The 57,671-nt window shown below is 37.7% G+C and carries 56 protein-coding genes, 2 pseudogenes and 2 riboswitches (1 of these 60 running past the window's edge); of the genes and pseudogenes, 46 read left to right on the top strand and 12 right to left on the bottom strand.

The genetic code is table 11. The features are described from left to right. A protein-coding gene (locus AC6CHJ_RS13185) for a MerR family transcriptional regulator (protein ID WP_498288921.1) crosses the window boundary here: on the top strand, nt 1-247 show its end. The gene continues 569 nt to the left of window position 1, outside the view; only the last 247 of its 816 coding nucleotides appear in the window; the start codon falls outside the window, past its left edge; it ends in the stop codon at nt 245-247. 60 nt (nt 248-307) lie between these two features. Beyond that, nucleotides 308-991 carry a DUF554 domain-containing protein gene (locus AC6CHJ_RS13180; RefSeq protein WP_147197750.1) on the top strand — a complete coding sequence of 228 codons (684 nt, stop codon included), beginning with the start codon at nt 308-310 and terminating at the stop codon, nt 989-991. Between the two features lie 5 nt (nt 992-996). On the opposite strand, the gene AC6CHJ_RS13175 is transcribed toward AC6CHJ_RS13180, so the two are convergent. Beyond that, a complete protein-coding gene (locus AC6CHJ_RS13175) occupies nt 997-1,698 on the bottom strand; it encodes a metallophosphoesterase family protein (protein WP_498288919.1) in 702 nt (233 codons plus the stop codon). 194 nt (nt 1,699-1,892) lie between these two features. After that, nucleotides 1,893-2,852: a polysaccharide deacetylase family protein gene (locus tag AC6CHJ_RS13170; RefSeq protein ID WP_498288917.1), complete on the bottom strand. Its 960-nt coding sequence runs from the start codon at nt 2,850-2,852 to the stop codon at nt 1,893-1,895. A 285-nt stretch (nt 2,853-3,137) separates the two neighbouring features. On the opposite strand from AC6CHJ_RS13170, the gene AC6CHJ_RS13165 reads away from it, so the two are divergent. From AC6CHJ_RS13165 to hlpB, 7 genes are all read left to right on the top strand, one after another. Continuing rightward, entirely contained in the window at nt 3,138-4,106 is a 969-nt protein-coding gene (locus AC6CHJ_RS13165) for a tRNA dihydrouridine synthase (RefSeq protein WP_498288915.1), read from the top strand. 529 nt (nt 4,107-4,635) lie between these two features. After that, nucleotides 4,636-4,743, top strand: a riboswitch (TPP riboswitch). Between the two features lie 104 nt (nt 4,744-4,847). Next, entirely contained in the window at nt 4,848-5,537 is a 690-nt protein-coding gene (gene tenA, locus AC6CHJ_RS13160; RefSeq protein ID WP_498288913.1) for a thiaminase II, read from the top strand. Continuing rightward, nucleotides 5,537-6,160: a thiazole tautomerase TenI gene (tenI, locus tag AC6CHJ_RS13155; protein WP_249774852.1), complete on the top strand. Its 624-nt coding sequence runs from the start codon at nt 5,537-5,539 to the stop codon at nt 6,158-6,160. The genes tenA and tenI overlap by 1 nt, the downstream gene beginning before the upstream one ends. Nucleotides 6,161-6,192: 32 nt before the next feature. Continuing rightward, nucleotides 6,193-6,396: a sulfur carrier protein ThiS gene (gene thiS / locus AC6CHJ_RS13150; protein WP_392996905.1), complete on the top strand. Its 204-nt coding sequence runs from the start codon at nt 6,193-6,195 to the stop codon at nt 6,394-6,396. A gap of 1 nt (nt 6,397) precedes the next feature. Then, nucleotides 6,398-7,165, top strand: a complete 768-nt coding sequence (locus tag AC6CHJ_RS13145; protein ID WP_498288911.1) for a thiazole synthase — start codon at nt 6,398-6,400, stop codon at nt 7,163-7,165. Beyond that, nucleotides 7,162-8,181, top strand: a complete 1,020-nt coding sequence (locus AC6CHJ_RS13140) for a thiazole biosynthesis adenylyltransferase ThiF (RefSeq protein ID WP_498288909.1) — start codon at nt 7,162-7,164, stop codon at nt 8,179-8,181. The genes AC6CHJ_RS13145 and AC6CHJ_RS13140 overlap by 4 nt, the downstream gene beginning before the upstream one ends. Nucleotides 8,182-8,273: 92 nt before the next feature. Continuing rightward, nucleotides 8,274-8,555, top strand: coding sequence for an HNH nuclease-like protein HlpB (hlpB, locus tag AC6CHJ_RS13135; protein WP_147197769.1), 282 nt, complete (start codon nt 8,274-8,276; stop codon nt 8,553-8,555). 55 nt (nt 8,556-8,610) lie between these two features. On the opposite strand, the gene AC6CHJ_RS13130 is transcribed toward hlpB, so the two are convergent. Continuing rightward, nucleotides 8,611-9,102, bottom strand: coding sequence for a hypothetical protein (locus AC6CHJ_RS13130; RefSeq protein ID WP_498288907.1), 492 nt, complete (start codon nt 9,100-9,102; stop codon nt 8,611-8,613). A gap of 193 nt (nt 9,103-9,295) precedes the next feature. Between AC6CHJ_RS13130 and AC6CHJ_RS13125 the strand changes: the two genes are divergently transcribed. The 3 genes from AC6CHJ_RS13125 (at nt 9,296) to AC6CHJ_RS13115 (ending at nt 13,058) form a co-directional block, all read left to right on the top strand. Continuing rightward, the gene (locus AC6CHJ_RS13125; protein ID WP_498288905.1) at nt 9,296-9,694 is read left to right on the top strand and encodes a (deoxy)nucleoside triphosphate pyrophosphohydrolase; all 399 of its coding nucleotides are present in this window, start codon (nt 9,296-9,298) and stop codon (nt 9,692-9,694) included. Between the two features lie 28 nt (nt 9,695-9,722). After that, nucleotides 9,723-12,614 (top strand): DEAD/DEAH box helicase, encoded by a 2,892-nt coding sequence (locus AC6CHJ_RS13120; RefSeq protein ID WP_498288903.1) that lies wholly within the window; start codon nt 9,723-9,725, stop codon nt 12,612-12,614. A gap of 180 nt (nt 12,615-12,794) precedes the next feature. Continuing rightward, nucleotides 12,795-13,058 carry a hypothetical protein gene (locus tag AC6CHJ_RS13115; protein ID WP_498288901.1) on the top strand — a complete coding sequence of 88 codons (264 nt, stop codon included), beginning with the start codon at nt 12,795-12,797 and terminating at the stop codon, nt 13,056-13,058. Between the two features lie 815 nt (nt 13,059-13,873). Here the strand turns inward: AC6CHJ_RS13115 and AC6CHJ_RS13110 are convergent. Next, nucleotides 13,874-14,635: an SDR family oxidoreductase gene (locus AC6CHJ_RS13110; RefSeq protein WP_498288899.1), complete on the bottom strand. Its 762-nt coding sequence runs from the start codon at nt 14,633-14,635 to the stop codon at nt 13,874-13,876. 259 nt (nt 14,636-14,894) lie between these two features. Continuing rightward, nucleotides 14,895-15,008, top strand: a riboswitch (SAM riboswitch). A 92-nt stretch (nt 15,009-15,100) separates the two neighbouring features. Here AC6CHJ_RS13110 and AC6CHJ_RS13105 point away from each other — a divergent pair. The 7 genes and pseudogenes from AC6CHJ_RS13105 (at nt 15,101) to AC6CHJ_RS13075 (ending at nt 21,206) form a co-directional block, all read left to right on the top strand. Next, nucleotides 15,101-16,180, top strand: a complete 1,080-nt coding sequence (locus tag AC6CHJ_RS13105) for an LLM class flavin-dependent oxidoreductase (protein ID WP_498288897.1) — start codon at nt 15,101-15,103, stop codon at nt 16,178-16,180. Next, a complete protein-coding gene (locus tag AC6CHJ_RS13100) occupies nt 16,173-17,120 on the top strand; it encodes an ATP-grasp domain-containing protein (RefSeq protein WP_392996890.1) in 948 nt (315 codons plus the stop codon). Before AC6CHJ_RS13105 ends, AC6CHJ_RS13100 begins: the two co-directional genes overlap by 8 nt. Nucleotides 17,121-17,506: 386 nt before the next feature. Next, nucleotides 17,507-18,976 carry an FAD-binding oxidoreductase gene (locus tag AC6CHJ_RS13095; protein WP_498288895.1) on the top strand — a complete coding sequence of 490 codons (1,470 nt, stop codon included), beginning with the start codon at nt 17,507-17,509 and terminating at the stop codon, nt 18,974-18,976. A gap of 11 nt (nt 18,977-18,987) precedes the next feature. Beyond that, nucleotides 18,988-19,518 (top strand): hypothetical protein, encoded by a 531-nt coding sequence (locus tag AC6CHJ_RS13090; RefSeq protein ID WP_498288893.1) that lies wholly within the window; start codon nt 18,988-18,990, stop codon nt 19,516-19,518. A 31-nt stretch (nt 19,519-19,549) separates the two neighbouring features. Next, entirely contained in the window at nt 19,550-19,642 is a 93-nt protein-coding gene (locus tag AC6CHJ_RS13085) for a urocanase-related protein (protein ID WP_371923788.1), read from the top strand. Then, nucleotides 19,639-19,755 (top strand): annotated as a pseudogene (locus tag AC6CHJ_RS13080) (hypothetical protein); the annotation flags it as partial. The gene AC6CHJ_RS13085 and the pseudogene AC6CHJ_RS13080, both read left to right, overlap by 4 nt. Before the next feature lie 227 nt (nt 19,756-19,982). Further along, nucleotides 19,983-21,206, top strand: coding sequence for an MFS transporter (locus tag AC6CHJ_RS13075; protein ID WP_392996887.1), 1,224 nt, complete (start codon nt 19,983-19,985; stop codon nt 21,204-21,206). 143 nt (nt 21,207-21,349) lie between these two features. Here the strand turns inward: AC6CHJ_RS13075 and AC6CHJ_RS13070 are convergent, their stop codons facing one another. Next, complete coding sequence (locus tag AC6CHJ_RS13070; RefSeq protein WP_498288891.1) at nt 21,350-22,249, bottom strand: LysR family transcriptional regulator; 900 nt, start codon at nt 22,247-22,249, stop codon at nt 21,350-21,352. Between the two features lie 122 nt (nt 22,250-22,371). Between AC6CHJ_RS13070 and AC6CHJ_RS13065 the strand changes: the two genes are divergently transcribed. The 3 genes from AC6CHJ_RS13065 to AC6CHJ_RS13055 all read left to right on the top strand — a co-directional run bounded on the left by AC6CHJ_RS13065 (nt 22,372) and on the right by AC6CHJ_RS13055 (nt 26,752). Next, a complete protein-coding gene (locus tag AC6CHJ_RS13065; protein WP_498288889.1) occupies nt 22,372-24,378 on the top strand; it encodes a YhgE/Pip family protein in 2,007 nt (668 codons plus the stop codon). Between the two features lie 342 nt (nt 24,379-24,720). Then, nucleotides 24,721-25,188, top strand: a complete 468-nt coding sequence (locus AC6CHJ_RS13060) for a MarR family transcriptional regulator (protein ID WP_249774837.1) — start codon at nt 24,721-24,723, stop codon at nt 25,186-25,188. A 142-nt stretch (nt 25,189-25,330) separates the two neighbouring features. Next, entirely contained in the window at nt 25,331-26,752 is a 1,422-nt protein-coding gene (locus tag AC6CHJ_RS13055; protein ID WP_498288887.1) for an MDR family MFS transporter, read from the top strand. Nucleotides 26,753-27,671: 919 nt separating this feature from the next. On the opposite strand, the gene AC6CHJ_RS13050 is transcribed toward AC6CHJ_RS13055, so the two are convergent. Next, a complete protein-coding gene (locus AC6CHJ_RS13050) occupies nt 27,672-28,433 on the bottom strand; it encodes a phosphotransferase family protein (RefSeq protein WP_498288886.1) in 762 nt (253 codons plus the stop codon). 56 nt (nt 28,434-28,489) lie between these two features. Then, nucleotides 28,490-29,704, bottom strand: coding sequence for an MDR family MFS transporter (locus AC6CHJ_RS13045; RefSeq protein ID WP_498288884.1), 1,215 nt, complete (start codon nt 29,702-29,704; stop codon nt 28,490-28,492). Nucleotides 29,705-30,315: 611 nt separating this feature from the next. On the opposite strand from AC6CHJ_RS13045, the gene AC6CHJ_RS13040 reads away from it, so the two are divergent. The 16 genes and pseudogenes from AC6CHJ_RS13040 (at nt 30,316) to AC6CHJ_RS12965 (ending at nt 44,393) form a co-directional block, all read left to right on the top strand. Continuing rightward, complete coding sequence (locus AC6CHJ_RS13040; protein ID WP_498288883.1) at nt 30,316-30,789, top strand: DUF2306 domain-containing protein; 474 nt, start codon at nt 30,316-30,318, stop codon at nt 30,787-30,789. Nucleotides 30,790-30,953: 164 nt separating this feature from the next. Beyond that, a complete protein-coding gene (locus tag AC6CHJ_RS13035; protein WP_498288881.1) occupies nt 30,954-31,886 on the top strand; it encodes a tetratricopeptide repeat protein in 933 nt (310 codons plus the stop codon). Between the two features lie 575 nt (nt 31,887-32,461). Further along, a complete protein-coding gene (locus tag AC6CHJ_RS13030; RefSeq protein WP_498288879.1) occupies nt 32,462-34,255 on the top strand; it encodes a S9 family peptidase in 1,794 nt (597 codons plus the stop codon). Nucleotides 34,256-34,629: 374 nt separating this feature from the next. Further along, entirely contained in the window at nt 34,630-36,090 is a 1,461-nt protein-coding gene (gene abc-f, locus AC6CHJ_RS13025) for a ribosomal protection-like ABC-F family protein (protein WP_498288877.1), read from the top strand. A 977-nt stretch (nt 36,091-37,067) separates the two neighbouring features. Beyond that, nucleotides 37,068-37,559, top strand: a pseudogene (locus AC6CHJ_RS13020) (pre-toxin TG domain-containing protein); the annotation flags it as partial. A 282-nt stretch (nt 37,560-37,841) separates the two neighbouring features. Next, on the top strand, nt 37,842-38,480 hold the full coding sequence (locus AC6CHJ_RS13015) for a DNA/RNA non-specific endonuclease (RefSeq protein ID WP_498288980.1): 639 nt from the start codon (nt 37,842-37,844) through the stop codon (nt 38,478-38,480). A gap of 2 nt (nt 38,481-38,482) precedes the next feature. After that, nucleotides 38,483-38,968, top strand: coding sequence for an antitoxin YezG family protein (locus tag AC6CHJ_RS13010; RefSeq protein ID WP_498288876.1), 486 nt, complete (start codon nt 38,483-38,485; stop codon nt 38,966-38,968). A 184-nt stretch (nt 38,969-39,152) separates the two neighbouring features. Continuing rightward, entirely contained in the window at nt 39,153-39,461 is a 309-nt protein-coding gene (locus tag AC6CHJ_RS13005; protein WP_244946741.1) for an HNH/ENDO VII family nuclease, read from the top strand. Beyond that, nucleotides 39,455-39,523, top strand: coding sequence for an HNH/ENDO VII family nuclease (locus AC6CHJ_RS13000; RefSeq protein WP_244946743.1), 69 nt, complete (start codon nt 39,455-39,457; stop codon nt 39,521-39,523). Before AC6CHJ_RS13005 ends, AC6CHJ_RS13000 begins: the two co-directional genes overlap by 7 nt. An 11-nt stretch (nt 39,524-39,534) precedes the next feature. Beyond that, complete coding sequence (locus tag AC6CHJ_RS12995) at nt 39,535-39,957, top strand: SMI1/KNR4 family protein (protein ID WP_498288874.1); 423 nt, start codon at nt 39,535-39,537, stop codon at nt 39,955-39,957. 309 nt (nt 39,958-40,266) lie between these two features. Continuing rightward, nucleotides 40,267-41,367 carry a DNA/RNA non-specific endonuclease gene (locus AC6CHJ_RS12990; protein WP_498288872.1) on the top strand — a complete coding sequence of 367 codons (1,101 nt, stop codon included), beginning with the start codon at nt 40,267-40,269 and terminating at the stop codon, nt 41,365-41,367. Nucleotides 41,368-41,372: 5 nt separating this feature from the next. Beyond that, complete coding sequence (locus AC6CHJ_RS12985; RefSeq protein ID WP_498288870.1) at nt 41,373-41,846, top strand: immunity protein YezG family protein; 474 nt, start codon at nt 41,373-41,375, stop codon at nt 41,844-41,846. A 102-nt stretch (nt 41,847-41,948) separates the two neighbouring features. Beyond that, complete coding sequence (locus AC6CHJ_RS12980) at nt 41,949-42,218, top strand: pre-toxin TG domain-containing protein (protein WP_498288868.1); 270 nt, start codon at nt 41,949-41,951, stop codon at nt 42,216-42,218. 287 nt (nt 42,219-42,505) lie between these two features. Further along, nucleotides 42,506-42,751, top strand: coding sequence for a hypothetical protein (locus AC6CHJ_RS12975; RefSeq protein WP_498288866.1), 246 nt, complete (start codon nt 42,506-42,508; stop codon nt 42,749-42,751). A 12-nt stretch (nt 42,752-42,763) separates the two neighbouring features. After that, nucleotides 42,764-43,267, top strand: coding sequence for an Imm6 family immunity protein (locus tag AC6CHJ_RS12970; protein WP_498288864.1), 504 nt, complete (start codon nt 42,764-42,766; stop codon nt 43,265-43,267). Between the two features lie 553 nt (nt 43,268-43,820). Continuing rightward, the gene (locus tag AC6CHJ_RS12965; RefSeq protein WP_498288863.1) at nt 43,821-44,393 is read left to right on the top strand and encodes a DUF5105 domain-containing protein; all 573 of its coding nucleotides are present in this window, start codon (nt 43,821-43,823) and stop codon (nt 44,391-44,393) included. A 74-nt stretch (nt 44,394-44,467) separates the two neighbouring features. Here the strand turns inward: AC6CHJ_RS12965 and AC6CHJ_RS12960 are convergent, their stop codons facing one another. Then, nucleotides 44,468-45,043, bottom strand: coding sequence for a DNA-3-methyladenine glycosylase (locus tag AC6CHJ_RS12960; RefSeq protein ID WP_066789915.1), 576 nt, complete (start codon nt 45,041-45,043; stop codon nt 44,468-44,470). Nucleotides 45,044-45,140: 97 nt separating this feature from the next. Here AC6CHJ_RS12960 and AC6CHJ_RS12955 point away from each other — a divergent pair, with 97 nt between their 5' ends. Both AC6CHJ_RS12955 and AC6CHJ_RS12950 read left to right on the top strand, forming a co-directional pair. After that, nucleotides 45,141-45,785 carry a hypothetical protein gene (locus tag AC6CHJ_RS12955; RefSeq protein ID WP_498288861.1) on the top strand — a complete coding sequence of 215 codons (645 nt, stop codon included), beginning with the start codon at nt 45,141-45,143 and terminating at the stop codon, nt 45,783-45,785. 443 nt (nt 45,786-46,228) lie between these two features. Continuing rightward, nucleotides 46,229-48,289, top strand: a complete 2,061-nt coding sequence (locus tag AC6CHJ_RS12950) for a sensor domain-containing protein (protein WP_498288859.1) — start codon at nt 46,229-46,231, stop codon at nt 48,287-48,289. Nucleotides 48,290-48,364: 75 nt separating this feature from the next. Here AC6CHJ_RS12950 and AC6CHJ_RS12945 read toward each other — a convergent pair whose 3' ends face one another. Then, complete coding sequence (locus AC6CHJ_RS12945) at nt 48,365-49,603, bottom strand: MFS transporter (protein ID WP_498288857.1); 1,239 nt, start codon at nt 49,601-49,603, stop codon at nt 48,365-48,367. A gap of 156 nt (nt 49,604-49,759) precedes the next feature. Here AC6CHJ_RS12945 and AC6CHJ_RS12940 point away from each other — a divergent pair, with 156 nt between their 5' ends. Further along, nucleotides 49,760-50,377, top strand: a complete 618-nt coding sequence (locus AC6CHJ_RS12940; protein ID WP_498288855.1) for a histidine phosphatase family protein — start codon at nt 49,760-49,762, stop codon at nt 50,375-50,377. Further along, on the top strand, nt 50,371-50,751 hold the full coding sequence (locus AC6CHJ_RS12935) for a hotdog family protein (RefSeq protein ID WP_392996867.1): 381 nt from the start codon (nt 50,371-50,373) through the stop codon (nt 50,749-50,751). The genes AC6CHJ_RS12940 and AC6CHJ_RS12935 overlap by 7 nt, the downstream gene beginning before the upstream one ends. 50 nt (nt 50,752-50,801) lie before the next feature. Here the strand turns inward: AC6CHJ_RS12935 and AC6CHJ_RS12930 are convergent, their stop codons facing one another. After that, nucleotides 50,802-51,428 carry a TetR/AcrR family transcriptional regulator gene (locus AC6CHJ_RS12930; protein ID WP_498288854.1) on the bottom strand — a complete coding sequence of 209 codons (627 nt, stop codon included), beginning with the start codon at nt 51,426-51,428 and terminating at the stop codon, nt 50,802-50,804. 156 nt (nt 51,429-51,584) lie between these two features. Between AC6CHJ_RS12930 and kynU the strand changes: the two genes are divergently transcribed. The 4 genes from kynU to kynB all read left to right on the top strand — a co-directional run bounded on the left by kynU (nt 51,585) and on the right by kynB (nt 55,863). Further along, nucleotides 51,585-52,859, top strand: coding sequence for a kynureninase (gene kynU, locus AC6CHJ_RS12925; protein ID WP_498288852.1), 1,275 nt, complete (start codon nt 51,585-51,587; stop codon nt 52,857-52,859). 80 nt (nt 52,860-52,939) lie between these two features. After that, a complete protein-coding gene (locus AC6CHJ_RS12920) occupies nt 52,940-54,346 on the top strand; it encodes an amino acid permease (protein WP_498288850.1) in 1,407 nt (468 codons plus the stop codon). Next, nucleotides 54,331-55,170, top strand: coding sequence for a tryptophan 2,3-dioxygenase (gene kynA, locus AC6CHJ_RS12915; protein ID WP_147197314.1), 840 nt, complete (start codon nt 54,331-54,333; stop codon nt 55,168-55,170). The genes AC6CHJ_RS12920 and kynA overlap by 16 nt, the downstream gene beginning before the upstream one ends. A 69-nt stretch (nt 55,171-55,239) precedes the next feature. Next, nucleotides 55,240-55,863: an arylformamidase gene (kynB, locus tag AC6CHJ_RS12910; RefSeq protein ID WP_498288978.1), complete on the top strand. Its 624-nt coding sequence runs from the start codon at nt 55,240-55,242 to the stop codon at nt 55,861-55,863. Between the two features lie 150 nt (nt 55,864-56,013). On the opposite strand, the gene rsgA is transcribed toward kynB, so the two are convergent. Together rsgA and AC6CHJ_RS12900 are read right to left on the bottom strand one after the other, a co-directional pair. Next, the gene (gene rsgA, locus AC6CHJ_RS12905; protein WP_498288848.1) at nt 56,014-57,051 is read right to left on the bottom strand and encodes a ribosome small subunit-dependent GTPase A; all 1,038 of its coding nucleotides are present in this window, start codon (nt 57,049-57,051) and stop codon (nt 56,014-56,016) included. 263 nt (nt 57,052-57,314) lie between these two features. After that, nucleotides 57,315-57,479: a hypothetical protein gene (locus AC6CHJ_RS12900; protein ID WP_158512601.1), complete on the bottom strand. Its 165-nt coding sequence runs from the start codon at nt 57,477-57,479 to the stop codon at nt 57,315-57,317. Between the last annotated feature and the right edge of the window lie 192 nt (nt 57,480-57,671).

Here is a 57,671-nt window from a genome sequence, read left to right as displayed (position 1 = left end):
TATTCTCCGGGAAGAAGATAAGCAAAATTCATTAGAGACCACTATCCCTGAAGGACAGTATGCATGCATCTATTACAGGGGGAATCACAGCGATTCTCCCCGTTATTACAAAATCCTGTTGAATTACATACAAGCCCAGCGTTTTCATATTATAGGGGATGCAATAGAAAGAACTATCATTGACCATTTTATTTCGGGAAGTAAAGAGGACTACCTGACAGAAATTCAAATTCCAATAAAGTATTGACCCTTCCCTTACAGGAGGGTTTATATTTTTAGTAAGAACATAGAGATAAGGAGAAGGAATATGTACGGTACAATCTTTAATACACTCATGATAATCATTGGAAGCATTGTGGGAAGTGTCTTTAAGAAGGGAATCAAGGATGAATATCATACGATTCTGATGCAGGCCATGGGGTTAGTTGCCATGGGATTAGGCATCAATGCTATCGTGCAACATTTGCCTTCCAGCCAATACCCAGTGCTTTTTATTGTTAGTTTAGCGATTGGGGGATTGCTCGGCCAAAGACTTGATTTGGAAGGGAAATTCAATGCTTTAGTAAATAAATATTCTAAGGGTAATTTAGCTGAAGGGTTATCAACTGCCATCTTATTATTTTGTATTGGTACATTGTCTATTATCGGCCCTATAGAGGCTGCATTAAAGGGCAATTATACATACCTGCTTGCGAATGGAATGCTGGATGGAATCACGTCGATTGTTTTAGCCTCTACATTCGGAATAGGGATCGCTTTTGCTGGGATTGTTTTATTTCTATGGCAAGGATCTATTTATTTAATCGCGTTGTTAATGGAGAGCACCATTAATAATAGTCTTCTAAATGAAGTAACAATTGTAGGTGGTTTCTTGATATTGGCTTCTGGTTTAAGCATTTTGGGCATTAAGAAATTTAATACGTTAAATCTGTTGCCATCACTACTGATTCCACCGTTTCTATTTTTAATTATCCATTTTTTCCATTTATAATAAGATTAATCAACGTAGTAAACTTTCGAATTTAAAACGTCTAAACAATTCAACCTTCCACCATATGCACAGCCACCATCAATGCCAATAATGCGATTATCTCCAAAATAAACATCGTTGCTTTCGTGCAAATAATTGGTTGGTGTATGTCCAAATACAACAGTTTTATCGCCATTATATCCTTTGTGGAATTCTTCGCGAATCCACACTAATGTATAAGGCTCTGTTGACTCTATTGGTGTTTCAGGGTGAACGCCTGCATGAACAAAAATATGGGTGTCTGTTTCATAGTAGTATTGAAATTCTTTTAATATTTCAATGTGTGGGCGGATGTCATCGTTTAATTTAATAGGCTCAGGCATTTCAGTAGTTGTATACCAATACTCTGCATCGTCTTTTTCAATGGTATATCCATAGTTTTGAAGGGTTTTTATGCCACCGTTATAAAGCCATCTTTTCAAATGCATCGGATTACCATCAAAAGCATCCATCATCATCATTTCATGATTGCCAATTAAAGCAATAGCTCCCTCACTTTTCAACTGAATCACTTTATCCAAAACGGCTCTCGAATGAGGGCCTCGATCTACATAATCACCTAATAACAGCAATTGATCTAGGTTTTTGTCATATTGCACAAGCTCTAAGAGTCGCTCGAATTTTTCTAAATCCCCATGAATATCACTTATAGCTAGGATTCTTTTCAAAACACACATCTCCTTTAACTGTTAAAATGGTTTGTTTTAATAGTAACAAATCTATTTTTACTTTTATACTAGTTTTGTAAAAATTCAATCAATAAGGTTCTAAAATGAAATAGCTTTATAATCCTGCTAATTTTTAACGAATAAAGTAGACGCCCAATATGATGGACGTCTACTTTATTCACTATTCTACTGGATTATTTAAATAAGCTGCAACGATTACTGCATTGAAAGGTATATGGCGCCATGTTGTTGGCTAGGGTTTTTGTGTGATAGCCATTGTTATTCAGATAGGTTAATAGTTTTGGCAAATGGCGGATGGTCTCTGGTTTATCATGCATCAGAACAATTGGGGCCTGGCCCAATTTGTCCCATGATTGGATATCGCGGATTGTTTTTTGGACATAGCGCTGGTCTTTCAATGACCAATCATCCGAATCCACAGTCCAGTCCCAAATTTTAAAGTGTTGTTCCCCTAATAAAAGTCGCATATCGATTGTTAGATATGGGATGCTTCCATATGGCAAACGGATGAGTTGAGAATGTACTGCCGCAACATTTTGTAGGATTTCTTGAGCTTTCAACATTTCGTTTAGCGGTGCACTGGCTGCTGCGCTGTATAGTTTATTGGCATCGTGTGACATACTGTGCAACCCGACCCCAAACCCTTCATTCACCATTCTTTTAATTACTTTAGGATGGGCCTTAATATTAGAGCCAATCATGAAGAAAGTTGCTTTAGCATGATAGCGGTCAAGTATATCAAGCAAATGGCCGGATTCAAGAGTAGGGCCGTCATCAAAAGTCAGATAAACGGTTTTCCTCCTGTGTTCTTTTTTTAGATGATTGATTGCTTTTTTATGTACAACTTCCTCATGTGCGGTTTCCTTTTTCCTTTCTTTTTGCGTTATTTTCCGGTTTTTATCCGAATTCTTCTTTCCGGCTTGTCCGGTTACATTTGAAGAGGCAGTCGGCGATTTCTGGCTTTTCTTTTCTTGTGGGGTTGCGGCCTGCTTTTTTTTAACCGCAGGATTATCATTATCTGCTGAGGATCCAATAGGGCCAATCAAATAAACGCCCAGCAGGATTGCTGCGAGTATAACTCCTAAGCCTATGCTGACTTTCCCTTTCGCTCTCTTTTTTCCTTGTCGTTTCATCTTTCGAGCAACCTCTCTTTCTTAGTGTGTTTTGTATGATGGATTGAACCTGATTTTTGCGCTATTATGCATTTACCTTTATTAATATGACTTACCAGCACTATGAAAAGTTTTGAGGAAAACAAAATGTTTGTATTTGGTGGTTTCTTTTAAAAAAGAGTTTAAGAAAAAATGGATTAAAGATAAAATAGAAAAGCTAGGTTATACTCTAGAAATAGAATGTGTTAAATTCATAAACAATGTAAATAGGATGTACAGGATATAGATGAAAGGATTTGTATGAATATGAAAGAAAACTTTTGGCGTGACTTGCCACGACCATTCTTTGTGCTGGCTCCCATGGAGGATGTGACTGATGTTGTATTTCGCCATGTCGTGAGCAAAGCAGGACGTCCGGATGTATTTTTCACCGAGTTTACAAACACGGATAGTTATTGCCACCCAGAAGGAAAGAACAGTGTGCGTGGACGTTTGACTTTTACGGAAGACGAACAGCCAATGGTGGCACATATCTGGGGAGACAAGCCCGAGTATTTCCGTGAAATGAGTATCGGAATGGCGGAGATGGGGTACAAAGGCATCGATATTAATATGGGCTGCCCTGTTCCAAACGTAGCGTCTAGAGGAAAGGGTAGCGGTCTTATTCTTCGACCAGATGCAGCTGCAGAAATCATCCAAGCAGCAAAAGCAGGAGGACTGCCTGTTAGTGTTAAAACAAGGCTAGGCTACTCAGATCTAAATGAGTGGGAGGACTGGCTAGCGCATATATTGAAGCAGGATATTGCCAACCTTTCGATTCATTTGCGAACAAGAAAAGAAATGAGTAAAGTAGATGCCCATTGGGAGATGATTCCGGCAATCAAGGAATTACGTGACCGTATTGCACCTGACACAATGCTTACCATCAATGGAGACATTCCTGACCGACAAAAAGGTCTTGAGCTTGCTGAACAATATGGAATAGACGGCATCATGATTGGTCGCGGTATCTTTAAAAATCCGTTTGCGTTTGAAAAAGAACCAAGAGAGCATAGCAGCCAGGAGCTTCTAGATCTTTTAAGATATCAGCTAGATTTGCACGATCAATATCAAGAACTAGTGCCACGTTCCATTTCGGGACTTCATCGTTTCTTCAAGATCTATGTCAAAGGATTTCCTGGTGCTGGCGAATTGCGAAATCAATTGATGCACACGAAATCTACGGATGAAGTGCGTGCGCTGATTGATGGTTTTGAAGTAAAGAATGTTGATTAGAAAGCAATAGCCAAACCTAAAAAAGGAAAAAGATTATCTCAGCCCGTGATTGAGATAATCTTTTTTAGTTATAACGGGTGTCTTGTGAGACTACAATATAATAAAATTTTTAACTAGAAAAGAGAAGGACTATGGAGAAGCTCGGATTATATAAGGAAGTTTACATATCGTAAGTAATAGAGTGGCGGTAGCATTCCTATATTTACAACCGTTCGGTGGTGAGATACAACTGTTCCTGGAAGATTTACCACCGCATCCACCCGATTTACAACCGCTCTTCACAAGTTTACTTCCGAAAGTTAGCAATTTAAGTCCTATCTGTCCTAAATGAAGTAAAATATGGTCGCCCGCAAAAAGGTTATAAAAAGAGATAAAGATTTTCAAATTGAAAATTACGTTGTGCTGTGATTAGGTGCCCAACAGCAATCAATCCTAAGGAAAGGGATGTTACTAAATTTCACCATATCTGTCCTTGACAATCCATTCAATAATGTTAAGATAATATCGAATGTTACTAAAACTTCATATGATTTACCACTAGGGGTGCCATTAGAATGGCTGAGATCAAAGTGTGACTTTGAGACTCTTGGAACCTGATTTGGTTTATACCAACGTAGGGAAGTGGCACGGCAGAAATTTTATTTTTTGATACATATAATTTCTAATACCCACTTTCTTTGCGTAAAGGAAAGTGGGGTTTTTTTATTCCATTTTCCTAACACTATTTTTGGAGGGATTATGATGAAATTTTCAGAGCAGTTACGACTAGAGGCAGATTCTATTTGGGAAGCAAGTTTTCAGCATCCTTTTGTGACAGGGATAGCTGATGGAAGCTTGCCATTAGAAAGCTTCCGCTATTACGTGTTGCAGGATTCTTATTATCTTTCTCATTTTGCCAGAGTGCAGGCATTGGCGGGAGCAAAGGCACCTGATTTGCACACAACGGCTCGCATGGCTATTCATGTACAGGGTACAGCTGAAGCAGAACTGAGTCTGCATGCTAATTTTTCAAAGCAATTAGGAATTACTGATGCTGAAATTGCTGAGTTTAAGCCTGCTCCCACTGCCTATGCGTACACATCTCATCTATATCGAGCGGCATTTACTGGTCATATTGGTGATATTATTGCAGCGCTTCTTCCATGCTATTGGCTTTATGATGAAATCGGTCAGCGTTTAAAGGGAAATACGCCAAATCAACCAATCTATCAAGAGTGGATTGCTGCATACGGTGGCGATTGGTTCCATGAAAAAGTGGTGGAGCAAATCGAGCGAATCGATGAGATTGCTGAGAGGGTTACAGAATCAGATCGCTTGCAAATGCTCGAGCATTTTATGATCAGCAGCCAATACGAATATTCATTTTGGGAGATGGCTTATCAGCATGAAGATTGGCCAATCGTGAATAAGGATTCGATGGTGAGAGGCTAATGAATCGAGAGCTGCATATTGTTTCGACAGGCAGACAGCCTATTCCTGAAATGATTCGGATCGCCAAAGATATTCATCCATTCATTGATGCTTTCCATATCCGTGAAAAGCAGAGAACTGCCAGAGAACTAATGGAAATCGTAAATCAACTGAAGGCAGAAGGTGTGCCTTTGGATAAAATCATCATCAACGATCGACTGGACGTCGGAGCGGTCACAAAGGTGAAGGGCGTTCAACTAGCTAATCATAGTTTGGATATCGCGGTTGTGAAGGATGTTTTTCCAGCATTACGGCTAGGATGTTCGGTTCACACAGTAGAAGAAGCGATATATGCGAGTGAATGTGGCGCAGATTATGTGATATATGGCCATATCTTCCCTTCACAATCCAAGCCGGACAAAGAACCACGAGGCCTAGAAAAATTAAAGGAATTAACTATGAACGTAAAAGTTCCAGTGATTGCGATTGGCGGAATTCAATTTGAGAATGTAGAACGAGTGTTGGAAGCAGGAGCAAGCGGGATTGCAGTCTTGTCAGGAGTGATGTTGGCAAACAATCCAGTACAGGCAGCGAAAAAGTATTCTGCAAAATTGAGGTTAACGGAAAGTCCTTTATCAAAATAAATTGATTAGCACACGTAAAAGGAAGTGAGCGGATGAGACTCCAAATAAATGGTGAATCTCTAGAAGTTCCCGAGCAAATAAGAGTTGTGTCAGATGTGATTCATCACTTTGGATTAGAATCTAAGGTTTTCATTATGGAATTAAATCATAACATTTTAGACAAAAGTCGCTATTTCGACACAGCTGTATCAGATGGCGACAAAATAGAGATTGTACACTTTGTTGGAGGTGGATGAAATGTTGAAAATTGGGCCATATGAATTTCAATCAAGACTTTTATTAGGAACAGGAAAGTACCCAAACTTTGATATTCAGAAAGAAGCCGTGGAAGTATCAGGAACGGATATCCTTACGTTTGCCGTTAGAAGAATGAATATTTTTGAGGCGAGCCAGCCGAATTTCCTGGAGAAAATAGATTTAGCGAAGTATAAACTATTACCCAATACAGCAGGGGCCACTACGGCTGCAGAAGCGGTTCGCATCGCCAAGCTGGCAAAGGCATCTGGCTTATGTGACATGATTAAAGTCGAAGTCATCGGTTGCCAAAAAACCCTGTTGCCTGACCCGTTCGAAACATATAAGGCATCTGAAGAATTATTGAAAGAAGGATTTATTGTCCTTCCTTATATCTCAGATGATGTATTGCTAGCTAAAAGATTGCAAGAATTAGGCGTCCATGCAATCATGCCTGGCGCTTCTCCAATAGGTTCTGGTCAAGGCATTATCAACCCGCTTAATTTAAGTTTTATTATTGAGCAAGCAACTGTCCCTGTTATTGTAGATGCAGGTATTGGTGCGCCATCTGATGCGGCTATTGCTATGGAAGCAGGAGCGGATGGAGTCCTCTTAAATACTGCTGTTTCGGGTGCTGGTGATCCCGTGAAAATGGCGGAAGCAATGAAGCTTGCCATCGAAGCAGGGCGCTTAGGCTATGAAGCAGGTAGAATAGCGAAAAAAAACTATGCAACGGCTAGCAGTCCAACCGAAGGAATGAGCATCGGGTGAGTGAGCGTTATTCAAGGCAAGAATTATTTGTGCCTATCGGTAAAGAAGGCCAAGAGAAAATTAGGCAAAAGCATGTACTTGTAATTGGTGCAGGGGCACTCGGAACGGGAAGTGCAGAAAGTCTCGTACGTATGGGGGTTGGTAAGCTGACTATAGTTGATCGAGATTACGTAGAGTGGAGTAATCTTCAAAGGCAACAATTATACGATGAGGAAGATGCCAAGCAACGCGTACCTAAAGCTATTGCAGCGCATAAACGATTATCACAGTTAAATAGTGAAGTAGAAATCCATGGTCTTGTTCAAGATGTTTCAGCGACTGAAGCAGAGCAACTTATAAGGGATGTGGATCTCATAATGGATGCCACAGATAATTTTGACACACGCATGATTCTAAATGATGTAGCACAAAAATATAACATTCCATGGATTTATGGTGCTTGTGCCGGAAGCTATGGATTAAGCTATTCCATTATCCCGGGGAAAACGCCTTGTTTAAATTGTTTGCTGGAGACAGTGCCAATTGGTGGATTAACGTGTGATACGGCAGGCATAATCAGTCCCGCTGTCCAAATGGTAGTGGCTTATCAAATCACTGAAGCGCTAAAGATTTTAGTTGAGGATGATTGTTCTTTAAGGAATCAGCTTATATCCTTTGATTTATGGAAGAATCAACATACTTCTATCAAGGTCGATCAGTTAAAGAAACAGAGTTGTCCATCCTGTGGCGATCATCCAACTTATCCTTACCTAGAACATCAAAGTCAATCAAAAGTAGCAGTATTGTGTGGACGCGAGACGGTTCAAATTCGACCGTCTCATAGAATCACAGTGGACTTAGAAAACGTAGCAAACCTACTATCTAAGCAAGCGGACTCAGTCGTACGAAATCCATATCTTGTTTCGTTTAAAATGGGCGATTTTCGTCTCGTCCTATTTAAAGACGGACGGGCATTGATACATGGCACGAAGAATATTGAGGAAGCTAAATCATTTTATTATCGTTATTTAGGATAGCTAAGGAGTATGCTTGTGGGGTATAGATGTCTAATCAACAGTTATACTAATCAAAACTGTAACAGGGAAATTCTTTAGAAAAGGGCGATAGAATGGTGGCAATATGTGAGCTATGTGGGCGAGATGGAGTGGAAGTGACCATCCATCATTTACTTCCGAAAGAGATGGGCGGTACTTTTGGTGATACTGCCAAACTCTGCATACCATGTCACAAACAAATACATGCCCTTTATACAAATAGCGAAATTGCAGCTCGATTATCCACATTATCAGAATTACGTGCAGATCCAGCGATAAGACGTTTCATCAAATGGATTCGAAAGCAGCCCTCTAGCAAGATGGTGAGGAATAAAAAGGTGAACCGGAGAAAATAGAGGAGCATGCTGTTTTGAGTAGAACAGCATGCTTTTGTTATGACTTGATGTGGTATTAAAGCTCCACATCTTCTGGATCAACCCATTCACCAGTAAGCAAATCAAGTGCATTTCCTGCATCATGGATTTCAAAATATGAAGGAATGCCAATTTCTTTACCGTTCGCTTGGTTGAAGCATTGATAAACCCAACGACCGATTTCTGTAATACAGGCTTCCTCCACACCCTCTTTTTCATAGAAATCTTCTAATGTATCTGACCACTCTTCCTCCAACCATTCATCTACTAAAAATTCATCAAGTAAATCGATAGAACCCGCGAAACCTTCATCTACCTCTTCTTCAAAAACCTCATCAAACATATCTTCTCGAGTAGATAAACTGAAGTAGAGAGTAGGTTCACCTATACTACTTTCGATAAATATTGCGTTTACCTCTTCCGCAAAATTCATCTCTATTAAACTGCCTATTTTCTCCACCAATTCATTTGTCTTTTTAGACAAATTGGAACGAATCATCTCTAAATAGTTTTCTACACTGTATTCCATATAATCACCCCTTAAACAAGTATAGGATTAGAATGACATTCCATTTATGGGGAAGACACATATGATTTATATTTGAATAATCATTTGATTCGTGGATAAACACTTGTTTCCATGACTTTTAAACTAAATACCTTTACATAACTCCTTTACTAAAATATGCTTAAATTAAAATTTCAAAATAAAGGTGATTTATATGAAAAAATTAGTACATGTTGTTGGAGCAATTATTGAAAATGAAAAGAATGAAATTTTCTGTGCGTTGAGGAGTCGAGAAATGACTTTAGCAAACTACTGGGAGTTCCCAGGAGGAAAAATTGAGCCAGGAGAAACACCTAAACAAGCATTGGAACGTGAAATTCAAGAAGAATTTGCATGTTCTATTCAAATTGGTAAAAAAGTAGAAGATACGACGTACGAGTATGAGAAAATAATTGTACGACTTGAAACATACAAAGCAAAATTGATTGATGGGCAACCTACTGCATTAGAACATGCTGCTACAAAATGGGTAGCACGTGATGAGATTAGGCAACTGAATTTCGCTCCTGCAGATATACCTGCTGTAGAAAAGATTGTACAAGAAGAAAAATGAAAATTCGATGAGAATGGTGTGAGTAAAAATGGAACAACAACTAATCAAGAAATTTGAAAGCTCACTTTACAAGGGGTTTATCGATCGAGATGAGGTAGTTGCTGGTCAATTCAAACCAAAACTGTTAACCAATAATAGGCAAGAAACAGTATTATCAAGATTACTTCAAGAATTGAAAACGTGTAAAACATTTATTTTTTCTGTGGCCTTTATTACAGAAGGAGGATTGGCAACATTAAAAACGATGTTGCATGACTTAAAACAAAAAGGAGTTAAAGGTCGCATTTTAACTTCAACATTCTTAAACTTTAATCAACCTAAAATGTTTAAAGAGCTACTGAAACTCGAAAATGTGGAAGTGCGCCTAACAGGGGAGAAGGGGTTTCATTCAAAAGGATATATTTTTGAACATCATAATTATTACTCTTTGATTGTTGGAAGCTCCAATTTAACAGATAGTGCCCTAAAATCAAATTACGAATGGAATGTTTTCTTGACCTCACTGGAAAATGGAGAAATCATTCATCACTTTAAGAAGCAGTTTGAAGATGCATGGGATAAGGCAATTAATTTAAGTGAGGATTGGATTGCTAATTATAAACAGTATTATGATCTGCAACCATTTGTTAAGAAGAACACTACCAATGTTTTGGAACTAAATACGCAATACTTAGCAAATACTCTTGCTGATAGCTTATCGGTTGAACCTAATAAAATGCAGATAGCTGCTCTTGAACAGCTCAAGGTACTAAGAGCAAAAGGAGAGCAAAAAGGATTAATTATTTCTGCGACAGGTACCGGTAAAACATATTTATCTGCTTTTGATGTTCGTGCTTTTTCTCCAGATAGGATGTTATTTATAGTACATCGTGAACAAATATTAAAAAAGGCAATGCAAGATTATAGAAAAGTCCTCGGTGGACATGAAAATGATTTTGGTATTCTCTCTGGAAATTCTAAGAATATGAACGCTAAATATATATTTGCCACAGTTCAAACTATTTCTAAAGATGAGTCTCTGAAACAATTTGCGAAAGACCAATTTGACTATATTTTAATTGATGAAGTACATAGAGCAGGAGCCGACTCATATTTAAGAATTATAAATTACTTTACGCCGAAATTCTTGCTGGGTATGACTGCTACTCCTGAACGAACAGATAACTTTAATATTTATGAGTTGTTTGATTACAATATCGCATACGAGATTCGCCTTCAAGCAGCCCTTGATGAGGATATGCTTTGTCCATTCCATTACTTTGGTGTTTTGGATTTTGAAAAAGATGGAATAGTAATAGACGATGCAACTGACCTACAAAACTTGATTTCCTCGGAACGGGTTACTCATTTAATCGAAAAGATTAGTTATTATGGTTATTCAGGTGATTGTGTTCGGGGATTAATGTTTTGTAGATCTAAAGATGAGGTGTATGAACTTTCGAAAGCATTAAATCAAAAAGGGTTCAAGACAATTGGATTAACAGGTGATCATTCACAACATGAGCGTGAGGAAGCTGTTCGGAAATTAAATAACGGTGAACTGGACTATATTTTAACAGTTGATATTTTCAATGAAGGAATAGACATACCAGCATTAAACCAAATTGTCATGCTGCGCCAAACTCAATCAAGCATTATATTCATTCAACAACTTGGACGTGGTCTCCGCAAACATAATTCTAAAGAGTATACAACGATTATTGATTTTATAGGCAATTATAAAAATAACTATTTGATTCCCATAGCACTTTCTGGCGATCAATCTATGAATAAAGATAATGTCCGTAGAAAAACTATTAATACTGATTATATTCAAGGTGTTTCAACGATAAACTTTGAAGAGATAGCAAAGAAAAAAATATTCGATGCTATTAATAACACAAACCTTTCTAATTTGAAGATGTTACGCGATACCTATACAGAAATAAAAAATCGAATTGGTCGAATCCCGCATCTTATTGATTTTATTGAGCAGCAATCAATTGATCCTGAATTAATAGTAGCTTATTCCGATACGTATTATAATTTTTTATTGAAAATGAAGGAATCAATCAAACCACTCTCTGAATATGAGTTGTCTGTTTTAAAAATGTTTTCAAAAGAATTCTTGAATGGCAAACGTATGCATGAAGTCATCTTAATAGAAGCTTTGTTAAAGGAGAAATCAATCTCTAAAACAGTGTACATTCAGATACTAAGAGACTTTGGTACGTATGTTGATAATGAGACGATTCGATCTGTTGAAAATATGTTTTCTTTAAAATTTCATACTCAAGGTGATGCCAAAAAGTATGGAATCAAGCCTATTATAGAATTCACTAATGAGAGCTATTATTTTAATGAGCAATTCCAAGATTGTTTAGATAACTCAGACGCTCTGAAAAATTATATTCAGGATATTATAAGATGTGCTTATGAAAAGAACAAAAAGTATGATAAAACACAACCATTGACCTTATTTGAAAAGTACTCTCGTAGAGATGCCTGTCGATTATTAAATTGGCATCATGATGATTCTTCGACTATTTATGGATATCGTACAAAACATAAAACTTGTCCAATCTTTGTTACTTATCATAAAAAAGATGAGATTGAGATAAGCCAAGCGTATGGAGATGAATTTTTAGCGCGCGATTTATTTAGATGGTTCACTCGGAATCGTTTGACTTTAAATTCAAATGAAGTGAAAAATATTTTATCTTATAAAGAAACTGAAATGAAAATTCATCTATTCATTAAGAAAGATGATGGGGAAGGATCAGATTTCTATTACCTTGGTGTAGTAGAGATTAATAAAGAGAGTGCTGAAAATAAAACAATGCCAGATGGAAAAGGAAATAATTTGTCAGTAGTTACAATGAATTTAGTATTAGAGCAACCGGTCCAATATGATGTTTATCATTACTTAGTAGAAGAATAATTTGCCATGCTATTTATTAGTAATAATCTCCAATTCAAACTGTTTTCTGAAATAAAAAGGCAGAGCGCATGCTAGTAATTTTCATGTATTAAATTCATGCTATTAAAGCATGGTAATCTAAATTTTAGGAAGCAAGAAATTCTTTCATGGGAAAACTCATTACAACGGATGTCGAATGTGATGCGGGATAAAGATATTCCGGAAGAAGCCACGGTTGCGATTGAGTTTAAAATTCCTAATACTTTCAAGCGTGTTGATTTTATTATTGCAGGGAATGATGGCTCAGAGGATCATGTGGTGATTGGTGAGCTTAAGCAATGGTCGGAAGTGCAAAAAGTTGAAAGGAAAGAGGCAAGTGTGAAAACAGCTTTAGGAGGTGGCCTCCGTGAAGTAGCGCATCCATCCTATCAAGTAGAAATGTTCAATTACAAAACATACATTTAAAACCATGTGCCTATTTACATAATTACCGCAAGATTGAGAACGATGAATTAACTGATTCAATTATTCAATTTATGACTCTTATTTAAAGAAGGTGCCATTTCCAGGATAATCCAATGCATGCGAAGCCATTTTATAAAGAACGGACTTATCGGATGTGGTCAAATTGTAGTAATGCTTGCGGATGTGTTGTTCCACTTACTCGTCCATTTCTTGTATAGTTGTAAAAGATGTATAAGGTGCTAAATATTCAAAACGTGCCATGTTTTCTCCTTCTTTCAGCTTTTATAAAGTAAATAGAAGAAAGTAGAGAAAAGGGGACAAAAAATAAAAAATATTTTTGTTTACAATATAAAGAAGAATGTACAACAATTTGTTGTACACTCCTCAATTTAATGTGTGAGATGCGAATTTATTTTACATAAGATGATAATCTGAATGGGATGAGATGGTATTTGAATGAATGGGTTGACATTGTTTATCCATTTTTTTAATGTTTTGTGCAAGAGCGTTATCACGACCACGTATTTTATTAGATACTGCTTTAATTCTTACAAAATCATTCACTACATATTGAATGCGATTAGATAATGCTTCTACAGTAGCAACTATTTTTGTTTTCGCTAGAGCATCTTGTTTGCCGTGCTGTTTACCGCTCTTTTGTTATTGTGTATCTCACACATTAGTATTCTATGAAGTAAACGGTTTTTGATCTGTACTCATGTCCGTGATTCTTAAAATACTTTGAATTGGTTTACCACTATTACAGAAAAAAACTCGCCGATTGCGGCGAGTTTTTCTTTTTTAATTCAAGCATGTTATTCAATAGTATGTTTCATGGCATTATACATATTGGCTACGTGCTCATCTGACTTATCTCGTGGCATGCGGAGTCGTTCAACGGAAGAGCCGTACCCTATTTCTTGTTTGCCTTCTTGTAAGCCTTTGAAAATGCCATCTGCAAATTCGTCTAATGGCTCTCCATTTGTATGCAGTCCGGCTCCGCCTAGGTCTGTGTTGACTGCTGGAGGGGCAACTTCAATCACTTCTACACCTGTTTCGGCAAGCTGGTGACGCAAGCTCATCGTAAAGGAGTGGAATGCTGCTTTTGTAGCTGAATAGATTGGCGCGATAACCATCGGGGTAAAAGCTAACCCAGATGTAATGTTAATAAAAGTGGCTTCTTCTTTTTTAGCGAAATAGGGTGCAAAAAGCATCGTTATATGGAATGGCGCTTCAATGTTGGTCGTAATTTCTTGATTGAAATAAGCCCAATCGTTCTTTGCATCTGCTTTTAATATGTTAAAACGTTGTTGCATTCCTGCGTTGTTCACTAACACATTCACTTCGGGATAGTTTTCTGTTACCCATTCGAATAGGGAAATGCGCTCAGATTCACTGCTTACATCGCTTTGATGAATGATCAGCTCTGGAAATTTTTCTTTTGCCTGCTGAAGAACATTTTCTCTCCGTCCTGTAACGATCACTTTGTTTCCTGCTTTTAAAAATCTTTCTGCAAAAGCTAAGCCAATTCCAGAACTTCCGCCTGTGATAAGGATTGTATTTCCTGAAAGTTTCAATGTTATTCCTCTTTTCTAATAGCATGTGGTTCTGATAAAAATACAGGATGCTGTACTGACAATTTTTCAGTAGCCCATGGTAGTATATCCTAATACTACCCACTAACTATAGGGATTAACATCGTTCAAATGCTTAGAAATAATAATAAACCTCCTTTTCTTATTAACTTAGTTAGGATTAATGGCATAATCTATTGACAATGGTTCATATTATGGGTAATATTCATTTTAAGTTGAAATTCCAAAAATCAAATAATTCGATCTATCCAGAGAGGTGGAGGGACATGGCCCTTTGAAACCTCAGCAACAGGTTCTGCTAATGTAGTAGAATACTGTGCTAATTCCATCAGGCATATAGCTTGGAAGATAGGAGAAGACAAACTTGTTTTGTTAGAAGTCTCTTTCCCTATCTCGGGAGGAGACTTTTTTATTTGTATATATAGCAGGAGGAAAAGGAGTGGAGAAATGAAGTACGGTTTTTGGTTGCCTATTTTTGGTGGTTGGTTGAGAAATGTAAAGGAAGAAAATATGCCACCCACGTATGAGTATGCGAAAACAATCATTCAATCAGCAGAAAAGTGGGGATATGATACAACATTAATCGCAGAACTATATTTAAATGATATTAAAGGCACTGACAAAGATTCGTTAGAGGCATGGTCTACGGCGGCAGCTTTGGCAGCAGTAACAGAAAAAATTGAGATCATGGCAGCCGTTCGCCCCGTATTTCATAATCCTGCTGTAACTGCGAAAATGGCGGCAACTATTGACCATATTAGCAAGGGGCGTTTCACATTAAATGTAGTTTCGGGTTGGTGGGCTGAAGAGGCGAAGCAATATGGCGGCGATTTTACTGAACATGACCAGCGCTATGATAGAACGGCAGAGTTTATTGAAATTTTGAAAGGCTTATGGACGGAAGATACATTTTCATATCAGGGGAAGTTTTATCAAATAGATCAGGCAAAGCTTTCGCCTAAACCAGTGCAACGTCCTCATCCGATTTTATATGCTGGCGGTGAAAGTGAAAAAGGCAAACAGATCATTTCATCATTGTGTGATGCTTATGTCATTCATGGTCATACAGTGGAGGAAGCGAAGGCTAAGATTTCTGATATGAAGACGCGTAGAGAAGAAGCTGGTCGTGAGCCCTTTAAAACCATTGGAATGGCAGCCTATGTGATTTGCCGTGATACGGAGGAAGAAGCGCAGGAAGAGTTAAAACGAATTACAACGGTGAGCAATCTAAGTGGATATGCAGGCTTTAAAGACTTTACATCTAAGTCAGAGCTTGAACATCAAATTCAGTTACAGGATTATTCAGTATCTAATCGCGGAATCCGACCGAATTTAGTTGGCACACCTGAGCACATTGCAAATCAAATTATAGCCTTTGAGGAAGCTGGAGTTGATTTACTATTATTACAATGTTCTCCACAGCTAGAGGAACTAGAACGCTTTTCGAAACAGGTTATGCCGAAAGTGGAAGAATTAAAGTCCATAATCATAGAAAACAAAAGCAGGGGGCAGGAATATCATGTCTAAAATATACGTAATTCATGAGAATAGTGAATGGACAGAACATCTATTTAAAAGATTAGAAGAGTTAGAACTTCCTTATGAAGATTGGAATCTTGTAAGAGGGACAGTTGATCTTACGTCTGTTCCACCTGAAGGGATTTTTTACAATCGCATGAGTGCTTCATCTCATACACGAGGCAACCGCTTTGCTCCAGAGTTAACAAGTGCTGTTCTCTCTTGGTTGGAGCACCATGGCAGAGTAGTGATCAATGGAAGCCGTGCCCTTCAGCTAGAGGTAAGTAAGGTCTTACAGTACTTAGAACTAGAGAAGTACGGCATCAAAACACCGAAAACAATTGCTGCAGTAGGAAGAGAAGAAATTCTGAAAGCAGCGGAGGAATTTGGCACAAAGAAATTTATAACAAAGCATAACCGAGCTGGAAAAGGGCTTGGGGTACAGCTTTTTACGTCTGTAGATGCTCTGCAAAACTATATTGATAGTGATAGCTTTGAGGAACCAGTCGATGGAATTACATTGCTGCAGGAATATATCGAGTCTCCTGAGGCTTTTATTACACGTAGTGAATTTATTGGTGGAAAGTATTTTTATGCTGTTCGGGTGGACACTTCTGAAGGCTTTGAATTATGTCCTGCCGATGCATGTGCAATTGATGATCTTTTCTGCCCTGTTGGAGAAGAAAGCGCCAAACCTGCAAAATTCCAGATTAGAGAAGGGTTTGAACATCCTATTTTTGAGAAATATGAACGTCTGCTAGCAGCCAATGATATTAAAATCGCGGGTATAGAGTTTATCCAAGATAAAGAGGGCCAAATTTACACATATGATATTAACACGAATACCAATTACAACAGTGAAGCGGAAGCCAACGGAGATATTTATGGAATGCTTGAAATTGCTAAGTATTTAGGTGGAGAGCTTAAAAAATTGGAAGTGACTGTTTAGGTAGCGAGTTAATCTTGGCTTGCGTATGGCCAAATCAATTGGACAATAAAAAACGGCTGAGGCCGTTTTTTTTTTGCTTTTTCAAAGCAAAACAATTGCAGTACAAGATTTAAACGGCACTAATTTAGTAGCTTTGCGAGGACAACGCTTTTTCTGTGGGATTGTCTGAAGTAAACATTTTTAGAAGAAGTTAAATCAATATAAAAGTGCAGGTTTCTTAAACTGATTTTGATTATATGATGTTTTAGTATATTTTCAATGGATTTATAAACTATTGTTTGAATATCTTGCGCATGTTATGAAAATAACCGGGTTTTTTCCATAGCTGACATTGTATAATGAACGTATTATTATTCCAGCTCACAGTATGACAGGGAGGAGTTGCTATGCGAAAGATAACCGAGCTACTCAAAAAACCGTGGTTTCTAGGGAGTATAGTTGTTCTGTTCGTGGGCGCGATCTTATGGAACATCCCTATTGAGAAAAGAAAGTATGGGATTTCCCAAAGCGGTTTAGTAACAGACTACACGGGCCTTCTTCCTGAACGTGTTGAAAAGGTCGTGACTGCGGAAAACCGAAATGATTTGCAAAGGATTGTAAAAGAGGCAAATAAGAACGGCCAGAAGATCTCAATTGCTGGGTTGCAGCATTCGCAAGGGGGTCATACATATTATAAAGATGGTGTTGTTCTCGACATGCGGACTTTCAACAGGATACTAGAAATTAACAAGCAGGAAAAAAAGATTCGAGTAGAAGCAGGAGCTACTTGGGAAAATGTCCAAGAGGCAATACTCCCATATGGTTTAGCCTTGAAAGTGACACAGTCTCAGTCCATTTTTACAATTGGCGGTTCCCTTTCAGTAAATGCACATGGGCGGGATATCCGCTTCGGTCCTTTAGCAGAAACAGTCAAAGAAATGACGTTATTAACCCCAAAAGGTGAAATAAAGAAAATTACTCGGGATGATCCAGGTGAATGGATGAAGTACGTATTTGGCGGATATGGATTATTCGGTGTAATTTTAGATGTAACATTAGAATTGACGGAAGATGATCTATATACCATCCATACACAAAAGTTGAAGACTAGCGAGTATGAATCCTATTTCAATCGATTAATGAATCAAAGTAATACAGCAATGCATTATGCCCGAGTGAGTGTGGCGCCAAGCTCCTTTTTAGACGAAATGTATGTCATCGATTATAACTACACTGGTAAACAGGCGCAGAAAACTTTACTCAAAAAAGAACAAGGTGTCCGTCTATCTAAACTCGCCCTTGATTTGGGACGAAGAGGCGGTACTTTAGAGGATTTATTTTGGAAATCACAAAAAATATATATCAGTTCACTTGATGGAAAAGAGATTACGCGGAATAACGCCATGCGCTCGGAATCTACATTCATGGAATATACGAAGCCTGGTCGGGTGGAAGTGCTTCAAGAATTCTTTGTACCAGTTCAAGCCTACGAAGACTATATAAATGAGTTAAAGCAGGTTATTCCAATGAACGACAAAAAAGAGGATTTCAAAGTTCATAACATTACGGTTCGATATGCGGCGAATGACAACTTAACGTCGTTGAATTACGCCAAAGAAGATATGTTTGGTCTTGTAGTACTAATACAGCATGGATTAAAGGAAAAAGAAATAGAAAACGCCACATCGCTCATCCAGAAGTGGACAAACTTAACGCTCAAATATGGAGGGACCTATTACCTGCCTTATTACAGGTATCAAACAAAGAAACAATTTAGGAAGTCTTATCCTAAGTGGCAAAATTTTGCTGACGAAAAGCAGAAGAGGGATCCAAATCACGTCTTTCAGAATTTGTTTTATGAACACTACGTAAAGTGAAGGAGTAGAACATGAATCATAAAAATGCAGGCGTAATCCCGCTTGTGGCAACAGTAGGACAGGCCATTATTTTTCCTTATTATATTGTTTGGCTGAAGGAAGTATCGTTGACATTCACTTTATTTGCCTGGTTCTTTGCTGCATTTTCGTTTGCGGCTGCTTGGGGGTACCAAATCTTTCAGTCGAAAAAGAATAAGGACCAGTCTTATATCATTTTGGTGTATGCAGGAATGGGCGTTGTGTACCTTCTAGTTGGCAGTATCAATCAGTGGTCTGAAAGCCTTCCTTACGCGGTAGCGCTGTTGCAAGTTTTTCTTGGTGTATTACAGGGTTACTTTCGTGCATGGCATTCTGAACAAGAAACATATCATTTACATGCTGTTCACCATTATTTAATCGTCGGGTTCATGATGATCGGTTTTACCTTTATTAAAATAATTTCTCCCGTTGTATATATTACAATTTTTGGTTTTTTGTTGTGTTTGTGCAGCTTGTGGGAGCTTATTTGTAAAAGAAAATTTCGCTTATCTAAAAAGGTTTAATCGGGTCAATCATAAGTTCCTTGGGGATTCGGTGGGGGTGCCAGCTCGTATTTGCTGGCTAGAATATGGCGATCGTCATCGCTTCGCTTTAAAAGTAAATGAAATGGTTCGAATGGGGAATTGAGCTCAGATCCTGGCCTGGGCGTTGTTCGCCACGCAGATGCGGGTTAGGATATCGCCATCCAAACGGCGAAAGAAAAAAATGTACACATCCCGATGCTGAATAAAAAGGGATAAAAAGATAGCTAGATAATAAAAGGCAATGCAGAAAAATCTGCACTGCCTTTTTTGATGAAATAAATTACCTAATGAATGAAATATATGTTTGACTATATGGTTACTATACACCTTAGGATATAAGTAAGGAGAATAATAAGTAAGTAACTAGGGAAATGGCTTGGCTATTTTAAAAGCAACAAACATTTTAGAAATTGAATGAAAAAGGAGATAGAAGAGGGAATTTTATGGTGAAATCAATGAAAGATCAAAAAATGGTTATTGTTATATTGTTAAGTAATATTTTTATCGCATTTCTTGGAGTTGGATTGATTATTCCAGTCATGCCATCATTCATGAATTACATGCATTTGTCAGGTGGTTCTATGGGAACCCTCGTAGCCGTGTTTGCGGTATCGCAATTGATTGTTTCGCCTTTTGCAGGTAGGTGGGTTGATAATCTGGGAAGAAAAATCATGATTGTTTCAGGTTTATTTATTTTCAGTTTATCAGAGCTTATTTTTGGATTAGGAACGAACATCTTCATTTTATATATATCAAGAGCATTGGGCGGCATTAGTGCGGCATTTATTATGCCTGCTGTTACAGCCTATATAGCGGATATTACAAGTCTTGAGGAAAGACCAAAAGCAATGGGCTATGTGTCAGCTGCGATTAGCACTGGATTTATTATTGGACCGGGTATTGGTGGGTTTATTGCTGATATGGGCATTCGTATGCCATTCTTCTTTGCTGCAGCGATCGCACTCCTCGCAGCCATTTCTTCAACCTTCATATTAAAGGAACCCATATCAAAAGAAGAACGCAAAATAAATTTATCAAAGGGTAAAGAGACTACATTCTTTAAAGATTTAAAGGAATCAGTCAAGCCGATTTACTTAGTTGCATTTATTATTGTCTTCGTTTTGGCGTTTGGCTTATCAGCCTATGAAACCATTTTTAGCTTGTTCTCAGATCATAAATTCGGTTTTACAGCTAAGGATATTGCAACGATTATTACGCTTAGCTCAATTGTCGCTGTCATCGTTCAAATCGTGCTATTTGGAAAATTGGTTGAGAAACTCGGAGAAAAAGGGCTGATCCAGCTTTGTTTAATCGTAGGTGCTATTTTAGCCTTCGTTTCTACTATGATTTCTGGATTTATAACCGTCCTAATTGTCACTTGTATCATATTCCTAGCCTTTGATTTACTGCGTCCAGCATTAACTACGTCTTTATCTAAAGCGGCGGGCAATCAACAAGGGTTTGTCGCTGGGATGAACTCGACGTATACTAGTCTAGGGAATATCTTTGGCCCCGCGCTAGGAGGCTTCTTATTCGACATCAACATTAACTTCCCATATATTATCGCAGGTATATTTATGCTGATAGGCTTAGCCTTTACGTTGATATGGAAAAGTAAGAGAGTGGAAGAAGTATCAAATGAGTCTGGATTGAAAGAAGCCAATTAAAAAGCTAAAATCAAATCTCGACTATACGTAGTGAGTGCCTTTGCCAATTACGAAGGTTAATAAATACCAAATTCAACACTTAAATAGATTTTTTAAGCCCCCTAACTGTAGGGGGCTTTTTTATTTAGCATAATGCTAAGATTTCAATCCTTTTTAAGCCTAGTAGACAAAATTTTAAAATAGTCTTTCACAAATTCTCTAAATTGCTGTGCAGTCTCTGACAGATAGTTGCTTTTAGACCAAGCTAGCCCGATTGTCCGTAGACAATGAGGCTCTGTAATGCGAAGGCTATGTGGGAATTGACCAAATTGATGAAGCAAAGTCATTTCTGGAATAAAGGCAATGCCTAATCCTTGTTTCACCAAGTCACCAATGACCGTAGGATCATCACCTTCAAAGGCGATATGAGGAGTGAACCCTGCTTCGTAGCAAAACTGGTCCGTTAAATTACGAAAACCATAGCCAGTATGCATTTGTATAAAGGATTCATTTTTTGCTTCCTCTAGTTTAATCGTATCTCGATTTGAAAAAGGATGCCCAGGTGGTACGATGAGATAGACTTCTTCCGTGATCAGCGGTTCCCATATGATATCTGGGGCGTCGATAGGAATGGAAGATAGGCAATAATCGATTTTCCCTTCCACTAATTGTCCCTTTACGAAAGAGGAGGGCTGTAGAAACTGCTGGAATTTTACATTCGGATACTGAGATAAAAAGCTCTTTAGAAGATCAGGTAGAACGCGTGGAATGGTAACAGCCAGTGTAATCTTGCTTTCCTGCTGATTGGAGAGCTCTAAAATTTCCTTCCTCCCTTCATTTAACTCCAAAAATACTCTATCAACCCGTTTTAAAAACAACTTACCAAACTCATTTAATTTGATCTGACGATGTTCTCTGTTAAATAGAGGTGCACCCAAATCTTCTTCCAATCTTGATATCGTTTTACTGAGGGAGGGCTGGGCAATCTGCAGCTTTTTGGCCGCTTTTGTCATATGCTCTAGCCTTGCAACAGTCTGGAAATAATGTAGCTGTAATAGTTCCAAAGATGGTAGTCCTTCCGTATATAGATTTAAAGCTATCATTTGATAATTAATAATGTATTATACAACATGCATAAAAGTAATTACTATAAGTAAGGTGAAAAAAATTGAGGATGTGATAATACTTGAAGGGCTTACAATTGATTAAGCGCGATTTTATGGCAATGTGGAAGCATTCTCATGGACGTATTGCATTAATTTTTCTTCTAATTGTACCTTTAATCTATGCCGGATTCTTCTTAGCAGGATATTGGAATCCCTATGGCAAATTAGATAACTTGCCCGTAGCGGTAGTAAACAAAGATACTGGTGCTATGATGGGCAAAGAACATATCAAAGCAGGTAAAGACTTTGTAAAAGAATTAAAAGAGAACAAGGAATTAGACTTCCACTTTATGTCGGAGGAGAAGGCCAATAAGGGGCTGAAAGATGGGGATTATTATATGGTGATTACCGTTCCCGAAGATTTTTCAAAACACATTAGTACCCTAATGGATAAACATCCAGTTCCTGCACAACTTCTGTCAAAGACAAATCCAGGCGGAAATTTTGTAGCTTCGCAGATCAGTACAACTGCAATAGAAAAAATAAATGAGAAGATTTCAAACAGTATTACCAAAACATATGCAAAAGGTGTGTTTGATAAATTCCAAACACTCGGCAAGGGTTTAAAGAAAGCCGGAGACGGAGCAGATGAACTTCACACAGGCATAACGAATGCTAAAGATGCCGTTGCAAAACTGAATAATGGATTTGGCCAGCTTGATCATGGCATGAATCAATTGTCAACAGGTAGCCATAAGCTTCTCAATGGTGAAGAGACACTTTCAGCTGGTGCAGCCAACTTGGAAAAGGGTTCACTTTCATTAGCGGATGGCACCAAAAAACTGTCGGCAGGCATGAATACGCTGAAGACTGGTGAGCAGCAGGTTGCTAACGGGGCAAAACAATGGTCCTCTAGCAATGAAAAACTGCTTCAAGGACAAACAAAAGCAAATGACACGGCAAAGCTTTTGCAGCAGCAAATGGATGCCTATACAAATTCGCATCCTGATGCGAAGAAGGATCCAGCATTTCTAAAGATGCAAGCAATGGCAACTGGACTTGCACAGGCAACTGGCCAGCTTGAGGTAGGACAAACTCAGCTTGCACAGGGGGCTGAAAAGATAACTGCTGGACAGGAAAATGTTCATGCAGGAATGCAAAGTTTATCTGCTAATTTGGACAAAGCAGCATCTGGAGCGAGTGAATTAGCAGCAGGCACAACTAAATTTAGCAATGGCTTCGAAGAATGGAGCAAAGGCTATACGACATTAAATAGTGCCATCGATAAAGCGGCCGAGGGAACAAAACCGTTTAAAGAAGGCACTGCAAAATTAATGGATGGAATGGACCAATTATCTGATGGCTCTAGTACCCTTTCCTCTAAATTGAAAGTCGCTGCTTCCAAAACAAGTGGCATCTCTAATAATGATGCGTTAACGGATATGTTTTCTGAGCCAGTAATATTGAAGGAAACAAGTCTTTCCAACGTGCCTAACTATGGATCGGGCATTGCGCCTTACTTCCTATCACTTGCTTTCTATGTGGGCGGTATTATGGCATCAAACATCCTACCGCTTGGTAGAAGAAAAGAACGAATTGTAAATGGTACGCATCATTTGATCAACAAATTGGGGCTTGTCTATACGATTGGTTTTATACAGGCAATGATTGTGGACGCCATTGTATTAGGCGTCATTAAGCTAGAGGTGGCAAGTGTTCCACTGTTTATACTTTCTAGTGTAATTGTCTCATTTACCTTTATGACATTTATTTTAATGCTGGTTACTGTATTTGGTTTAGTAGGGAAATTCCTAGCCGTGACTTTCCTTGTTTTCCAACTAGCAACCTGTGGTGGTACATTCCCAATGGAGCTTGGAACGCCAATATTAAGTAAAGTAGGGCAATGGATGCCTATGGCTCATTCGCTCAAGAGTATGCAGGAGGTCATTTCTCTAGGAAATTGGCATGAACTGCAATCTCAATTACTTTACTTAGTCATTTATCTTGCTGCAGCTATTTTGATTGCATGGGTGGCGAGCCATATTCAACATCGTGAAAAACCGGCTGAGGAAGTCGTAACTTCATAAGGAAAAGGGAGGGCATATGCCTTCTCTGTTTTGTTATATTGAAACAATCGTGAGATTATACGAGAGGAATAATGTATAGTAATTTATGATTTAAAGTTAAATCCTATCATAACGTCAGCAATAAACAATCGACTAACTTCTCAATAAACTGATTCATCTACTCTAAGAAATATTTAGTTTTGGATTATAAGTATTTATGTATATTATCTATAGAGTGAAAGCTTATAAATGAGGAAGTAATCGCCATTCTGCACTAATATTATGTTGAATTATAAAAATAAAAACGAAAAAAAGCTATAATAGAAGTGAGAAGTGATGTACCAATTTAACGGGGGGCAGGCAATGAACAAAGAAAAACAGCTCTTAATGAATTTCAATGATGTATACAACAAAATCGTGATGCTTAATAAGCCAAAGATGGAAGAGAGCCTGAAGGGACATAAGCCTTCTGAAGTGCATTGTATTGAATCAATTGGAAAAAGCGGCAGTGCAAATGTAACGCAGCTTGCAGAATCCCTTTATATGACGAGAGGTGCCATAAGCAAATTAACGAAGAAGCTTTTAGAAAAGGGGCTAATCGAAAGCTACCAAAAGCTTGATAATAAAAAAGAAATTTATTTTAGGCTTACTGAATCTGGGAAAGAAATTTTTACAATACATGAAGAGTTACACAATGAATTTCGAGAGCGAGATAAAGTTGTATTTGAACAACTAACCGAGACGCAATTTGATAGCATGCTCGGTTTTTTGGAAACCTATAGCAGGCATTTGGACGAAGAAATAAAGAAACAAGACGTACCTCATCACTAAATGCTTATTCATAAATCTTATTGTAACAGTCTGATCCATCGATCAAGACTGTTTTTTTAAATTATATTTTTGTTGACTAGGAAACAAAATAATGTTATTTTTGTTTCTGTGGAAACTAAAATAATTTAAAGGGGCTTAATATATGAACAAAAACATATCACAGAAAGCAGGAATACCTAGAGAAATTCTTACAGCTGCTTGGGCAATTGCGCTTGGTGCGATTGCTCCAATGCTTGACTCTACCATGGTAAACATTGCAATTGACAAACTAACAAATGATTTTCATACAACACTTGATACTATCCAGTGGGGGATTACAGGATATATACTGGCTCTTGCAATTGCCGTTCCCGTATCTGGCTGGCTTATGAATAAATTTAACGGAAAGAAAATCTTCATCGGGGCAGTTATTGCTTTTGGTCTTATTTCTGTTTGTGCAGGGCTGAGTTGGAATATTTCCAGCTTTATCATCTTTCGATTACTGCAAGGGTTCAGTGCAGGGATTATTACAACGCTTATGTCAACATTATTGGTCAAAACAGCCGGCTCAGAAAATTTAGGGAAAGTAATGGCCATCGTCAGTACACCAATGATTTTAGGTCCAATTTTAGGTCCTGTGATTGGCGGTTTTATAGTCCAAGGAGCATCATGGCATTGGATTTTCTTTATTAATGTGTTTATCATTTTGATTTCTGTTCCGTTTATGCTAAAAACAATTCCCGATTTCGAGCCATTCAATAAAGAGAGCAAACTGGATGCATGGGGAATTGTCAATTTGTCTGTCATGAGCGCGACATTGATTTACGGTGTAACAAAAGCAGCAGCCTATGCATCATTCTCCAATGAGAAAACTATCTTTTGGATTGGGATTGGTTTTGTTTTTGGTGGAATTTATCTCTTATATAATCGAATGAATAAAAATCAAACTGTGCTACCGCTGAATTTATTTACGCATAAGAGTTTCTTAGCCTCAAGCACTGGATTGTTTTTGGCGAATATTGCTATTATGGGACCCATGTTAATACTGCCGTTGTTTTTTCAACGAATATTGCATTTTACGGCAATGGAAGCAGCGCTTGCATTAATCCCACAAGGAGTGGGAATGCTTGTTGCGCGTCCAATAATCGGGAAAATGATTGATAGGATTGGAGCTAGAAACGTTGTTATCGTTAGTCTTGTTCTTTCTCTATTTGGAACCTTTCCGCTTCTCTCTATTACGGGTCAAACAAGCCTGGTTTGGATTTCTATTATATTATTTATTCGTGGAACTAGCGTTGGTGGAATAATGCTTCCATTAATGAGTGACGCTTATACGGGTCTCGACGATAAGGAACTTCCAGAAGCAGGCGTTGGCATCAATATGATTGAAAATATTGGTTCAAGCTTTGGTTCGGCATTAATTGCAACAGTTGTGGCAACGACCGTACAAGGTTTGCAACCAACACTCAATAATGAATTAAAAGGATATCATGCTGGTTTTTTGGTTTCCGCACTTGTCCTTATAGTCATTTTTATTCCAAGCATCTTCCTTACACATAAAAGGAAAGATTTAGAAAGAACTTAGGTGGGATGAGGACACTGAAATTCATGTGCATAGTGAACAAGGAAAAGGGATTGAAATTACCGTTATTCTGATGCAATAGTTTATGAAAAAAGCAACTGACTGATTCAGTTGCTTTCTATGTATATTCACTTAGAGAAAAGGATGATAAACCAACAGATAGCCGATTAAAGTCAAGGCGCTGATAGTTGCTATATACATGAGTTTATTGTTTGCTTTTTGATAAAACCAGCTGCCTATTAGGAGTAAACTAATAAAATCGAAAAACAGCTGAAATAAAAAAGTATGATGATTGTATAGATAGATACCCACAGCTAATGCTTCCGCAGCTAACCCACTTACAGGCAATGCATATAAAAAACTGCTGATCCTATTCTCTTTGTTCCAATAGTAGAGTACGTAACTAATAGCACTACATACTAAAGCAAAAAAGCTATACAGTATAAAAAGATTTCATTGAAATTCTTCTTCGTAGAACCTTGGAGTGAAAAAGCCGAGTAAATATTTTAAAAGGTAAAAGCTTACATTCATACCCATTAAGTATACGAATACATTAATAGCCGCATTTATATTTGAGACACTAAAGTAGATGACCAATGTTACTGTGACCATCCAGAAACCATATAATGTGGCGATTGAACTTAGACTCCAAAGATTATTATAAGGAAAGAAGTCTGTTAACCTAGTGATAATCCCGGTAGCTAGTCCTATACAGAAAAAAAGACTGTAGGATTTTAAAGTATGTTGGTTATTTGTAGAATGTATCGCTACTGCCATTTAATTGCTCCTTCTTGTGTAATAAGCTGTATTCATCTTTTTATGACATAGGCTGCTTTCCTTTTCCACTCAACTGAAAAGTCAGCAAAAACGCGAATGCTCCGATGAGGGTAGAGTTGGCCAAGAGATTAAAAGCCCAAACAGATTATCCATCACAAATTTGAATGACAATATTCATTAGCCTTTTATTTTCTTCAGAAGAAGATACGTTTTCGTCTAACATGGCTCCTGCAATTATTGGCAGCCATTGGAATATTTCGCTTTTGGATATGTTTATATTACAACAATATAAGTGTAAATATAGCTCAGCTAATTCAATGGAATGCTGAGATAATAATAAATAAGTACGACATACGTCTGCACGGATATCCCCAGCACTAGCATCTACCCAATCAATGATACTAACTACATCTTCGTTCATAATTAGATTAAATGGGTGCAGATCCCCATGGCATAATCTGGGTTCATACTTTAAAGAGTTTAACCTACTAAATAACGCCTTTTTTTGTCTTTGATTTAGGGATGGAGCTGATTCAATCTTACGGCTAACTTTTATATCCATACGTTCAATTTCCTCTGATTCTACCTTGACTTCATGTATTCTTTTTTGAATATTAACAAGGACATTAATAGATTGCTCAGCCTCAATTTGATTTTTTAATAGACGATGTCCTAAGGTTTCACCGTTGATGTATTCCATTATTATTGCCTGTATTCCGTTTATCTTTTTAACCTCTAATACTTTTGGAACATTCAGCCCACATGAATAGGCAAACTCTTGTTTCTTAGCTTCATATAATGATTCAGTAGGTGGTAGATTTTCTTTGAAAACCTTTACTATTTTATTATTCCATAGATATAGATTGGCAGTATTACCGGTGGCGATCAGATTTCCTTTAAAATTCATACCTTTCCTCCAATCAATCATTTATTAAATTTTGAACTCAGACTCTAAGGGTCCTTCTATGACACACTTCGTTTCACTTTTCCACTCAACTTAAAAGTCAGCAAATACGCGAATGCTCCGATGAGGGTAGAAAAAGCCAATAGATTAAAAGTCCATGTGTAGCCAATCCAAGCTGACAGCGGAATAGCAATAGGTGCAAGCGCTCGACCAATCGTGAAGCGAAGGCTGCCTGCTGCAAAGTATTGACCTCTCATATGCTCCGGTGAGATTTTGGCGATAAAGCTATCTTGAATGCCTACGACAATTAGTTCCGCAGTTGTGAAAACAAACATGCCTAAAATGATCACCCAAATACTGGCCGTATATCCGAAAATCAGCATAGCTAGGCCGTATAAGCAGGAAGACATGATAAATACATTGCGTTCTTTATATTTCGTCATCCATTTTGAAATAAATACCGTAAAGAGGGCAACGAGCAGTCCATTTTCGGCAACAACCCAACCGAATGCCTTCTCTCCTGATGCTTTAAGGGACCAATCACCAAAAGAAAACAGATTCTGTACGGGAACCATTTCTTTCATGTAAACGGCGAGTAATAGATCCATTTGCATAAAAGCTTGCGCTGCGAATATGCCGCCTATGATAAATAACAAAAAGACCTTATCCTTAATAATGACCTGATAATCCTTCAATTGCTCATTTATCACAGTGAGCCAATTACTAGCTTGCTCATTGGATGTGGATAACCCTTCTAGAGATGCCGGCGTGGTTTCTCTGATGAATGCATAAATTAAAAAAGCGACAAAAAAGCTGGCTGCGGCACTTGTGATTAAGAGTCCGAATCGATGATCGAAGAAAAAGATGCCGCCTAGTATGGGGCCGATTACCACGGAGATATTGATAGCTGTATAGAAGACAGCGAACACCTCGCTGCGATGCTTTTCAGGAACCACATCGGCCACCATCGCATGGCTGGCCGGCATATAAAAGGAACCGAAGAAACCAAGTATGGAGAAGCAAATAAAGCTGAGCATAGCCGATTGAAGCCATGGTGAATTGGCTAAAGCAAAGGCAATGAAAGCAAGCCCTTGGCCGAACATCGAGATGAACATCATTTTTTTTCGGCCAAATTTATCGGCGCAGTAGCCGCCAATCAAATTGGTGAAGACGCCTACAAGCTGAGAGACGATAAGTAAGATGCCTGCGAGCCCTTTTCCCAGTCGGTCTGAAAAATAAATGGCCATATACGGCAAGAACATCCAAAGTAACATGTTAGTTAGAAATTCACCGTAAAGCCGGACCTTCAAATTGCGGTCCCAATCCTTCCATTTCATATGTAATTCCCTCAATTCTATGATGTTTACAAATTGGGAATCCTTTCGTTATTTCTATTAATTAAAAATTTTCCCACTTTTAAAAGTTACCATTTCCTTTCCCTACATACAACCGTTTTTGAAGAGGACAGATTTCTCTACATGCTAAAGAAGGGGAAAACAAAACCCCTTCTTTCTCTTATTATCCTTGATACTGTTTTCAGAGCGAGTGCATAGGAGATTTCATATGAACTGGAACAACCTAAAGCAATTTGTAAGTCTTTCTTACTTACTATTCTTATTAAAGTTGCATGTTTATCATAAATACCAACGTTTAGTATTGCGAAAAATAAAGAGTAGGGTATAATGTGAGTACTTATTAAGTACGGACACCAAAAACTCAATTCATTATAATTACAAGACAACACTAATACTGTTAGCCATGAGAGTAGACGCGGAAACGTCTACTCTTTTTTTATCGCTGTTTTCGTAAATATTGTTGATTTAAAGGATATTTAACTTTACACTAAAAGGAAATTTAAGATTTATGTGTTATAAGTATTGAGGTGATGTTATTGTTTAACGTATTTTTAATAACTCATATAGTTACAGGGATGATTTGTTTAATAAGCGGGATATTTGCAATGTCTTCTAAAAAGAAGAGAGGGAAACATACTGTATCTGGCGAGATATACCACTGGTCTTATGTTCTTGTATTTATAACAGCTTTGGTTATGTCGATAATTCATTGGGAAAAAAGCCAATATTTATTCTACATCGCTCTGTTTTCTTATGGGCTTGCTTTATTTGGCTATTTAGCGGGCAAGAAGAAGTGGAAAAATTGGATAGGTGCTCATATTGGAGCAATGCTAGGTTCTTATATAGGTATTGTAACTGCAACTTTAGTAGTTAATATTCCGAGTATACCAGTTTTAAATGAACTGACTATTTTGTTATTCTGGATTCTACCTACAATAATAGGAACTCCGCTCATATTTAAAGTAGGTAAAAAATACGCTCCAAAAAAAGAAGTTAATTTTTAAGCGCTTCTTACATTTTATAGCCGTCTAAAACCCTGTATTGCCGGAGTTTCTTATTCAACAATCGGGCGCTTTTTTCCAATAAGGAAGGGTGTCTTTATTTATGGAAAGGACCTTTGAATAAATATGTTATATAATAAAAATCATTAGAAATTAGGGAGAAACGATTGAATACTAACCAAAAGGCAATAGAGCTATTTGAACAAAATGACTATGAAGAGGCCTTAGAGCTTTTTCAAAAAGCACTAAGAGAATCCAAAAATATCCAGTCGCTGAATAATCTTGCTTGGATATACAGCTACGAGGAAGAGAATGATCAAAAGGCTCTCGAATTAATAGAAGAAGCCATTGCTATGAATCCTAACTCGTATTTCCCTTATAACTTACTCGGGGAAATTTACTTGAGGCAAAAAAAGTGGAAACTTGCTTTAGATACATTATTGAAATCCATTTCGATTCAACCTTCCAATGAAGCTTATCATAATTTAGCTTTAGCAAAGTACCATCTTGGAGATTTCACGGAAGCCTCTAACTTTTTTCTACGAGTTGCAGGCGATTCTGATGATGTGATGTTAAGCCATGTTAAATGTTTAATTGATCTTGGAATGAAAAAAGAAGCAAAAGAGAAATTAGATGCATTTAATCCAGGTGCAGATGATTATGTAGGGGAAATTGAAGTTGCTGATTTGTATGTTGAAATGGAATGTTTTGAGAAAGCGATCTTTTGGTTTGAAAAAGGATGGAAAGAATACTTGAAAGAACCTTATTGGGTTACTAGGTATATCTATTCTCTTTCTAATACAAAAAATAGTAACCGTATCAATGAAGTAGTATATGAAGCTATTCAGCAAAAGGACGAAGAGATTAAAAATGCGCAGGAAGAAGAATGTGATGAGAATTGGACAGAAGATGATAAAGAAGAATATATTCAGCAATTACTTGCAGACAAAAATGATTATAAGGATATGGTCGAAATATCATCTGAACAAATCCCATCTATAGAATTTGAACCTTCAATAACTGGGGGCTGCTATTTGTTTGGTTGTAAACGTCATAACCATTGTGAATACGAAGAGGTAACAGAAGAGATTGACTTCTGAAGAAATAATTAAAACTTTTTCTTCTTAACTATGTCTTATTGTGAAGGAACACAGATAGAAAATGATCAAGCTTTTTTATAAAACCGATATTTAAATCTGCTTAAAAGGATGCATTTTGATCAACCTTTTTCAAAATGGATTCTTTTTATTTATTGATAAATACTGGTTAGTAGGGTATTCATAATTGGGAGCGATTGTGGACGAACAAGAATAGAAAATGAACAACCTTTTTCACAAAAAAGGATCCTTTAATGTAAGGTGAAATTCAGGTTTACAGGGTGTTTTCTAGATAACTCTATTTTAAAGCACAAAAAAGACAAAATTCACTTTCAGCTTCGAGTGAGTTTTGTCTTTTTATATAATCATATACTTGAAATGTCCGTTGTACCATTTTCCGGAAAGTTATTATTTTAAGGTTATTCCTGTATTATTTTTCATATCGATATGATGCAGAAAAGTCTCCTTTAATATCTTTTTTCTTAGATTTAAATTTTATAAGGTCATAGTGGTAATGTTTGTTATAATTAAGAATATACTGATTTTTGTGAATATAATAATGGGGAGTGTGTTTTATAATGATTTCTTTTCCAAAGCCTGATGTTTCTCAGTTTTTAAGAACGTTTTCGATTGAAGATTTTGCGGTCAGCCCTGATGAAAAGCAGATTGTTTTCAGTACCAATTTGAGTGGAAAGTATAATTTATGGGCGATGGACTTGCCTAATACATTTCCTTATCCTCTGACAACGATTGATCAAAGTTGCCAGGCACTCTTGTATGATAAACAAAGCCAATTCATTATTGCTGGATTTGATTATGACGGGAATGAAAATACTCAATTCTATATGATTCCTCTAAAAGGCGGGGTAATGAAAGAAATCGTTCATGAAGAAAATACGCGTAATTTCCAACCGTTTTTATCTGAAGATGGGAAAAAACTTTATTATACATCCTCTAAGGAAAACCCTTCTTACTTGAATTCCTATTGTCTACATTTAGAAACAGGGGAAGAAACGAAGGTTTTAGAAGGGAATGGAGGAGCGTCCTATCTGATTAGTCAAAGTCCAGATGAGTCTTCGTTTCTTTATTTGAAAATGTTTGCGAATACGTATATGTTGATGTATGCAAAACGTGGCGATGAGGATATCTTGCTCACGCCTCCAACGGATAAGCAACATACTGTAAGTGATGGCGTGTTTGTATCAGATTCAGTGATCTATTTGTTGACGGATTATGAAGCGGACTTCACATACCTGGCTTCTTATAATCTGGATACGCACGAATTTAAAAAAATAAAAGAAATAGAAAACGAAGGATTTAGCAGCTTGCAATATGATAAGGAACGAAAGCTTTTGTATATTGCTAGCGAAAAAGGTGTAGAAGATCATCTGTATGAATACAATTTGGAAAATGGCGAGTGGAATCAGCTAAAGACGCCTGCTAGTGTCATTGAAAAGCTGGTTGTGACGAAATCGGGCACTTTGTATTTATTAGGAAGAGGTGCCACAAATCCTCGCAATATTTATAAAAAAGTAGAGGACGAGTGGGTATCTTTAACAAACTACACTGTGCCGGGTGTAGAAAAGGATGATATGGTCGAGCCTGACGTGATTACATACCCGTCCTATGATGGGCTTGAAATCGAAGCATTATTTTTCAAGGCGAAAAAAGAAAATGATAATGGTGAAATTATTTTCTGGCCGCATGGCGGGCCGCAAGCATCAGAACGAAAATTTTTCAGAGCTTCTTTCCAATTCATGCTGAATCAAGGATTTAGTATATTTGCGCCAAACTTCCGCGGTTCTTCAGGTTACGGATTAGAATTCATGAAGATGGTGGAGGGAGATTGGGGTTACGGGCCACGCCTCGATAATGTCGCAGGTTTGGATTGGCTCATCGACAATGGGTATACAGAAAAAGGGAATATATTATTGATGGGCGGAAGCTACGGCGGTTATATGGCATTGCTTTTACATGGACGACATGCGGACTACTTTAAGGCAGTTGTCGACATTTTTGGTCCCTCCGATTTATTCTCGTTTATTCAATCAGTGCCGGAAGACTGGAAGCTAATTATGGATCAATGGGTAGGTAATCCAGAGAAAGATAGAGAAAAGCTGATTGAATACTCGCCAATCACCTATCTAGAAACGATGACCAAGCCGATGCTTGTCATCCAAGGTGCAAACGATCCTCGCGTCGTAAAAGAAGAATCCGATCAAATCGTCAAAGCCTTACAGGAAAAAGGGCGCGATGTGGAATATATGTTGCTAGAGGATGAAGGACACGGCTTCTCGAAAAAAGAAAATGAAATTGCCGTATACCAAAAGATTCTCTCGTTCTTTAATCAGTTTATTGGGGTGAAAGTTTAGTTTTAATGACTACTATGAAATTAGCTTTTATTTGATACTCTGAGAAGGTGCCCATATTGGATTACCTTTAAAATGGAGATTGAAAATTCTTATTATTTTAAATATAATATAATAAAATTGAAGGGATGATGGTTGGACGATGAGCAAATAATTCTATTTTACAGGTAAAATGTATACGCATTTACATGAAATAGGATTAGTCTGTCCAATTATTATACCTTGAAACGCGCTTGTTGGCGTATTTATGTATGTTTACTAATCCTTCTGAAAGTTTTCAGGAGGTTTTTTTATTGGCTATGCGTATGCAATCTTACTAAGTAATGGAATTATTAAATGCATAATCTAAAAACCTCTCCCATTGGAGGTAATAATGAATGCCGATTGAAATGAAAAATGTATGTTTTAATTTTGATTCTCTAAATCACCCCTTATTTGAAAATGTGAATATTACAGTTGATACAACTTGGCGCCTTGGACTAATTGGTAGAAATGGTCGGGGTAAAACAACGTTATTACGATTACTAATGGAGCAATATTCTTATACAGGTAAGATTACCAGTGATGTAGATTTTGTTTATTTTCCGTTGAAAATCAAGAGCAAGAAAAAATTGACCTTCTATGCTATTGATGAATTGGTTTCAGTGGAGTTGTGGAAGCTGGAACGCGAATGCCATCTACTGTCCTTAGACAGAGAATTATTATGGAAACCATTTGAACAATTATCTGGGGGTGAACAAACGAAAGTATTACTAGCTGCATTATTTTGTGAAGAATCGAAATATCCTCTTCTAGACGAACCGACGAATCATTTGGATCTTCATACTCGAAAAATTGTGGCAAATTATTTAAAAAAGAAGAAAGGATATATTATTGTCAGTCATGACCAAAATTTTGTAGATGATGTGGTGGATCATATTCTTGTTATAGAAAAGAGACAACTTGCTATTTTAAAAGGAAACTTTACAACGTACGAACAACAAAAAATGATTCAAGACCAATTTGAAATAGAGCAAAATAGAAACTTAAAATCAGAAATTGAACGCTTGAAAAAGACTGCTAGAGAAAAATCAGATTGGGCAAATAAAAAGGAAAAGTTATCTGGCAATGATTCATTTGGAAAAGCACAAGCAAAACGCATGATGAAGAGATCTCAAGCCATTGCGAAGCGTACGGAAGAGAAAATCGAAGAAAAGACCAAGCTGTTGCAAAACATCGAAACAGTGAGCGATTTAACTGCCAATTGTCTATTTAGCCATAGGACTCCAGTATTGCGGGTGCGTAATTTCACTTTGTTCTATGGTGATAGACCGCTTTTTAAACCTATTACGTTTGAATTATGTCAAGGAGAGCAATTGGCACTTATAGGGCCAAATGGCAGTGGCAAAACATCTATATTGAATTATATTATCAAACAACCATTTGCAGGCAGTGTGAGTGGTGAAACATTTATTCCGAAAGAGTTATCAAAAAGTATTATTCGACAAAATTATGATAACAACAGTGGTTCATTAAAGAATTTCGCTGGTCAAAATGCCATTGACTACTCTTTATTTCTCTTTAATTTGCGTTTATTAGGGATGGAGAGGGATATGTTTGATGTTCAGATTGAACAAATGAGTAGCGGACAAAAGAAAAAGGTTGAGCTTGCAAAGTCTTTAGGCATTCCTGCCGAATTTTATATTTGGGATGAGCCTTTAAATTATTTAGATGTGTTTAATCATGAGCAAATTGAAACCATGATATTGAAATATAAGCCGACATTGTTATTTATTGAGCACGATGAAAAATTTTTATCGAAAATTGCTTCAAAAGTTGTAGAAATTATTCCTTATTAAATCTAAAAATGTTTTGCTTCTAATATAGAACAAAATAAGTATTAGATATTTAGGGGGGTGAATCGCATCTTTTAGATGAACTATTGCTTTACATAATTTTATCTTGTGAAGGAGTTGATTCTATTGAATTTATTATCTAAAAAGTTATTAGGAAACTCTATGTTTGAATGGTTAATCTTTATTCTTGTTTTTCCTATCGGTTTATATTTTATATTTATCAAGATAGCCCTCTCGGATTTATCTTTTTCATAGCAGGAGTGGTCTTTATTGTTCTTTTTGAGGCTGCAGTGAAAAGAAAAAAAGCCAAAAGCAAGATTAATTAAGTAAAACCTAATACATGATCTCTTTAACTTCAGATGGCAAAGTACTTAGTGATCTATTTTTTGCAATACCTATTTACCAAAAGAAGCAGAAGGAGTAATTAGATATATACCAATAAACTTATGATGCAATTTCAAATGCAGGTTTTTTTTAGTAGGAGAAATCGAATCCTTTTATCTTTATTTCATATTTTTAATAACTTTATATTTTTTATTAAAAAAATGAGGTGTTTTGTTTAGGTCCTGTATAACCTATAATGCTCATTGACGCCTGTATGCCCCTTTTTTAAAATTAATTTATAAATTTTTTACAATTGAGGAATTAATCTTAAGTTGTTTTATAAGGTGGTGTAGCAGGTGAAGATTCTCTATGAAGAGTCAAAGTGGAAGAGTATAGCTTCGGCACTTGAAAAAGTGAATGAAGCACACAAATATGACAATAAGTATGAGCATGCAGATGACCTATTTAAGGATTCTAAGAGTGAAATAGCAGACAAAGATATCGATAGAGCCATTTCTTTTAGCCCTCAGACATACCAACCAGAAGCGAAATCCATACGCGAGAAGTACAAAAAATTATATGATTACGCCAAGAGAATTGGTAAAATTATAGATGAAAAAGTAGACGAACCGTTCTATAAAAGCATCGATGAATATATGCAACAGATGGCTGATATGAATGTTTCTGCGTATACAACAGCGAATACGATTAACGTTCAAACAGGGCCCTTTTTTTATAGGCATGATAAAAAGGAAATCAAGTTAACTGATTTATATGAAGCGGACACGGAGTATTCTGATAACCTGAAAGCTGAATATGAGGCGTGGAAGCTGCAAAACCCAGATGTCAAAGCTTCTCAAGAGGATTATGAAACAGCCGCTTTAAATAGTGGTGCCTTTGAATATGAAGGAATCCGTGCGGGACAGGAGAAGAAAGAATTTTGGTTTAATTTAATTGCTACAGGGGTTGTGGTAGGCCTAACGATTGTCTGTCCGCCCGCTGGGCTCGTGGCAGGTGCTGCCTATACGGCCATTGATGTCGGCGGAGCTATCACGGGGGAAGACCTCATATCCGGCAGAAAACTCTCTGATAATGAACGACTAGTAAGAGGGGCATTTGCGATTGTGCCGGGTGCCGGCGCAGCTGCGGGAAAAGCCTTATTAAAAAATATGCCAGCTCTTGCGAATGTAATGAAATCAGCTTATAAAACAGTTGAGAATGCAGGGGGATCTGCCTTAAAGTCGACACTGGAACATGCGAGGAATCTAGGAAAAGCCCATGGTGATCAGCTGAAATTTACCTTAAAGCATCCCGTTCTCGCTGCAGTCACATCAAAGACAGGCCAACAAACAGTCCGCCAATCCGCCAAATTTATCGACAATGCCCTCCGTCCAATCGAAGTCCGTGCCGTACAAACAACCGCTGGGAATGTGGTCACCGGTGTAGAACGAGGTCTTCCATCAGGAAAACTTCCTGCGAAAGCGGATGAGTATTTAGCGATCAAGCAGGCGGAGAAGGATGGGATTTTGAGAGGTAAGGGTAAGGTTAAGAATAGTGAGATAACTGAAATAACTGGAGAAAATTTTGGGGAACATATCATTAAAGGGAAAAATGGAAGAAAAGAACTTGCACCTAACGTACGTTATATAACTGAGGAGAATTATAAATATACAACAGATGAACTTGGTAGAATAGTAGATGTAAATGCGAAAGATTTAATACTTAAAAAAGGAACGCGAAACTCAGGAATGCAAGTGGCAGCAGGTCGTGAAGATAGGTTGTTTGATGATGATGGTGGACACTTGATAGGAACTCAGTTTCATGGTTCAGGGGATATTGATAATTTGCTTGCTCAGAATAGGCAAATTAATCGCTCTGGTGGAGAGTGGTACAAGATGGAGACTGAGTGGGCAAACGCTCTTAAAGAGATTCCACCAAAAAAAGTATCTGTAAAAATTAAGCCAGTTTTCGCTGGGACTTCATTAAGACCACATTCATATAAAGTAATTTATGAAATTGAAGGTAAAGGAATATTTAAGAAAAACATTGAAAATAGAGCAGGAGGATGATTATGGAAAAAGAAATGAATAGATTATATAAAGAGATAGCTGAAACAGTTAATGAAATGATTCCAGAAGATTGGAATAAATTTTACTTTTATGCTCAAATATCAGAAAATGGGGGAGGAACTTACTTTTTTTATAATACACTTGAAAATAAGCAATATAAATATAGTTTAGAAATTCCTTTCAAATATCAAATTGATGAAGATGAATTTGAAAGAAAAGAAGATGTTTTATATAAATTGAGCAAGGAACTTAGAAAAGTTTTTAAGGATAATGGGCAGGAACTATGGTATTCCTTTACAATGTCTCTAGAGAGTACTGGGAAATTTAATTTACATTATGATTATACAAATTGGTTTGATACAGACTATAGCTTTAGTGACCAAATGATTATATGGAAAAATAAATATTTAGGTGAAGTACCAAATGATAAAAATTATAAAGCTTTAATAGATAAGTATTATATTGAATTTCCGAATAATCCTATTTAGCTGATTAAAAGTGAAATTTTATACGTCATGATAGTTGTACCATCATGGCGTACTGTTTGCACATAAACTCGAAAATTTAATGGTCTTAAAAATATATGAACTAGTGCGCTTGATTGTCTACGAAAGGCAACAAGTGCTTTTTAACGTAAAAATTAAAGATGCGATAATTTTATAAGTAAGCTAAGTGTTAATTTTAAGAGATTGTAATGGTTATGAACAACATATGACGATAGTAGATGGTAGAAACAAAAGTTGTATTACCTTATTAATAAACATGCCAGCTCTTACGAATGTGATGAAGACAGCCTATAAAACAGTTGAGAATGCAAGGGGATCTGCCTTAAAATATGCGAGGAATCTAGGGAAAGCCCATGGACTTCAAAAAGAGCCAGGTGATATGGTGGAAATATTTGCTACTACGCATGATGAGTATAATAAGATTTTGAATGGTTTGTACAAGACGGCGATAGTTTTAGAAATAGCGATATTCTAGATAAACAATACAACAATTTTAGAAAAAAATACTGGAAATGGCGTTTCAATAATTTAGATTGAGGAGATTAAAAATGAAAATGGAAATTTTAGAAATGATAAATAAATATATTGAAAAAGGAGAATTTTTTGGAGAAATATCAGATGAAAACATCGTTATGATTGAAAAAAAATTAGGTTGTACTTTTCCTCCACAGTATAGAGAATTTGTTAAAAAGTTTGGCTCGGGAGGAATTTGTGGTGTTGAGGTATTAGGAGTAGAAGGAATGGATTATGGATCAGTAGTAGATGATACTGAAAAATATAGGAAATTGGGATTGCCTGAAAAATATCTAGTTATTGAAAATGTAGATGAATTTGTTTATTGCATTAATACTAAAGATGATTACTATGTTATAAGATGGGATGATATTAGTAAAAAAGAAATAATTAGATATTCAACTTTTGATGAGTACTTAAAAGATAGCTTTCAAGAAGCAATTGATAACTGGGATTAATAATCAAAAATATAAAGCACCTAAACCCCAAGAAACGATTGTCCTTTTGAGAGTGTATTGAGAATTTAAAAGCCCTTAGTGTCTATAGATGGCAATATGGGCTTTTTGTTTTTTTGTAAAGAATATATAGTATATAAACTAGGTTAAGAAGCTGAATATGAGGCGTGGAAGCTGCAAAACCCAGATGTCAAAGCTTCTCAAGAGGATTATGAAACAGCCGCTTTAAATAGTGGTGCCTTTGAATATGAAGGAATCCGTGCGGGACAGGAGAAGAGGGAATTTTGGTTTAATTTAATTGCTACAGGGGTTGTGGTAGGCCTAACGATTGTCTGTCCGTCCACTGGGCTCGTGGCAGGTGCTGCCTATACGGCCATTGATGTCGGCGGAGCTATCACGGGGGAAGACCTCATATCCGGCAGAAAACTCTCTGATAATGAACGACTAGTAAGAGGGGCATTTGCGATTGTGCCTGGTGCCGGCGCTGCTACGGGTAAAGACTTATTAAAAAATATACCAGCTCTTGCGAATGTGATGAAATCCGCCTATAAAACAGTTGAGAATGCAGGGGGATCTGCCTTAAAGTCGACACTGGAACATGCGAGGAATCTAGGGAAAGCCCATGGCGATCAGCTGAAATTCACCCTAAAGCATCCCGTTCTCGCTGCAGTCACATCAAAGACAGGTCAACAAACAGTCCGCCAATCCGCCAAATTTATAGACAATGCCCTTCGCCCAATTGAAGTCCGTGCGGTTCAAACAAACGCTGGGAATGTAGTCACTGGTGTAGAGCGAGGACTTCCATCAGGTAAACTCCCTGCGAAGGCGGATGAGTATTTAGCGATCAAGCAGGCGGAGAAGGATGGGGTATTGGCTGGTAAGGGTACGGTTAACGGAAATATAGTCAAAGAAGTTAAAGAAATTGATTTTGGAAAGCACATAGTAAAAGGGGATAATGGAAAGAAACAACTACTCCCAAATACTAAGTACGTAACCAATGATAATTACAAATATACTACCGATGAACTTGGACGTATTGTAAGTGTAGATGCTCCCGAACTTGTATTAAAAAAGGCTAATAGAAATAAATATGCTCAGTCAAATGTAGGTGGTAAAGACAGATTACCAGATGATGATGGCGGACACTTAATCGGAGCGCAATTTAATGGACCTCCTGATATTGATAATCTTGTACCACAAAATAGTCAAATTAATAGGAGGGGTGGAGTTTGGTACGAAATGGAGACTGAATGGGCAAACGCATTAAAAGAGGTACCGTCCAAAAAAGTCTCTGTTAGTATTGAACCAATCTATTCTAATAATTCAATGCGACCAGATTCCTTTATAGTCGAATATGAAATTGAAGGGCAATTTCCAGTAATTCGAGAGATTGCAAATAAATCAGGAGGCTGATATTAATGAGTTTTGAAATAAAATTAAACACGTTATATAAAGAAATTGCACAACAGGTTAATGATATGATTCCAACTGAATGGGATAATTTCTATTTTAATGGGGAAGTTAAAGAGGGAGAAGGTGGAGTTTTTTTCTTCTTCACTCCCAAAGGTGAGGAACGACACATCTTTTCACATTATATTCCAAAATTGTATAGTGTAGATAAGAGGGCTTATAATAAAGAACTACATGAATTATTCCAACTTACTGTTGAGCTCCAAAAAGTTTTTAAAGATAATGACCAAGATCCTTGGTTTTCAGTGACATTAATATTAAATGATACAGGAAAATTAAGCGTACATTTTGATTATACAAATTGGTATGAAAGTGAATTTGGCCCAACAGATAGAATTAAATATTTTGAATATAAATATTTAAGTCAAAACAAAGAACAGCTAGATTTAATAGAGAGAATGAAGGAATTTGAAGAAAAGTAAACAATAAAGCACTTGGTTGCCTTTTAGGCAACAAGTGCTTTATTCGTTTTGGTTTTTCCAGCTAAGAAAAGATGAACAAATAATTTAATTGCTACAGGAATTGTGGTAGGCTTAACGATTGTCTGTCCACCTGCTGGACTAGTGGCAGGTGCTGCCTATACGGCCATTGATGTCGGTGGTGCCATCACGGGGGAAGACCTCATATCTGGCAGAAAACTCTCTGATAACGAACGATTAGTAAGAGGGGCATTTGCGATTGTGCCGGGTGCCGGCGCAGCTGCGGGAAAAGCCTTATTAAAAAATATGCCAGCTCTTGCGAATGTGATGAAATCCGCCTATAAAACAGTTGAGAATGCAGGGGATCTGCCTTAAAGTCGACACTGGAACATGCGAGGAATCTAGGGAAAGCCCATGGCGATCAGCTGAAATTCACCTTAAAGCATCCCGTTCTCGCTGCAGTCACATCAAAGACAGGCCAACAAACAGTCCGCCAATCCGCCAAATTTATCGACAATGCCCTCCGTCCAATCGAAGTCCGTGCCGTACAAACAACCGCTGGAAATGTAGTCACTGGTGTAGAACGAGGTCTTCCATCTGGTAAACTCCCTGCGAAGGCGGATGAGTATTTAGCGATCAAGCAGGCGGAGAAAGATGGGGGATTGGCTGGTAAGGGTACGGGTAGGGATATAAGTAAAATAGAAATCGGGAGGGCCGATTTAGATGTTTTACGTAAAAAATTAAATGTACCTGAGACACATACAATAGCTGTGGGAAAAACTGATATATCAGAATTAAAAGGCAAGCTTTTTGAGGGGAGTTCAATTAAGGTTCGAAGAGAAGCTGGATTACCCGATGTATCTGGAAAGGAAAGTTTTATTCTTAAGAATGGAAAATTAATTAATTAAATGAGGGATTTTATGTTAGAAATATTTGTAAAGTTAGAAGCGGATAAGCAAGTTGCATTTTTATTAGGATTAAGTGAAACAATTGTTGATTTGTTAAATACTTCACCAGCGTATAAGGATATAAGTAAAGCTTTGGAAGTTTGTTGGGGATGGCTTGAAAATAAGGAGTACTCTGGAGATGATATATATTTTTTATTAGACGATGGTACAGAATTTACAGGGTTATTTATGCAAATGCAAGATGAAGATAATGCTTTAAAAGGATTAGTTTGGGGTTGTATTGTAGATGCAATATCTTTTACAAATTGGAGAGCTTATCAGTTTGATAATGAAGAATATTTACCTGCATCCATAGAAAATGTAGACGAAAGTATATTACAACAGTTTCTAGATGGTTTTTATGAGATAAAAACTATAAATATAAGAGTTGTTCAAGAATTCATTAATTATTTAAAGGATAGTAATACGTCGCTAAAAAAAGATGATATTCTAAAATTTTTCGAAAAGCATATCTAAGATAATCATGTGCTTTTTGCTTTTATTTCTAAGAATTCTTTCTTGTCAGAATCTCATATCTAAAATAAGAGGAATGAAAAAGTTTTTACAATTGGTATTAAAGGATATTTAGTTATTTATTACCTAATTATAAAATATATTTAAGCAAATTATCATTGGAATAGAGTGAAAGAATATAATCCCTATTATTCATTTTATCTCACTTAACACCTCTCTCTTCTTGCTCTTTAAATAATCGAAGAAACCATTACCATAACTTAATTAGGATTATTATATTATGGTGAGATAGTGAAGAAGTAAATATTTGCGGTAAAAATAATTGTGATGGCTAGTTTAGAAACTTAAATTACGGCTTGTTGTATAAGGGATTACAGTATAAAAATTGTCTATTCTCGAAAGAATGAGTCATTATTTGTCTAATCATAGAAAGAAAAAGTATAAGTCTAAAGAATTAAAGCCTTCAGGAGTACTCATCCGTCATCATCCTTATCCCATTAATGCTAAAATTTAGCTTTTTATTTGTTATAATGGAAATATATTAGGAGGTAGACTGATGAAAAAAGTATTTAGCATGATTGGTTTATTGTTATTAATCAGTATTTTAATGGTAGGATGTGGAGCGGCACAACCAAAAGATACGGTAAAGGATTTTTTCACTGCTTTTAAAGATGGAGATTTAAAGAAAGCTAGTACATATGTGAAGGGCGATATAGATCTTACTAGAAACGGAGATGCGGCTGAGAATAAGAAAGTGTTAGAAGCGATCTCCAAAAGATTTTCTTTTGAAGAGCCGAAAGAGGCTTCGAACGAAAAAGATAAAGCTGTTGTATCTGTCAAAGTAAAATCAGTTGATGTAAGTGAAGTCTTTAAAAAAGTGATAGAAGAAATGAAACCTCAACTTAGCAGCGGCAAAATTACAGATCAAGAAGAAATGAATAAAATGGTGAGTGAACTATTAATTAAGCATATGCAAGATAAGGACATAGATTTAGTATCGAGAACAGAGAAACTGAATCTTAAAAAGAACAAAGACGGAGAATATAAAATCTTGAGTGATGATAATTTCCGTAACGCATTTTTTGCTAATCAAGATAAGGTACAAGGTATATTGCAAGGCATGGAGTAAAAATTTTATGCTCCATTAAAAAAACGGCTATAAACGCCGTTTTTTTTTAATGGAAAATTGTAGTTTACTTCGATCTATTTGGATACATAGGGATTCCCAGTTATCCAAAAACGCCATGGATAATCCTTGGCTTCGCCAGAATTCCCGATGCCGATACGTGGGCCAGAGGAGATATCCTCTGGTAATATTCCTGCTGCAATATAGAGAGGTGGTTCAGTAAAGAGGCCGCCATAGTCATTCATAGTTATGCCAAGAGCTTTTGTTAATTTGCCTGGACCGCTCGTCAATTTTCTTAAATCTGTCATTCCTCTCCGTTCTTTCATTAATTCAATTCCCGTATGAGGTTCTACTGCCCGAATGAGGATGGCTTCGGGCTTATCCGTGCCGGAGCTTACGACGTTTACCAGTGTATGGGTATGCATTTGGTACGTATAAATATGGCCGGCTTCTGAATACATGATTTCAGTTCGTTTGGTGCGTCTACCACCAAAGCTATGGGCTGCACGATCACCGGGTCCCATATAGGCTTCGGTCTCAACAATATAGCCGGCAGTGGTTCCTTCATTTGTTTCCTTTACAAGTAAGCAGCCAAGCAAATCTCGGGCGAGCTCCAGAGTGTTTTTTTGGTAAAATTCAATAGGTAGGATCAACTTGTCCGCCTCCTTTCTTTATATTTTTTCCCTTTGCACCATAAAAATAACAGGTTACGTACATACCAATTTAATAATAAATAAGGAGAAAATCCAAATGATTAAAAACAAAAAATCTTTCATCGCTTCCTGTATTCTTTTAGTAATTTGTATGAGTTTATTTTTTCCATTTCCAAATAACAAAAAGCTTGGAGCTCGTTCGGTCTTTATGTCTTTTCCTATTCAGAATGAAAATGGTTATGTTTTGATGGGCATTGTAGGGATAATTTTATTCGTTATAGCTATGATTTTGTTCGCCCGGTCTCTGAGAAAATATCATATACGAACAATTCTAGTAGTTGTTATTTTATATTCTCTTTTGCCGTTGCCTTTGATTGCAGTCTATCAGAAGACAATCGCAAGCGGAATTGCTGCAGTTTCATACGATGGAAAGGGTACCTGTAATTTTGAATCCCCGATTAATGAGCTATTGAAAGGGAAGTGTGATCTCTCACTGTATAATCACAGCAGTAAAAGAGTCATCATTGAATTAGAGTTTTTAGATGAAAGTACAGAACCGATGGAATCATCAGTAATGAATATAAACGGGCCTTTTAGGATTGTACTAGAACCCAACCATAAAAAAAGAGTTCATCTTAAAGAGTTGCTTGATGTTTCCGACTTGTCCGAGTACATAGAAAGTGGGACTTCAAATGAAGTTCACTTTAAGATAAGTGACAAACATAAAACACGTATTTTTTAGTTAAAGGATAACTGTAAACTAGTATTTTTATGAAAATAGTCTCTATGTATATTAATTCAAATAGTAATAAAGTTATTTGTTTACATTTAAAATTAGGTCATTGTATAATTATATATACTTATAAAAAATAGAGGATTTTAAATATCATGGTAAATTCTTCGTTCTACTTTTTTAATGTTTATAGTGTATTATTGACCATTTGCCTTTCTTTTTTAGGCTGCTACCTTGCCGTTGAATTTAGCAGAAAACTAAGAATCGCTATACATAAATTTAAAAAAATGATTCTTTACTCATTTATTTTAGGCTTTACTTTTTGGTCTGCGAACCTGTTGATAGTCTTTTCGGTTGGTGCTCCGGTAGCTAATCAATACGGCTACTTTTTGCTGAATTTCTTGTTTAGCTGTATCGGTGCCTTTGTGTCTTTATATGGGGCTCAAAGGGAAATGGAGACAGAGATACAATACATTGCTACAAGTCTGTCGTTAGGATTGTTTATTATAGTTGCAGACTATGGTGCATTTACTGTTTTATATCATCAATACATAGAAATGAAGCCTGTTTTTGTAGCAATGGCCTGCTTGCTGATTTTCGGTATGTCCTTTTCTTTAGTACGTTTTTTAATTCAGATTACGAGAGAAGAGATATATAGTCTATACACAAAATGGAAGTATATCGGTTGTTTAATGGCTGGTATATCCTTAGGGATTATTCCGTATCTCACACTGATATCATTTTTTGATTTTTCAAGTGTACATGCAGGACAGCAGGAGCATCAGTTCATTCTTTTGCCTTTTATCTTATTAATTGGAGCTAACATCTTTTTAACTCTTATTCCAGATTTATTTGGTGAAGTAATTCTCAAAAAAAATGTGGAGTCATATAAATCGCTGTTCAATCATAATCCGGATGCTGTTTTTTCGGTTGATTTAGCAGGCAATATTCAAGATGTGAATGAAGAGGCATCTCGGTTGTCTGGATACAGTATTGAGGAATTATCAGGTATGTCCATTCAAGCACTCATCAATGAACCTGAAAAAAATATGTCCAAATTATTTAAAGAAGTGATTAATGGCAAAGTGACGCTGACAGAATCAAAGCTCTTACGTAAGGATGGCAGCTATGCAGATGTCTCCATAACGGCGGTCAGAATGATTATTGATCATATGACCATTGGCGCCTATGGCATTGTCCAGGATATTACAGAGCAGAAAAGGGCACAGGAGAAGCTTACATATATTGCTTATCATGATGATCTAACAGATCTTCCGAATAAACGAAGCATGGAAAAAAGAGTAGGTCAGACAATTGAAGAAAATGCGCATTTTGGTTTAATCTATATTGATTTTGATCGATTTAAACGAATTAATGATAATTATGGACATAAGTACGGAGATATGGCATTAAAAAAAATGTCTGCTCGTTTAAACGAGTTAATGCCTCCAGATAGCCTACTTGCAAGAATAGGGGGAGATGAGTTTTTAGCTTTTATTCCCCAAAAGCAAGATATAGAAGAGCTTGCAAAAGACATTCTATCGGCTTTTTCTTCGCCTATTAAGGTACATGACAATGAATTCCAGATTACCTGTAGCATTGGCATTTCCTGCTACCCAGAAGATGCAACTACGCTAAAGGATTTATTCATTTTCGCAGATTTAGCCATGTATCAGGCGAAAGAAAATGGTGCTAACAACTATATTCGTTACAGCAAAGAAATGACTGGGCATGTGTTAAATAGGCTCGAGCTTGAGAATGATTTGAGAGATGCGTTAACAAATCATTCGATTATGGTCTATTATCAACCGAAATACAATAGCCAAAGCAATCGTATGATTGGAGCAGAAGCCCTAGCAAGATGGCAGCATCCGAAATACGGCTATATCCCACCGAATATATTTATAAGAATAGCGGAGGAATCGCAGCTCATCATTGAATTGGAAAGAGAAATTATCAAGATAGTCTTCGGACAAATTCGTAGATGGCTTGATGAAGGAAACCAAGTGCCGAGAACGTCAATTAACTTATCATCAGTGCAATTTTACCGTGATGATTTAATTCCTTTTTTGCAGCAAGCATTGGAAACATATCAAATAAGCAGTGAGTATATTGAGTTTGAATTAACAGAATCGATTATTCTAAGAGATAGGGTTAATGTAAATGAACGTTTTGATGAACTCATTGACATGGGCTTTGAACTATCGATTGATGATTTTGGCACAGGCTACAGTTCACTCAGCTACTTGCATAAATTGGCGATCAACCGTTTAAAAATTGATAAAAGCTTTATCGATGATTACCAAGAAAATGCGGAGGTTATTGCGACGATTATCTCCCTGGCAAAACAACTGAAGCTGAATGTGATTGCAGAAGGAGTCGAAACGAGGGAACAAATTGATTTCTTAAGCGACCTATCCTGCTATGACATCCAAGGGTATTACTTCTCACCACCGCTTCCAGTCTGTGAATATGAAGGGAAGCTGCAATCTCTCAGATTATACAACCTATAAACAAATAAAATATTTGAAAAATGAAACACCTTATTGTTTGGCTTTTGAAGCAAAACAATAAGGTGTTTTTAAAACTCAGCTCATGGCAACTTGAGTATTCTTTTTTGTAAAAGCTTTTAATACAAAAAAGAAATATAGAGTTGCGATGAAATAAATAAAGGATGTAATACTGAAAACAGCTGCATAGCCCCAGTAAGAGCCATAAGTGACAACCAGTGTTGTGGAAACAGGGCCCATAAAAGCCCATCCTAGGTTGAAGGCCATCTGGTTTGCAGAATTAGCAACGCCTTTAGAACGATCGTTCACTAACGACATCATCAAAGACATTTGAATGGGATTACCTGCATTCATAAGGGCTTGCCGAAATAGAAAAGCAATCGATGCTACAAATAGGTTTCCGGTGAAAGCTGTGATGAGTAAAAAAGGTAGAGATAGCATTTGCAAAAGCACAACTGCTTTCACCTCGCCGAACCTCTTGACCACTGCAGGTCCTAGAAACATAGCGATGGCAGTTCCTGCTTGGCCAACGGATAAAATTAGGCCAATCGCTGAGTTGGATGCATGGAAACGGTCCGCAAAATATAGATTCAAATAGGGAATGACAAGACCAGAGCCTGTTCCAATCAATAGTTGGGAAAGGAAAAAAATTAAGATTATCTTGCGACTTACCGATCCTATTGGCTCCCTTAATAAAGGCGGCTGTTCAGCATCCTTTAAAGGCTCTGCTAATTTTGCGAAAGGAATCATGGCGCTTGCAAAAATGATGGAGCCAATCAACAATGCCAAGCGAATAGCGCTAATATCTTCAACAAGTAGTTTGAATACATCTGTTAAAAAACCGCCTAACAAGTTGCCGATAACATTCGCCGCTGTGGTAATGGCGAAGTGAAAGCTGAATAGATGTACCCGCTGATCTGCTGTTGAATTCTCTGCAAGCATGGGAATCACCATAACCTGAAAAAATGCCGTAGCTCCACCTAATAAAAAGGCGATGCTTAATAAAAGGCTCGCTGATTCTAACACGGATCGTAGCAGCATAAATATACCTGCTGCGGCAAGGCCAAAGAGAAGTATCTTTTTCCTGCCTTTACGATCGCCCATTATGCCGGCTGGCAAAAGAAATAAAGCCGTGGCAAGTGATGTGAGAGAGATAACCTGCCCGTTCATCGTATCTTCATAGCCTAGTGACCGAATATAGAAATTATAAATAATCGCTGTAATGCCTAAACCAATTTGGATAAAAATATTTCCTAACAATAGTAATTTAATATTTCGGTTATACGCCTTGAAAAAAGTAATGGATTCACGAAACATAATATAATTCGCCTTTCTAATTATTCGTTAATCTAAATATAATGCGGCTGATAAAAAATGTAAATACAAAAATTTTAAAATAGACTGAAAAATCAATAGACGTTAGACTTAATGTGTATATCAAAATTAGTAAAGTGGTAAGGGGAGCGGATGGGAATGGAATTATTGGTCATAAGGCATGGACAATCAGAGGCAGATATTCTGGAGGTGCACGAAGGAAGAGCTGATTATCACTTGACCGAACTGGGAGAAAATCAGGCTCGAAAAATGGCTAGTCATGTACAGGAACATTTTCCACCGGACATTATCTTGGCAAGCACGTTGAAAAGAGCCAGTCGTACAGCTGAAATTTTACAAGAAGCGATTGGTTGTGAGATTAGTTATTTTGATGAATTAAGAGAGTTTGATAATGGCGTTTTAGCAGGACTTTTAAGGAAGGAAGCAGCCGTAAAATATCCATTGCCATCAGGGGGAAGGCCAGCCCATATTCCAATACAAGATGGGGAATCAGCAATCGAGTTACGTTATCGGGCTGAGAAGATATTTCAACAAATCATATACGATTTTAAGGAGAAGGAAAGGATTGCCATTGTATCCCATGGGGGGCTGATTTCAAATTTCCTAGAGGCTTTTCTTAATCTGCCAGTTCAGGCGAAATTTCAATTTCATACAGGAGATACAGGAATTCATTTGCTCGAGTTAAAGGATGATATACGTGCAGTAAAGTTTATGAATAGTCTGCAGCATCTAAAAAAGGGGAAATTACATTGTTGAAGACAGGGGACATAATCCATTTTGAACGGACTTTTACGAAGAGAGATGTAGAGATGTTCACAGCATTATCCATGGATGAGGGTGACCATCATACACAGCCTGACGGACTTGGAAGAGTGGTTGTTCAAGGTTTGCTGACTGCTACTATGCCCACAAAAATAGGTGGAGAATATAATGTACTGGCACGCACGATGAACTTTGAGTTTTTCAGGCCTGTCTTTACTGAGGATACGATTCATTGCCAGGTAAAGATTGAGAAAGCAGAACCGGATCATGCAAATAGAATCGCTATATTGGCGAGTTTTCTTTGTACCAATCAGTTGGAGAAACAAGTTTTGAGTGGCAGCTTTTCTGGCGTCATCTTAACAGAATAATGAGATAACCCAGTGTCCCAGACGTGCTGATTACGCAGGGACACTTTTCTTTATTCATTCGTTTGATAGAGTCCTCCTGTGTAGACAGCCGTGATAGTTTTTGCAATCTCTTCCACTGTACCTTGCTGTTCATTACGGACAATTTCCCACAGGTACATTTCATTTGTATAGAACCAGCCGCGGGCTACAAGCTTGTGGTTGAGTTCTGTTTTGGCTAGTCCGTATTTTTGAGCGTATGCAATATCCTCTGAAATTCGTTGGATGAACTTTTCACGGATAGCATTCCACTTTGTTGAAATGGAGGACGAAATGCCAATGGCTTGCTCGAACAATTGCAGCATGTTACGTTCCGTTTCGGCCATTTTCAAAAAATCCATTGCCTGTGAAAGGATAATATCGCGTGCTTCTTCCTTTGAAGAGGGTGAAAATGAAACTTCCGCTATTTGATAGAACTTTTCCATTACATGGTCCATTAAGACGATGAGGATTTCTTCTTTCCCGCTGAAATGGACATAGGCAGTGCCATAACCAACCTCTGCCTTTTTAATAATTTGGGAGATGGTTGCTTTTTGAAAGCCTTCCGTCAGAAATATTTCGCGAGCAGCTTGGAGGAGCTTTTGTTTTGTTTTGATAGAACGTAAATGGCGTTTGTCTTGAACCTCTTCTTTGTTAGTCATCAGTTATGCCTCCTCATATTCTTTCACATTAGCATATAAAGAAATACTTTAAAAGGAAAGATGTATAATAGTATAAATTTTCAGAATATATTATTGACGTGATGTCATATTTATTGGTATAGTCTTTTAAAAAGATGACAAGAGGGAGGATTTACAATGACAAAGTCAACTTTAGAATACGCGAAACAACTAGATGAAAGAGATACATTAAGAAGATTCCGAGAAGAATTCTATCTTCAACCAGGTACTATTTATATGGATGGGAACTCTTTGGGTTTACTTTCAAAAAGGGCGGAGCGTACGCTTTTCGAGTCAGTGGAGGATTGGAAAAAATACGGTATCGACGGATGGACACAAGGCCAACATCCGTGGTTTGAACTATCTGAGAGATTAGCAGAAATGCTGGCGCCGCTAGTAGGGGCGAGAGCAGATGAAGTGATTGTCACCGGTTCAACAACGGTCAATCTGCATCAATTAGTAGCAACTTTTTATCAGCCTGAGGGGAAACGTACAAAAATTGTTGCGGATGAACTGAATTTCCCAACAGACATATATGCCCTGAAAAGCCAGCTTCGCATTCATGGCTTTGATCCTGAACATCATTTAATCGAAGTGAAAAGCAGGGATGGCCGTACAATTGAAGAGGAAGATATTATTGCTGCAATGAGCGATGAAGTGGCATTGGTGATTCTTCCAACTGTGCAGTATCGCAGCGGTCAACTTTTGGATATGAAACGATTGACAGATGAAGCGCATAAACGAGGAATTTTAATTGGCTTTGACGGCTGTCATTCAGTTGGCTCGATTCCGCATGCTTTTAGTGACTGGGATGTGGATTTTGCCTACTGGTGTAACTATAAATACTTGAATGGTGGTCCTGGGGGTGTGGGCGGTTTGTATGTAAACCGGAAGCATTTTGGTGCAGAGCCTGGCTTGGCTGGATGGTTTGGTTCAAGAAAAGATGTTCAATTTGACCTTTTGCATACCTTTACTCCTGCAGACACTGCCGGCGCCTATCAAATCGGGACACCACATGTATTGAGCATGGCACCGCTTTTAGGCTCACTCGAAATGTTTGCAGAAGCGGGAATGGAACAGATTCGAAAGAAATCACTCGAAATTAATGAATACTTCATGGAGTTAATTGATGCAGAACTAGCTGATTTTGGTTTTGAAATCGGAAATCTCCGTGATGATGTCCGTCGTAGCGGCCATGTTTGTCTCGAGCATCCAGAAGCTGCCCGTATTTGCAAATCTCTAAAGGAACATGGGGTTATTCCAGATTTTCGTGCTCCAAATGTGATTCGCCTTGCACCGATTGCCCTTTATACATCATACGAGGATGTTTGGAATGTAGTGCAGATTTTAAAAGAGATTATGGATGAAAAGCAATATGAGAAGTTTACCAATGAGCGAGAAACAGTTGCATAGATTGTTAGATTTATATATCTTGGAATGAATAAGGAATACCACAGTGTTATGACTAACCTGTAAAGGAAAGGCGGATTCATATGGAAAAAGGTTTAAAGAGGGAGCTGAAAACCAGGCAACTGACAATGATTGCGATGGGATGTGCAATTGGGACGGGGCTATTCCTTGGGAGTGGGCTCGCCATTAGTACGGCAGGTCCCGGCGTCCTTCTCAGTTATGCTTTGGGCGCGTTTATCATTTTGTTGCTTATGGGGTGCTTAGCTGAAATGACTGTCGCCCATCCTTCATCAGGTTCGTTTGGGCTGATTGCGGAAAAATACATTCATCCTTTCGCAGGCTATCTTGTCCGGTATTCCTACTGGATCGCAAATGTGCTGGCTGTTGGAGTAGAAGTGAGTGCCATTGCTGTTTATATGAAGTACTGGTTTCCCCACGTGCCGGGCATGGTCTGGATTCTGCTTTTTGGTGTCGTACTGATTTATGTAAATGCAACGAGCGTAAATACATTCGCAACGTTTGAATACTGGTTTTCAATGATTAAAATTAGCGCAATCATCGGTTTTATTTTATTGGGGGCGTACATCTTGCTCGGACCATCTGGCGGCTCTTCGACAATAGGACCGCAAAACCTTGTGGATAGCGGAGGATTCCTACCATTTGGTTTAAAGGGCGTCTGGATTGCCGTATTTATTTCCTTGTTTAGCTTTTTAGGAACAGAAATGATAGCGGTCACTGCAGGAGAAGCAGAGGATCCGGATGTGGCTGTACCTAAGGCATTGAAAGCGACAGTATTCCGCCTTTCCACTTTTTATGTCATCACCTTAGCGATTATGCTGATGATTGTTCCTTGGAAAAGTGCGGGCATTGATAAAAGTCCATTTGTGAAAGTAATGGAGATTTTGAATATCCCGGGTGCATCTGGCATTATGAACTTTATTATTTTGACAGCTGCTTTATCTGCGATGAACAGCCAATTATACGCATCAACAAGGATGGTATTTTCTTTGTCTCGGGCAAAATCAGCGCCAGCAGTTTTTGGTAAATTAAACAAAAAGGGCGTACCATTATATGCTCTTGGGATCTCAGCGATGGGTATCATCATGGCGGCCGTTGTAAGTGGATTATTCCCAGGGACATCTTATGCATTCATGATGGGAATTTCCATGTTTGGCGCCATTTTTACTTGGTTCATGGTTTTCGTATCGCACTTATTCTTCCGAAAAAAATGGGAGAGAGCTGGCGGTCGTCAATTGCCCGTGAAGATGATCGGCTTTCCATATTTGACAGCATTAGGAGCCATTCTCTTGGTCAGCTTAATGATTACTACCTGGTTTACGTCATTTAAAATACTGCTTCAATTTGGTATTCCATGGCTCGCCTTTTTAAGCGTTATCTATTTTCTTTTCCAGCGTAAAAAAGAAAATACGCCATTACAGCAAGAGAACACGAAAGACGACGAGGAGGATTTAGAATGGAAAACTCAGTGAGTAACAATTTAGAAAAGGGCATCCAATTGGATTTTGAAAAGGAGATGTCATACGGCGATTACCTACGCCTTGATCAAATTTTGACAGGTCAGCATCGGCTTTCAGACCACCATGATGAAATGTTGTTTATTATTATTCACCAAACGAGTGAGCTTTGGATGAAGCTCATTCTGCATGAACTACATGCGGCGATTGAGTGTATTCAAAAGAACGAGTTAGAACCATCCTTCAAGATGCTGTCGCGTGTTTCTAGAATTCAGCAGCAGCTTATTCAATCATGGAGTGTTCTTTCCACGTTGACGCCTGCCGAATATATGGAATTTCGTGATAAGTTGGGGCATTCTTCAGGGTTTCAATCCTATCAAAATCGCTTGATTGAGTTCGCGCTTGGAAATAAAAATGCCCGCACGCTTGCGGTTTATGAACATCAACCGGAGGTTTATCCATTGCTGACGAAGTCTTTAAAGGAACCGAGCATTTATGATGCAGCCATTTCAGCGCTTGCCAAGCATGGTTTAAAAGTGGATGAAAAAGCGTTAAATCGTGATTGGACACAAAACTATGAACCGAATGAAAGCGTAGAAGAAGCATGGCTGACAGTATACCGCAATACTGATCAGTACTGGGATTTATATGAATTGGCAGAGAAGCTGGTCGATATCGGCAATCAGCAGCAGCTTTGGCGTTTCAACCATATGACAACTGTCGAACGAATCATTGGCCATAAGATGGGCACAGGCGGGTCATCCGGCGTCAATTATTTAAAAAAGGTTTTGGATCACCAATTCTTCCCTGAATTGCTGAGTTTGCGTACAAAGCTGTAAGGTGTTTCAATGAGCTTTTAATGCAAAAACCTTTTGCAAGAGAGGGTAGAATGAGGAGGAGAAATGATGATGGATTCGTGGATTGATATTTCATTGCCACTAAATCAACAGACGGCAGTTTGGCCAGGTGATACGCCATTTACGTATGAGGTGAATTGGAGCAAAGAAGAAAGCGGGTCAGTCAATGTTGGCCGTATTACAATGAGCATTCATACAGGTACACATATTGATGCACCATTCCATTTTGATAATGATGGAAAGAAAGTCTCAGAGCTTGATGTGAATGTGTACATTGGGAAAGCCCGTATCATTCATTTGCCGGTACCCTCTTCAATTGGGGTAGAAGCACTCGCTGGTGTAGATATAGAGGGAGTCAGTCGTTTATTGATTCGCACGGATGTATGGCCGGATCGAAGCGTGTTTCCTACAGCGATTCCAGAGATTGAGCCGGAGCTTGCTTCTTATTTAGGGGATAAAGGTGTTCGTTTGCTAGGCCTAGATTTGCCGTCCGTAGATCCGATTGATAGCAAAGAGCTGTTATCTCACCATGAATTAACAAAACATGGCATTCACATACTAGAGGGCTTGGTGTTAGACCAAATTGAACCAGGGGATTATGAGCTGTCTGCATTACCGCTTTCCCTAGCAGAAGCAGATGGTAGTCCAGTCCGCGCAGTAGTGAAGCGTCTGTAGTGAGTATTTAAAATAAGAAGGATCTATTTGCATGTCTATAGCAAAGGGTCCTTCTTTTATATGTTAAACACAAAAAAATACAGACAGAGAAAACACAGTTAGTTTTCTCTGTCTGTATGGGTGACCTTTATTATATAGACTATATCGCAGTTACTTGCGAGTTTTTCTTTTGCCTTGTTGTGTTTTTTGATTAGCTTTGCGCTCAAGATATGCCAATTCTTTTTGGAGTTTTAAATAGTTCGCATACCGCTGTTTCTCTAAAACACCCTCATCGAGTGCTTTTTGAATGGCACATCCCGGCTCGGAATGGTGATTGCAGTTACGGAATTGACACTGGTTGGCAAGCGACTCAATATCTTTAAAACCAGAGTCTACACTATCGTTTTCATTCCAAAGCTGAAATTCTCGCATTCCAGGTGTATCAATCAAGATACCGCCAGCGGGCATTTTAATCAATTCGCGATGTGTAGTCGTATGGCGTCCTTTCGCATCATCTTCGCGGATGTCTTGAACCGCCATCCGGTCCTCTCCGCAAAGAGCATTGATAAGCGATGATTTTCCAACGCCAGAAGATCCCAGAAGAGCTGCTGTTTTACCGTTTTGTAGCATATCAGAAAGTGTATCAATACCTTCGCCCGTTTTTGAGCTAACAGCGACGACATCCGCGCCAATAGCCACTTGTTTTGCTTGATCTATATAATCCTCAGGATGGACACAAACATCCTTCTTAGTTAAAACGACAACCGGCAATGCACCAGAATCGTAGGCAGCCACTAAATAGCGCTCTAACCGTCGCGCATTGAAATCATCATTCATAGACGTAACGAGAAACACGATATCTACGTTGACGGCAATAATCTGTTCGGTGATGGCCATTCCTGCAACTTTACGAGAGAAGAGGGAAGTCCTTGACAAAAGGGAATGGATGATGCCTTTTTCCTCGCCTGGCATCTGTTCCACAGCAACCCAGTCACCGACTGCTGGGAAATCCCGCCGTTCAGCCGCAGCATGTGTAAAGCTGCCTGAACAGGTAGATAGCCATTCTCCTTCTGCTGTGACCACTCTATACATCCGTTTATGTTCTAATGTTACACGGCCTGGAAGATAATTTCGTTCCGCCGTTTCAAAATTGTTTTTCCATTCATCTTGTCGTATATTATTCCAACCGTATTCGTTTAATTGATTCAAAGCATATTCCTCCTGTTATTTGCAAAATAAAAAGCATGGTCCGAGAACGGAAACCATGCTTCACCGCGCATAACAGAATAAACATGCCTAATTTATATTGGCATGGCAGGTGAATATATGGTCCCGTTCATTTGTACAATAGCCTTATTCATCGTTACCATATAAATCACCTTCCTTCTGTAAGTTATCTCAAAGATAACAGAAAAAACGAACAACGTCAATAAAAAAATAAATAATTTAAAATGTTTAGAAAAATATTTGTGTTACTTATTCATTAATTTAATAATATGTTCCTTTGGATCCCAGCAATCAAATTTATATGCTGGTTTGGTTTCATAACCAAGCCTTGAGCAATAATATTTCATTCCTTCTGCTACTCTCTCCGCCTTGAAATGCTGACATGTTGCACAGCAATGGAAATCCTTCATCATAGGAACCTCCGTCTCTACTAATTTGGTATTAACTTTATCACACAGCCATTGGCGACGAAAGATAGGGAAAACAAATGATTTCTATATTCTATGTATTCATTGTTAATAGCATTAGGAGTAATATTATATCCGCTTCGCTTTTAAAGAAGGAAAAAGCAAGGGTAAGTGGTTTTCAAGCGTACACCGAGG

It is taken from the genome of Rummeliibacillus sp. GQ308 (assembly GCF_059759115.1).
The sequence above is the reverse complement of the archived record's forward strand: the minus strand, read 5'-3'. Positions and strand labels throughout refer to the sequence as shown.

Bases quoted from the DNA above. Each gene is read 5' to 3' on its own strand.
- AC6CHJ_RS13120 (WP_498288903.1), top strand. From the start codon at position 9,723: ATGGAACAACAACTAATCAAGAAATTTGAAAGCTCACTTTACAAGGGG.
- AC6CHJ_RS12955 (WP_498288861.1), top strand. From the start codon at position 45,141: ATGATTAAAAACAAAAAATCTTTCATCGCTTCCTGTATTCTTTTAGTA.
- AC6CHJ_RS12970 (WP_498288864.1), top strand. From the start codon at position 42,764: ATGTTAGAAATATTTGTAAAGTTAGAAGCGGATAAGCAAGTTGCATTT.
- AC6CHJ_RS12950 (WP_498288859.1), top strand. From the start codon at position 46,229: ATGGAGACAGAGATACAATACATTGCTACAAGTCTGTCGTTAGGATTG.
- AC6CHJ_RS12940 (WP_498288855.1), top strand. From the start codon at position 49,760: ATGGAATTATTGGTCATAAGGCATGGACAATCAGAGGCAGATATTCTG.
- hlpB (WP_147197769.1), top strand. From the start codon at position 8,274: ATGGTGGCAATATGTGAGCTATGTGGGCGAGATGGAGTGGAAGTGACC.
- kynU (WP_498288852.1), top strand. From the start codon at position 51,585: ATGACAAAGTCAACTTTAGAATACGCGAAACAACTAGATGAAAGAGAT.
- AC6CHJ_RS12920 (WP_498288850.1), top strand. From the start codon at position 52,940: ATGGAAAAAGGTTTAAAGAGGGAGCTGAAAACCAGGCAACTGACAATG.
- AC6CHJ_RS13145 (WP_498288911.1), top strand. From the start codon at position 6,398: ATGTTGAAAATTGGGCCATATGAATTTCAATCAAGACTTTTATTAGGA.
- tenA (WP_498288913.1), top strand. From the start codon at position 4,848: ATGAAATTTTCAGAGCAGTTACGACTAGAGGCAGATTCTATTTGGGAA.
- thiS (WP_392996905.1), top strand. From the start codon at position 6,193: ATGAGACTCCAAATAAATGGTGAATCTCTAGAAGTTCCCGAGCAAATA.
- kynA (WP_147197314.1), top strand. From the start codon at position 54,331: ATGGAAAACTCAGTGAGTAACAATTTAGAAAAGGGCATCCAATTGGAT.
- kynB (WP_498288978.1), top strand. From the start codon at position 55,240: ATGGATTCGTGGATTGATATTTCATTGCCACTAAATCAACAGACGGCA.
- AC6CHJ_RS13105 (WP_498288897.1), top strand. From the start codon at position 15,101: ATGAAGTACGGTTTTTGGTTGCCTATTTTTGGTGGTTGGTTGAGAAAT.
- AC6CHJ_RS13040 (WP_498288883.1), top strand. From the start codon at position 30,316: ATGTTATTGTTTAACGTATTTTTAATAACTCATATAGTTACAGGGATG.
- AC6CHJ_RS13180 (WP_147197750.1), top strand. From the start codon at position 308: ATGTACGGTACAATCTTTAATACACTCATGATAATCATTGGAAGCATT.
- AC6CHJ_RS13055 (WP_498288887.1), top strand. From the start codon at position 25,331: ATGAACAAAAACATATCACAGAAAGCAGGAATACCTAGAGAAATTCTT.
- AC6CHJ_RS12995 (WP_498288874.1), top strand. From the start codon at position 39,535: ATGAAAATGGAAATTTTAGAAATGATAAATAAATATATTGAAAAAGGA.
- AC6CHJ_RS13125 (WP_498288905.1), top strand. From the start codon at position 9,296: ATGAAAAAATTAGTACATGTTGTTGGAGCAATTATTGAAAATGAAAAG.
- AC6CHJ_RS12985 (WP_498288870.1), top strand. From the start codon at position 41,373: ATGAGTTTTGAAATAAAATTAAACACGTTATATAAAGAAATTGCACAA.
- AC6CHJ_RS13090 (WP_498288893.1), top strand. From the start codon at position 18,988: ATGAATCATAAAAATGCAGGCGTAATCCCGCTTGTGGCAACAGTAGGA.
- tenI (WP_249774852.1), top strand. From the start codon at position 5,537: ATGAATCGAGAGCTGCATATTGTTTCGACAGGCAGACAGCCTATTCCT.
- AC6CHJ_RS12945 (WP_498288857.1), bottom strand. From the start codon at position 49,603: ATGTTTCGTGAATCCATTACTTTTTTCAAGGCGTATAACCGAAATATT.
- AC6CHJ_RS12900 (WP_158512601.1), bottom strand. From the start codon at position 57,479: ATGAAGGATTTCCATTGCTGTGCAACATGTCAGCATTTCAAGGCGGAG.
- AC6CHJ_RS13095 (WP_498288895.1), top strand. From the start codon at position 17,507: ATGCGAAAGATAACCGAGCTACTCAAAAAACCGTGGTTTCTAGGGAGT.
- AC6CHJ_RS13075 (WP_392996887.1), top strand. From the start codon at position 19,983: ATGGTGAAATCAATGAAAGATCAAAAAATGGTTATTGTTATATTGTTA.
- AC6CHJ_RS13170 (WP_498288917.1), bottom strand. From the start codon at position 2,852: ATGAAACGACAAGGAAAAAAGAGAGCGAAAGGGAAAGTCAGCATAGGC.
- AC6CHJ_RS13010 (WP_498288876.1), top strand. From the start codon at position 38,483: ATGGAAAAAGAAATGAATAGATTATATAAAGAGATAGCTGAAACAGTT.
- abc-f (WP_498288877.1), top strand. From the start codon at position 34,630: ATGCCGATTGAAATGAAAAATGTATGTTTTAATTTTGATTCTCTAAAT.
- AC6CHJ_RS13050 (WP_498288886.1), bottom strand. From the start codon at position 28,433: ATGAATTTTAAAGGAAATCTGATCGCCACCGGTAATACTGCCAATCTA.
- AC6CHJ_RS12965 (WP_498288863.1), top strand. From the start codon at position 43,821: ATGAAAAAAGTATTTAGCATGATTGGTTTATTGTTATTAATCAGTATT.
- AC6CHJ_RS13030 (WP_498288879.1), top strand. From the start codon at position 32,462: ATGATTTCTTTTCCAAAGCCTGATGTTTCTCAGTTTTTAAGAACGTTT.
- AC6CHJ_RS13165 (WP_498288915.1), top strand. From the start codon at position 3,138: ATGAAAGAAAACTTTTGGCGTGACTTGCCACGACCATTCTTTGTGCTG.
- AC6CHJ_RS13045 (WP_498288884.1), bottom strand. From the start codon at position 29,704: ATGTTACTTTGGATGTTCTTGCCGTATATGGCCATTTATTTTTCAGAC.
- AC6CHJ_RS13115 (WP_498288901.1), top strand. From the start codon at position 12,795: ATGCGGGATAAAGATATTCCGGAAGAAGCCACGGTTGCGATTGAGTTT.
- AC6CHJ_RS13130 (WP_498288907.1), bottom strand. From the start codon at position 9,102: ATGGAATACAGTGTAGAAAACTATTTAGAGATGATTCGTTCCAATTTG.
- AC6CHJ_RS13100 (WP_392996890.1), top strand. From the start codon at position 16,173: ATGTCTAAAATATACGTAATTCATGAGAATAGTGAATGGACAGAACAT.
- AC6CHJ_RS12930 (WP_498288854.1), bottom strand. From the start codon at position 51,428: ATGACTAACAAAGAAGAGGTTCAAGACAAACGCCATTTACGTTCTATC.
- AC6CHJ_RS13060 (WP_249774837.1), top strand. From the start codon at position 24,721: ATGAACAAAGAAAAACAGCTCTTAATGAATTTCAATGATGTATACAAC.